General features: G+C 70.0%; 50 protein-coding genes, 1 pseudogene and 1 riboswitch (1 of these 52 running past the window's edge). Of the genes and pseudogenes, 18 read left to right on the top strand and 33 right to left on the bottom strand.

Annotated elements, in window-relative coordinates:
- Window positions 1-768, bottom strand: a pseudogene (locus AB0L53_RS38795) (transposase); the annotation flags it as partial.
- A 404-nt stretch (window positions 769-1,172) separates the two neighbouring features.
- On the opposite strand from AB0L53_RS38795, the gene AB0L53_RS38800 reads away from it, so the two are divergent.
- Both AB0L53_RS38800 and AB0L53_RS38805 read left to right on the top strand, forming a co-directional pair.
- A complete protein-coding gene (locus tag AB0L53_RS38800) occupies window positions 1,173-2,645 on the top strand; it encodes an ATP-binding protein (protein WP_364005220.1) in 1,473 nt (490 codons plus the stop codon).
- A gap of 131 nt (window positions 2,646-2,776) precedes the next feature.
- Complete coding sequence (locus tag AB0L53_RS38805) at window positions 2,777-5,023, top strand: M64 family metallopeptidase (protein WP_364005223.1); 2,247 nt, start codon at window positions 2,777-2,779, stop codon at window positions 5,021-5,023.
- Here AB0L53_RS38805 and AB0L53_RS38810 read toward each other — a convergent pair.
- The 10 genes from AB0L53_RS38810 to AB0L53_RS38855 all read right to left on the bottom strand — a co-directional run bounded on the left by AB0L53_RS38810 (window position 4,967) and on the right by AB0L53_RS38855 (window position 15,041).
- Window positions 4,967-5,962: an aminoglycoside phosphotransferase family protein gene (locus tag AB0L53_RS38810; RefSeq protein ID WP_364005226.1), complete on the bottom strand. Its 996-nt coding sequence runs from the start codon at window positions 5,960-5,962 to the stop codon at window positions 4,967-4,969. The two genes, AB0L53_RS38805 and AB0L53_RS38810, sit on opposite strands and share 57 nt — an antisense overlap.
- 65 nt (window positions 5,963-6,027) lie before the next feature.
- Complete coding sequence (locus AB0L53_RS38815) at window positions 6,028-6,870, bottom strand: aldose 1-epimerase family protein (protein WP_364005229.1); 843 nt, start codon at window positions 6,868-6,870, stop codon at window positions 6,028-6,030.
- A 55-nt stretch (window positions 6,871-6,925) separates the two neighbouring features.
- A complete protein-coding gene (locus AB0L53_RS38820) occupies window positions 6,926-7,927 on the bottom strand; it encodes a LacI family DNA-binding transcriptional regulator (RefSeq protein ID WP_364005232.1) in 1,002 nt (333 codons plus the stop codon).
- A complete protein-coding gene (locus AB0L53_RS38825; protein ID WP_364005235.1) occupies window positions 7,908-9,317 on the bottom strand; it encodes a GH1 family beta-glucosidase in 1,410 nt (469 codons plus the stop codon). The genes AB0L53_RS38820 and AB0L53_RS38825 overlap by 20 nt, the downstream gene beginning before the upstream one ends.
- Window positions 9,314-10,144 (bottom strand): carbohydrate ABC transporter permease, encoded by an 831-nt coding sequence (locus tag AB0L53_RS38830; RefSeq protein WP_225295030.1) that lies wholly within the window; start codon window positions 10,142-10,144, stop codon window positions 9,314-9,316. The genes AB0L53_RS38825 and AB0L53_RS38830 overlap by 4 nt, the downstream gene beginning before the upstream one ends.
- On the bottom strand, window positions 10,141-11,061 hold the full coding sequence (locus AB0L53_RS38835) for a sugar ABC transporter permease (RefSeq protein ID WP_364005239.1): 921 nt from the start codon (window positions 11,059-11,061) through the stop codon (window positions 10,141-10,143). The genes AB0L53_RS38830 and AB0L53_RS38835 overlap by 4 nt, the downstream gene beginning before the upstream one ends.
- Before the next feature lie 57 nt (window positions 11,062-11,118).
- Window positions 11,119-12,459 (bottom strand): extracellular solute-binding protein, encoded by a 1,341-nt coding sequence (locus AB0L53_RS38840; RefSeq protein ID WP_364005242.1) that lies wholly within the window; start codon window positions 12,457-12,459, stop codon window positions 11,119-11,121.
- Window positions 12,460-12,837: 378 nt separating this feature from the next.
- Complete coding sequence (locus AB0L53_RS38845) at window positions 12,838-14,082, bottom strand: RNA polymerase sigma factor (protein WP_364005245.1); 1,245 nt, start codon at window positions 14,080-14,082, stop codon at window positions 12,838-12,840.
- A 168-nt stretch (window positions 14,083-14,250) separates the two neighbouring features.
- A complete protein-coding gene (locus AB0L53_RS38850; protein ID WP_364005632.1) occupies window positions 14,251-14,682 on the bottom strand; it encodes a YciI family protein in 432 nt (143 codons plus the stop codon).
- Between the two features lie 131 nt (window positions 14,683-14,813).
- The gene (locus AB0L53_RS38855; RefSeq protein ID WP_364005248.1) at window positions 14,814-15,041 is read right to left on the bottom strand and encodes a hypothetical protein; all 228 of its coding nucleotides are present in this window, start codon (window positions 15,039-15,041) and stop codon (window positions 14,814-14,816) included.
- Window positions 15,042-15,323: 282 nt separating this feature from the next.
- Here AB0L53_RS38855 and AB0L53_RS38860 point away from each other — a divergent pair, with 282 nt between their 5' ends.
- Window positions 15,324-16,058 carry a hypothetical protein gene (locus AB0L53_RS38860; protein ID WP_364005251.1) on the top strand — a complete coding sequence of 245 codons (735 nt, stop codon included), beginning with the start codon at window positions 15,324-15,326 and terminating at the stop codon, window positions 16,056-16,058.
- Between the two features lie 98 nt (window positions 16,059-16,156).
- On the opposite strand, the gene AB0L53_RS38865 is transcribed toward AB0L53_RS38860, so the two are convergent.
- The 4 genes from AB0L53_RS38865 to AB0L53_RS38880 all read right to left on the bottom strand — a co-directional run bounded on the left by AB0L53_RS38865 (window position 16,157) and on the right by AB0L53_RS38880 (window position 19,317).
- On the bottom strand, window positions 16,157-16,321 hold the full coding sequence (locus AB0L53_RS38865; RefSeq protein WP_214641500.1) for a hypothetical protein: 165 nt from the start codon (window positions 16,319-16,321) through the stop codon (window positions 16,157-16,159).
- A gap of 245 nt (window positions 16,322-16,566) precedes the next feature.
- Entirely contained in the window at window positions 16,567-17,247 is a 681-nt protein-coding gene (locus AB0L53_RS38870; RefSeq protein ID WP_364005255.1) for a CHAP domain-containing protein, read from the bottom strand.
- A gap of 12 nt (window positions 17,248-17,259) precedes the next feature.
- A riboswitch (cyclic di-AMP (ydaO/yuaA leader) is annotated at window positions 17,260-17,398 on the bottom strand.
- 118 nt (window positions 17,399-17,516) lie between these two features.
- Window positions 17,517-18,470: a Gfo/Idh/MocA family oxidoreductase gene (locus AB0L53_RS38875; RefSeq protein ID WP_364005258.1), complete on the bottom strand. Its 954-nt coding sequence runs from the start codon at window positions 18,468-18,470 to the stop codon at window positions 17,517-17,519.
- A gap of 19 nt (window positions 18,471-18,489) precedes the next feature.
- The gene (locus tag AB0L53_RS38880; protein WP_364005261.1) at window positions 18,490-19,317 is read right to left on the bottom strand and encodes an aldo/keto reductase; all 828 of its coding nucleotides are present in this window, start codon (window positions 19,315-19,317) and stop codon (window positions 18,490-18,492) included.
- A gap of 96 nt (window positions 19,318-19,413) precedes the next feature.
- Between AB0L53_RS38880 and AB0L53_RS38885 the strand changes: the two genes are divergently transcribed.
- Together AB0L53_RS38885 and AB0L53_RS38890 are read left to right on the top strand one after the other, a co-directional pair.
- Window positions 19,414-20,358, top strand: a complete 945-nt coding sequence (locus AB0L53_RS38885; RefSeq protein ID WP_364005264.1) for a hypothetical protein — start codon at window positions 19,414-19,416, stop codon at window positions 20,356-20,358.
- A 174-nt stretch (window positions 20,359-20,532) separates the two neighbouring features.
- On the top strand, window positions 20,533-21,693 hold the full coding sequence (locus tag AB0L53_RS38890) for a DUF6716 putative glycosyltransferase (protein ID WP_364005635.1): 1,161 nt from the start codon (window positions 20,533-20,535) through the stop codon (window positions 21,691-21,693).
- A 45-nt stretch (window positions 21,694-21,738) separates the two neighbouring features.
- On the opposite strand, the gene AB0L53_RS38895 is transcribed toward AB0L53_RS38890, so the two are convergent.
- The 5 genes from AB0L53_RS38895 to AB0L53_RS38915 form a co-directional block, all read right to left on the bottom strand.
- On the bottom strand, window positions 21,739-22,977 hold the full coding sequence (locus AB0L53_RS38895) for an alpha-2,8-polysialyltransferase family protein (protein WP_364005267.1): 1,239 nt from the start codon (window positions 22,975-22,977) through the stop codon (window positions 21,739-21,741).
- Complete coding sequence (locus AB0L53_RS38900) at window positions 22,974-23,954, bottom strand: glycosyltransferase family 2 protein (protein WP_364005270.1); 981 nt, start codon at window positions 23,952-23,954, stop codon at window positions 22,974-22,976. Before AB0L53_RS38900 ends, AB0L53_RS38895 begins: the two co-directional genes overlap by 4 nt.
- A gap of 11 nt (window positions 23,955-23,965) precedes the next feature.
- Window positions 23,966-26,002 carry an N-acetylneuraminate synthase family protein gene (locus AB0L53_RS38905; RefSeq protein ID WP_364005273.1) on the bottom strand — a complete coding sequence of 679 codons (2,037 nt, stop codon included), beginning with the start codon at window positions 26,000-26,002 and terminating at the stop codon, window positions 23,966-23,968.
- A gap of 72 nt (window positions 26,003-26,074) precedes the next feature.
- Window positions 26,075-26,740, bottom strand: a complete 666-nt coding sequence (locus AB0L53_RS38910) for a response regulator (protein WP_358432584.1) — start codon at window positions 26,738-26,740, stop codon at window positions 26,075-26,077.
- On the bottom strand, window positions 26,737-28,254 hold the full coding sequence (locus AB0L53_RS38915; RefSeq protein ID WP_364005276.1) for a sensor histidine kinase: 1,518 nt from the start codon (window positions 28,252-28,254) through the stop codon (window positions 26,737-26,739). The genes AB0L53_RS38910 and AB0L53_RS38915 overlap by 4 nt, the downstream gene beginning before the upstream one ends.
- A gap of 105 nt (window positions 28,255-28,359) precedes the next feature.
- On the opposite strand from AB0L53_RS38915, the gene AB0L53_RS38920 reads away from it, so the two are divergent.
- Window positions 28,360-29,700, top strand: a complete 1,341-nt coding sequence (locus AB0L53_RS38920) for a cation:dicarboxylase symporter family transporter (protein ID WP_357952574.1) — start codon at window positions 28,360-28,362, stop codon at window positions 29,698-29,700.
- 40 nt (window positions 29,701-29,740) lie between these two features.
- Here AB0L53_RS38920 and AB0L53_RS38925 read toward each other — a convergent pair whose 3' ends face one another.
- From AB0L53_RS38925 to AB0L53_RS38935, 3 genes are all read right to left on the bottom strand, one after another.
- A complete protein-coding gene (locus AB0L53_RS38925; protein WP_358550661.1) occupies window positions 29,741-30,559 on the bottom strand; it encodes an SAM-dependent methyltransferase in 819 nt (272 codons plus the stop codon).
- 77 nt (window positions 30,560-30,636) lie between these two features.
- Window positions 30,637-31,977, bottom strand: coding sequence for a HAMP domain-containing sensor histidine kinase (locus tag AB0L53_RS38930; RefSeq protein ID WP_364005280.1), 1,341 nt, complete (start codon window positions 31,975-31,977; stop codon window positions 30,637-30,639).
- A gap of 79 nt (window positions 31,978-32,056) precedes the next feature.
- Window positions 32,057-33,544: a glycoside hydrolase family 13 protein gene (locus AB0L53_RS38935; protein ID WP_364005283.1), complete on the bottom strand. Its 1,488-nt coding sequence runs from the start codon at window positions 33,542-33,544 to the stop codon at window positions 32,057-32,059.
- A gap of 267 nt (window positions 33,545-33,811) precedes the next feature.
- On the opposite strand from AB0L53_RS38935, the gene AB0L53_RS38940 reads away from it, so the two are divergent.
- The 5 genes from AB0L53_RS38940 to AB0L53_RS38960 are packed head-to-tail and all read left to right on the top strand — an operon-like array spanning window position 33,812 to window position 40,590.
- Window positions 33,812-35,095, top strand: coding sequence for a maltose ABC transporter substrate-binding protein (locus AB0L53_RS38940; RefSeq protein WP_364005286.1), 1,284 nt, complete (start codon window positions 33,812-33,814; stop codon window positions 35,093-35,095).
- 4 nt (window positions 35,096-35,099) lie between these two features.
- The gene (locus tag AB0L53_RS38945) at window positions 35,100-36,668 is read left to right on the top strand and encodes an ABC transporter permease subunit (protein ID WP_364005289.1); all 1,569 of its coding nucleotides are present in this window, start codon (window positions 35,100-35,102) and stop codon (window positions 36,666-36,668) included.
- Window positions 36,665-37,504, top strand: a complete 840-nt coding sequence (locus AB0L53_RS38950) for a sugar ABC transporter permease (protein ID WP_364005292.1) — start codon at window positions 36,665-36,667, stop codon at window positions 37,502-37,504. The genes AB0L53_RS38945 and AB0L53_RS38950 overlap by 4 nt, the downstream gene beginning before the upstream one ends.
- Window positions 37,505-37,510: 6 nt before the next feature.
- Window positions 37,511-39,286 carry a glycoside hydrolase family 13 protein gene (locus tag AB0L53_RS38955; protein WP_364005295.1) on the top strand — a complete coding sequence of 592 codons (1,776 nt, stop codon included), beginning with the start codon at window positions 37,511-37,513 and terminating at the stop codon, window positions 39,284-39,286.
- A gap of 59 nt (window positions 39,287-39,345) precedes the next feature.
- A complete protein-coding gene (locus AB0L53_RS38960; RefSeq protein ID WP_364005298.1) occupies window positions 39,346-40,590 on the top strand; it encodes a right-handed parallel beta-helix repeat-containing protein in 1,245 nt (414 codons plus the stop codon).
- Between the two features lie 99 nt (window positions 40,591-40,689).
- Here AB0L53_RS38960 and AB0L53_RS38965 read toward each other — a convergent pair whose 3' ends face one another.
- Window positions 40,690-41,808, bottom strand: a complete 1,119-nt coding sequence (locus AB0L53_RS38965) for a hypothetical protein (protein ID WP_364005301.1) — start codon at window positions 41,806-41,808, stop codon at window positions 40,690-40,692.
- On the bottom strand, window positions 41,805-42,305 hold the full coding sequence (locus AB0L53_RS38970) for a SigE family RNA polymerase sigma factor (RefSeq protein ID WP_364005304.1): 501 nt from the start codon (window positions 42,303-42,305) through the stop codon (window positions 41,805-41,807). Before AB0L53_RS38970 ends, AB0L53_RS38965 begins: the two co-directional genes overlap by 4 nt.
- A gap of 145 nt (window positions 42,306-42,450) precedes the next feature.
- Here AB0L53_RS38970 and AB0L53_RS38975 point away from each other — a divergent pair, with 145 nt between their 5' ends.
- A complete protein-coding gene (locus tag AB0L53_RS38975) occupies window positions 42,451-44,148 on the top strand; it encodes a family 43 glycosylhydrolase (protein ID WP_364005307.1) in 1,698 nt (565 codons plus the stop codon).
- Window positions 44,149-44,170: 22 nt separating this feature from the next.
- Window positions 44,171-44,320 carry a helix-turn-helix domain-containing protein gene (locus tag AB0L53_RS38980; RefSeq protein WP_364005638.1) on the top strand — a complete coding sequence of 50 codons (150 nt, stop codon included), beginning with the start codon at window positions 44,171-44,173 and terminating at the stop codon, window positions 44,318-44,320.
- A gap of 45 nt (window positions 44,321-44,365) precedes the next feature.
- Here AB0L53_RS38980 and tnpA read toward each other — a convergent pair whose 3' ends face one another.
- Window positions 44,366-44,794, bottom strand: a complete 429-nt coding sequence (gene tnpA, locus AB0L53_RS38985) for an IS200/IS605 family transposase (protein ID WP_364005310.1) — start codon at window positions 44,792-44,794, stop codon at window positions 44,366-44,368.
- A 23-nt stretch (window positions 44,795-44,817) separates the two neighbouring features.
- Here tnpA and AB0L53_RS38990 point away from each other — a divergent pair, with 23 nt between their 5' ends.
- Window positions 44,818-46,098, top strand: coding sequence for a transposase (locus AB0L53_RS38990; protein WP_364005313.1), 1,281 nt, complete (start codon window positions 44,818-44,820; stop codon window positions 46,096-46,098).
- Here the strand turns inward: AB0L53_RS38990 and AB0L53_RS38995 are convergent.
- Together AB0L53_RS38995 and AB0L53_RS39000 are read right to left on the bottom strand one after the other, a co-directional pair.
- Window positions 46,040-47,053, bottom strand: a complete 1,014-nt coding sequence (locus AB0L53_RS38995) for a LacI family DNA-binding transcriptional regulator (RefSeq protein ID WP_364005316.1) — start codon at window positions 47,051-47,053, stop codon at window positions 46,040-46,042. The genes AB0L53_RS38990 and AB0L53_RS38995 overlap by 59 nt on opposite strands.
- 155 nt (window positions 47,054-47,208) lie before the next feature.
- On the bottom strand, window positions 47,209-47,733 hold the full coding sequence (locus tag AB0L53_RS39000; protein ID WP_364005319.1) for a hypothetical protein: 525 nt from the start codon (window positions 47,731-47,733) through the stop codon (window positions 47,209-47,211).
- A gap of 98 nt (window positions 47,734-47,831) precedes the next feature.
- Here AB0L53_RS39000 and AB0L53_RS39005 point away from each other — a divergent pair, with 98 nt between their 5' ends.
- Window positions 47,832-48,626 (top strand): TetR/AcrR family transcriptional regulator, encoded by a 795-nt coding sequence (locus AB0L53_RS39005; protein ID WP_364005321.1) that lies wholly within the window; start codon window positions 47,832-47,834, stop codon window positions 48,624-48,626.
- 62 nt (window positions 48,627-48,688) lie between these two features.
- Here the strand turns inward: AB0L53_RS39005 and AB0L53_RS39010 are convergent, their stop codons facing one another.
- Complete coding sequence (locus AB0L53_RS39010; protein WP_364005324.1) at window positions 48,689-49,360, bottom strand: class I SAM-dependent methyltransferase; 672 nt, start codon at window positions 49,358-49,360, stop codon at window positions 48,689-48,691.
- 68 nt (window positions 49,361-49,428) lie between these two features.
- Between AB0L53_RS39010 and AB0L53_RS39015 the strand changes: the two genes are divergently transcribed.
- Window positions 49,429-50,406 (top strand): aldo/keto reductase, encoded by a 978-nt coding sequence (locus AB0L53_RS39015; RefSeq protein WP_364005327.1) that lies wholly within the window; start codon window positions 49,429-49,431, stop codon window positions 50,404-50,406.
- Window positions 50,407-50,411: 5 nt separating this feature from the next.
- Here the strand turns inward: AB0L53_RS39015 and AB0L53_RS39020 are convergent, their stop codons facing one another.
- The 4 genes from AB0L53_RS39020 to AB0L53_RS39035 all read right to left on the bottom strand — a co-directional run bounded on the left by AB0L53_RS39020 (window position 50,412) and on the right by AB0L53_RS39035 (window position 52,902).
- Window positions 50,412-50,579 carry a hypothetical protein gene (locus tag AB0L53_RS39020; protein WP_364005330.1) on the bottom strand — a complete coding sequence of 56 codons (168 nt, stop codon included), beginning with the start codon at window positions 50,577-50,579 and terminating at the stop codon, window positions 50,412-50,414.
- On the bottom strand, window positions 50,540-51,004 hold the full coding sequence (locus tag AB0L53_RS39025; protein WP_364005333.1) for a hypothetical protein: 465 nt from the start codon (window positions 51,002-51,004) through the stop codon (window positions 50,540-50,542). The genes AB0L53_RS39020 and AB0L53_RS39025 overlap by 40 nt, the downstream gene beginning before the upstream one ends.
- 60 nt (window positions 51,005-51,064) lie before the next feature.
- Complete coding sequence (locus AB0L53_RS39030) at window positions 51,065-52,192, bottom strand: S1 family peptidase (RefSeq protein WP_364005336.1); 1,128 nt, start codon at window positions 52,190-52,192, stop codon at window positions 51,065-51,067.
- Between the two features lie 149 nt (window positions 52,193-52,341).
- Window positions 52,342-52,902, bottom strand: coding sequence for a WHG domain-containing protein (locus AB0L53_RS39035; protein WP_364005339.1), 561 nt, complete (start codon window positions 52,900-52,902; stop codon window positions 52,342-52,344).
- Window positions 52,903-52,956: 54 nt separating this feature from the next.
- Between AB0L53_RS39035 and AB0L53_RS39040 the strand changes: the two genes are divergently transcribed.
- Together AB0L53_RS39040 and AB0L53_RS39045 are read left to right on the top strand one after the other, a co-directional pair.
- Complete coding sequence (locus AB0L53_RS39040) at window positions 52,957-56,070, top strand: cytochrome P450 (protein WP_364005342.1); 3,114 nt, start codon at window positions 52,957-52,959, stop codon at window positions 56,068-56,070.
- Between the two features lie 179 nt (window positions 56,071-56,249).
- Window positions 56,250-56,777, top strand: partial view of an amino acid-binding protein gene (locus tag AB0L53_RS39045; RefSeq protein WP_364005345.1) — the 5' portion only. The gene runs 87 nt beyond the window's last position; 528 of the gene's 615 nt are visible here — the first part of the coding sequence; the start codon lies at window positions 56,250-56,252; the stop codon falls past the right edge of the window.

Here is a 56,777-nt window from a genome sequence, read left to right on the forward strand (position 1 = left end):
CCCCTTGACCACCCGCACGGTAGGGGCGCACAACGCCGCCTCAGCCGGCACCGTCGGCGGCAAGACGACAGGCAGCACATGCCACGCCCAGTCCCGACCGGACGCGGGAAACTCGACCAGCGGAAGCCGCACCCGCAGCCGGGCGCCGTCATCGCCGGTGCGCTCCAGGGTGGCCAGTTGCCGGTCTGCCGCCGCCAGCACGACCTGCGCCGCGACGTTCGGCGGCTCCTCCAGTTCGGTCAGATCGGCCGAGAAAGTGCGATGCTCGTCAAGGTAGGCGCGGATCTGCCGGGTCCGGTTCCGGATGTCGGCCGCCGTCACCCCGTCCGGCAGCAGCGCACGCAACGCGTCCCACTCGGCATCGGTGCGCGCACCCGTATTCTGCGGCCAGGTGGCCACGATCGCCGCCACCAGACGGCGCCGGTGCAACGCCAGCCGCAACAAGCGGGCGGCCTGCTCCTGCGCGCACCGCAACACCCGATCACCGACGTACACACCCGAGGGCGGGCCCACACCCCAGCCCAGCCGCCGAACAGCCATCCAACCCTTCGACGGCAACACCCGCCCGTCCAACCCCACCCCGGACCCCAAAGCGTCCAGATCAGCCGCATTCCACCGGGCCGCCACCAGACGGGCGGTCACCTCGCGTGCCAGAGCGGTCAGCCAGGCCACCCGCCGCACCAGCAGCGCCTGCGCGACGACCTCACCGCTCGCCTCCACCACCGCCGCGTAAGCGGTGCAGGAGGCTGTCGCGGTGAGCCTACTCACCCACCGCCCCCATCAGGTCATGGATGACCAGGCGACATCGACACGTGCACCGCACGACCTGGAGCCCAACCTGCACCCCGCCCACCCCCCGCCACCACGATGCGTGACCGTAACGCTACCAAGAGTTGACGTCTTTGGGTAGAACACATGAGCGATACACGCCCGCCAGATACCGACCCATCCCACGGATCACGTTCCACCGGCACAGCACGGACTACGAGCCCAGAGCAGAATCCCAGGCCTTCAAAGCGAATTTGAAGAACGGTTCATGCCCTGATCCTCGCCAGATTTATCGCGCTTGCCGGCTTCCCCGTCCGCGAGTCAAACAGACCGCTCCTCGCCGGACCTAAATATAGAGGTACAGTTTATAGATGTGTGGTTCTATATTCTGAGATCGGGGGAGCATGGACAAGCCCGTCGAGATGTTCGACCGCGACTACGAATGGTCGGCGCTGACACGGTTCATCGAAGATGAACAGCCTGGCGCGACGCTCGGCGTGGTCTCCGGACGGCGCCGGCAGGGCAAAACCTTTTTGCTCGACGCGGCCTGCCGTGCCGCAGGCGGGTTCTACTTCGGGGCGACCGAGGCCGCCGATGCCGAGTCCCTGCGGCGTATCAGCGCCGCGCTCACCGCGCATGTGCGACCTGCCAGTCCGTACCACTTCTCCGACTGGGCCGAGGCCGTCGATGCGCTCCTCGCACTGGGTGCGGAGCGGCCCGTGCCCGTCGTGATCGACGAATTCCCGTACCTCGCCAAGGCGAATCCGGAGCTCCCCTCGATCATTCAAGAGGCGCTGCGGACCCTGCGCGACCAGCGCAGCGGCTCCCGCACCCGGCTACTGCTGTGTGGCTCGGCGCTGTCGTTCATGGGCAGGCTGCTGTCCGGCAATGCCCCCTTGCGAGGCCGGGCAGGGCTGGAGTTGGTCGTCCGCCCTCTCGACCACCGCCTGGCCGCCGAATTCTGGAACATCACAGACCCGCGTCTGGCCCTGCAGGTCAACGCGATCGTCGGCGGTACGCCCGCGTATCGGCGGGAATTCGCCCGCGGCGACACCCCGAACGGGGCCGACGACTTCGACGACTGGGTCGTCCGCACCGTCCTCAATCCAGAGACCCCTCTCTTCCGCGAGGCCCGCTATCTGCTCGCGGAAGAGCCCGACCTGCGAGACACCACCCTGTACCTGTCCGTGCTGGCCGCGGTCGCCGACGGCAACGCCACCCGCGGGGGCATGGCCGGGTACCTGGAACGCAAGGCCACCGACATCGCGCACCCCATCAACGTCCTCGAAGGCGCCGGCCTGCTGCACCGGGATGCCGACGCCTTCCGCGACAATCGCCCCACCTACCGCATCGCCGAACCGCTGATCGGCTTCTACCATGCCATCATGCGACCGGTCTGGGACCAGTTGGAACGCCCCGGAAGCGCAGCCCGAGTCTGGCAGGCCAGCCGCCGCCGCTTCACCAGTAACGTCCTCGGCCCTCATTTCGAACAGGTCTGCCGCGACTGGGCGCTCCACCACGCCGACCCAGAACTGATCGGCGGTCTGCCCGCTCGGGTCGGACACGGTGTCGTGCACGATCACAAGGTCCGCGTAGGACACGAAGTGGATGTGGCGGTCATCGGCATCCCCGACGGCTCCCGATCACCGCTCCTGGCCATCGGCGAGGCCAAATGGAATGACACCATGGGCATCGCCCACATCCAGCGCCTCCAGCACATCCGCGACCTCATCGCCCAGACGGGACGCTACGACACCACCAGCACCCGACTCATGTGTCTCAGCGGCGCCGGCTTCAACGACAAGGCATACGCGGCCGCACATGCTGACCCTGATATCCAACTGGTCGACCTGGAGACGCTCTACGGCATGGCATGACCCGTGCCCCGAGAAACGGTCTCGTGGGGCGGGACTCCTGGACCGGCGCCCTGACTCCACAGCCTGATCCCTGCCAGATTTATCGGCTTTGGGATGAGACGCCGATCCGCAACAGGCCGATAATGCGGATCATGCGTAGATCCGCGGCCCTGGTCCTGGCCGCCGCCGTCTTATACATCCCCCCAGCCAACGCAGACGCAGCCGCCGCGCCCGGCGCTGCCACCGTCGTGCCGGTCCAGGTCACCGGTACGCCCGCCAAACGGTTCAACCTGGTCATCATGGGCGACGGCTACACCGAGTCCGAGCAGGCGAAGTTCCGGGCGGACGTCGACCGGCACCTCAACGTGATGTGGTCCATCGAGCCGTACAAGTCCTACCGCGCCTACATCAACGTCTACCGGGTGGACATCGTCTCCGGCGAGTCGGGTGTCAGCTGCGACCCCGCCCTGACCTCGCCGAAGAAGACCACCCCGCTCAGCATGGGCTTCTGGGGCCAGTGCAACCCCAGTAGCGTCCAGCGGCTGATCACCATGGACAACACCGCCGCCATCCGCTACGCGAACCTGGTCACCGGCACGACCTCGGCCAACCGGCAGATCCTCGCGCTGGCCAACAGCGGGACGTACGGCGGCGCGGGCGGTTCCTACGCGACCGCCTCCGGCAGCAACTCCATGTCCGCCTTGATCAGCCCGCACGAGCTGGGCCACTCCCTGGGCGGCCTGCAGGACGAGTACGACTATTACCAGCGCGGCGTCCCCGGCGGCGCGTACACGGGGCCCGAGCCTGCCTCCGCCCACCACACGCTGCTGACCGAGCAGCAGATGCTCGATCAGAAGAAGAAGTGGTGGCGCTGGCTCGGCGAGCCCAGCGAGTCCGGTGGCCCGATCGGCCGCTACGAGGCCGGCATGTACGCCACCACCGGCGTCTGGCGGCCGAGCCGGCACTCGATGATGAAGACGCTCGGCTACTACTACGACCAGGTGAGCCGGGAGGTGATGGCGCAGCGGATCACCGGCAAGACGACGGTGATCCAGGACGCCACCCCGTCGGCCGCGCCCGTCGGCGCCGACCGGGTGCTCTGGGTCGAGCCGATGCGCCCGAACGGCCACGCGCTCACCGTCACCTGGAACGTCGACGGCACGGACCGGCCCGCCGAACAAGGCACGGCCCTGGACTTGCGCGAGCTCGGCCTCACCCCGGGCACCCACACGGTCAAGGCGACGGTCACCGACCCGACGAACTTCGTCAGGGACCCGGCGATCCGCACCGCGATGTCCGCCTCCCGCTCCTGGACCGTCGACACGTCCCTGACCACCCCGCCCGACGGCGTCACCCCCGGCATCGTCTCCGCCACCTCGGTGGACCGGCCGCTGGGCCGTACCGAGGTCGTGTACGTGGAGACCACGCACCCGGCGGCGAGTGTTCCCGCGGTCGCGTGGGCGCTCGACGGGAAGCGGGTCGGCGAGGGCGACAGCGACCTGGACCTCGGCGCGCTGAAGCCGTCGGACGGCACGCACACCCTCACCGCGACGGTCGGCGACCGGACGCTGACCTGGACGGTCGACGCCACCTCGCCGAAGACCGGCTACGAGCTGTCGCCGCCGCTCGTCAGGTCCGGCGGCACCTACGTCTACAACGGGCCGTTCTCGATGAAGCTGACCGGCACCGACGATCAGGGCGGTTACGTGGTCTCGGAGTCGAGGGTCGACGGCGACGGCTGGTTCAACTACTTCGGCTGGCCGACCTCCTCCGACCTGCCGTGGACGTTCACCGAGGACGGCACGACCATCGACTCCCTCGTGTACGGCAAGCTCCCGAGGGGGCGGCACACGATCGAGTACCGCTCGATCGACGGCTCGGGCAACTACGGCAGGGCGGGCAGCTTCACGGTCACCACGATCGCCCCGCCACCGGCCTGCACCCGGACCCTGACCGGCGCCCAGCGCGGACCGCTGACCGTCGCCGACGGCGTCACCTGCCTGGACCACGCGCAGGTGAGCGGCCCGGTGACCGTGCGGGCGGGAGCCTCGGTGGTCGTCACCGGCGGCCGGCTCTCCGGCGCGCTCATCGCCTCGCGGGCCGCCTCGGTGCAGGTCCTCGGCGCGCGGGTGGACGGCGCGCTGACGGTCGACCGCGCCGGATCGCTGGCCGTCGTGGGCGCCGACATCCGCGGCGCCGCCCTGCTGACCTCGAACACGGCGCCGATCCTTTCGGGCACCACGGTCAAGGGTGCGCTCGCCTGTACGGGCAACACGCCCGCGCCCGTGGACCTGGACGTGCCCAACAAGGTCACCGGCGTGGGCGCGGGACAGTGCGGCAAGCTAGGCGCGGGAGCCGGGGGCACCTCCTACGAGGCGGTCCAGGACGTCCGTGAGTGAGGTGGTGGACAGGTCGCGGGCCCGCGCGTACTCCGACTCGGGATACTGCCGCGGCCCGTTCTCCACCAGCAGGATCAGGTAGAGGTAGGCACGATAGAGGTCGAGCCGGGTCCGCGCGGCGGGGGTGAGCTCCAGCGGGGTCACCTCGCGGTACCCGGCCAGCAGCGGGTCGTCGTCGCGCAGCTCGCCGAAGATGGTCGGCGTGACGAACTCGGCCAGCGGGTCGCCCCAGAACGCCCGCTCGTGGTCGATGATCGCCTGGATCCTGGGCGTCCCGGACAGATCCAGGAAGACGTTGCCCGCCCAGACGTCGAAGTGGACGAGGTGCGGCGTGGTCACCTCGTCCAGGACGGGCGCGGCGGCGGTGAGCAGCGCGCCGATCTCCGCGGCGGGCCGGGGGAGCGGCGTCGGGTAGCGCTCGGTGTCGGCCAGTAGTGCCCCCACCATGGCCAGGTACGCCTCGCGCCAGGTTCGGCCGGTGATGCCCGCGTGCGGGTAGCCGAACACCTCACCCGTCACCGCGTTGAACCTGGCGAGGTGGTGGCCCAGCTCGCGGCGGAGCGCGTCGTCGCCGTCCGGTTGCACATCGTTCCACGACACGCCGTCCAGCGTCCCGAACAGCAGGTAGTCGCCGCCGAGCACCGGATCGTCGAACCCGGCGGCCAGCAGCGTCGCCACCGGCACGCCCGCGGCGACGGCCAGCTCGCAGGCCGCCGCCTCCATCCGCAGCAGGTTGCGCTCGTAGCTGAGCTGGTCCAGCTCGGGGGAGGGAGCCAGCTTGAGTACCACGTCGCGGCCGTCGTCGAGGAGGAGCCGCCAGACCGCGTTGGCGTAGCCGTCGGTGAGTTCGGTGGATCGGGTCACGCCCGCGCCGAGCGCGCGCCGGGCGAGATCGTCGAGCTCGGTAGGCGATAGACGCCGTTTCGTCCTGCTGTCCACGAGACCCGATTGTGGGGTCAGGTGACGCTGATCGTCCAGCTCGCCACGGGACCTGCTTGTGGGCGTCAGGCGGCGCTGATCGTCCAGCTGGCCACGTGCTCGCCGCCCGGTTCGAGCACCACCACGTCGGTGCCGGAGTTGAACGCGTCGGGCGGGCAGGTCATGGGCTCCACCGCCACGCCCTCGTAGCCGAGCTGCCCGCTGGTGCAGACCTGCACCCAGGGCAGCACTGCCGGGTCCCACGTCATGCGTACGCCCCCGACCCGGGCCTCTCCGGCCGCCAGCCCGGTGAACGCGTGGTCGATCACGTCGCCGTCGAGCGGCCTGGCCTTGCGGAAGTCGTACGGGGAGCCGGACACGTCGTCCAGGGATCGGGGCAGCAGCTGCTCGTCGGTGACCAGCACCTTGGCGGCGGGCAGCTCCAGGTCGTCACCGAGCAGCCAGGGATGGGGGCCGCAGCCGTAGGGGGCGGCGTCGGCGCCGTCGTTGCGGGCGGTGACCGTGGTGGTCAGCCCGTGCTCGTCGAGCCGGTGGAGCACCCGCAGCGTCAGCGTGAACGGGTAACCGGCCGTGGGGGTGATCGTGTGCGTCAGGCGTACGAAGGCGTGGTGGTCCTCGGCGGCCAGCAGCTCCACGACCTGCCAGTCGACGCCGGACACCAGCCCGTGCAGGGCGTGGCCGCGCTCGGGCTCGCTCACCGCCAGCTCGTGCGTCCGCCCGCCGAACGGATAGCGGGCTCCGCCCACCCGGTTCGGCCAGGGGGCGAGGATCGTGCCCGCGAAATAGGGGACCGGGCCCTCGGCGGGCCAGCTCGTGATCAGGTCGCGCGCGCCGTGGCGGAGCGTCCTGAGCGCGGCGCCGCGCGGGCTGATCCGCGCGGTGTATCCGGCGGCGGCGAGCTGGGGCACGGAAGGATCCTCTCTCGGGGGTTGAGCAGGGGGTCGAGCAAAGGATATCCCGAGGTCAGGCCGACTCCCGGCGCACCAGGTGGGTGTCGAGGATGACCACGGGCTGGCGGAGCGCCTCGCCGTTGATCCGCGCGACCAGCAGCCGCGCCATCTGGCGGCCCATCTCCTCGGCCGGCTGGTGCACGGTGGTCAGCGGCGGGTCGGCGTGCAAGGCGACCTTGGAGTCGTCGAACCCGACCACCGCCACGTCACCCGGGATGGCCCGGCCCTCGAGCTTGAGCACCCGCATCGCCCCCACCGCCAGCGGGTCCGAGGCGGCGAACACGGCGTCGAGCTCCGGCTCTTCGGCCAGCAGCTCGCGCATCGCCGCCGCGCCGCTCTCCTCGGAGAAGTCGCTGCCATAGGCGACCAGCTCCCGCGCTCCCAAGGTGAGCAGCGCGTCGTGGTAGCCGGCCAGCCGGTCGACGCCCACGCCCATGTCCTGCGGCCCGGCGATCGTGGCGATGCGCTGCCTGCCGAGACCCAGCAGGTGCTTGACCGCCTGCCGGGCGCCGGCCCGGTTGTCCATGTCGACGTAGCTGTAGGGGGTGAGGCCGACCGGGCGGCCGCCCAGCACGGTCGGCACGCCCATCGCCTCCAGCCGGCCGGGCAGCGGGTCGGCGCCGTGCAGCGACAGGAGCAGCACGCCGTCGACGTGCTGCCCCGTCAGGTAGTGCTCCAGGCGTTCGTGCTCCTCCTGCGACTGGGCCATGGCCAGGATCAGCTGGAGGCCCGTCTCGGCCAGCGCCGAGCCGATGCCCCTGATGGTCCCGGCGAAGTAGGGCTCGTCGAAGACGCGCAGCTCGGACTCCGACACCACCAGCGCCACCGTGTCGGTGCGCCGGGTGACCAGCGCCCGCGCCGCGCGGTTGGGGACGTAGCCCAGCTCCTGGATGGCCCGTTGCACGGCGTCGCGGGCCTTCTCGCTCACGTTGGGTGAGCCGTTGATGACTCTGGACACCGTGCCACGGCCTACTCCGGCCAGAGCAGCGACTGCCTCAAGAGTCGGTCGGTTCATGACGCCTATTCTGCCGGATGATCTCCGAGTACCAGATAGCGCTGTCCTTGAGCACGCGCCGCTGGCTCTCGAAGTCCACGTGCACGAGGCCGAAACGCTTGCCGTAGCCCCATGCCCACTCGAAATTATCCATCAGTGACCAGGCGAAATAGCCCTCCAGCGGCACCCCGGCGTCGATCGCGTCGCGGCAGGCGCGCAGGTGGTCCTCGAAGTAGGCCACCCGCTCGGAGTCGTGCACCCGGCCGTGCTCCAGGACGTCCTCGAAGGCCGCGCCGTTCTCGGAGACGACCATCGGGATCGCCGGGTAGTCCCGCGCCACCCTGGTCAGCACCTCCACCAGGCCGCCCCGATCGATCTCCCAGCCCATCGCGGTGACCGGCCGGCCGCCGTCGACGAACGACACGTGCTCGCTGCCCACCCAGGGCGAGGCGGAATCCGTGGGCGCCGCCGCCGCCGAGGCCCTGCCGCCTGGTGCTCCCGAAACCGTGAAGCGGCTGTAGTAGTTGACGAGCAGCACGTCGATCGGCGCCTTGATGGTCGCCAGGTCACCGTCCCTGATGAAGTCCAGGTCCATCCCGAGGTCGTCGAGGACGTCCTGCGGGTAGCGGCCGGTCATCAGCGCGTCGAGGAAGAACCGGTTCTGCAGCCCGTCGATGCGCCGCGCCGCGTCCTGGTCCGCCTCGCTGTCGGTGGCCGGGGTGATCGCGTAGAGGTTCACGCAGCCGCCGACCCGCCTCGCGCCCATCGCCTGTACGGAAAGGCCGTGCGCGAGGTTGAGATGGTGCGCGCCCCTGATCGCGTTCTCCGGCTCGCGACGGCCCGGGGCGTGCTCACCCGAGGCGTAGCCGAGGAACGCGGTGCACCATGGCTCGTTGACGGTGCTGAAGGTATGTACGTGGTCCTTCAGCGCTTCGTGCACGGTCGCCGCGTAGTCGGCGAAGCAGTAGGCCGTGTCGCGGTTGGGCCAGCCGCCCCTGTCCTCCAGCGCCTGGGGCAGGTCCCAGTGATAGAGGGTCAGCCAGGGGTCGATGCCGTGCTGCCGCAACTCGTCGGTGAGCCGCTTGTAGAAGTCGAGGCCCTTCTGGTTGATCTTGCCGGACCCGTCGGGCTGGATCCGGGGCCAGGAGACCGAGAAGCGGTAGGCGGTCAGGCCCAGCTCCGCCATGATCTGGGCGTCTTCCCGGTAGCGGTGGTAGTGGTCGATGGCCACGTCCGCGTGGTCCCCGTTGAGCACGCGGCCCGGGGTCTTGGTGAAGGTGTCCCAGATGGAGATGCCGCGCCCGTCCTCGGCGACCGCGCCTTCGATCTGGTACGCCGAGGTGGCCGCGCCGAACGCGAACCCCGTGGGGAACTGCAGCCCGGCACGCGTCTGTTCCTCTTGTGTCGTCACGCCTTGACCGCACCTTCCATGAGTCCGCCGACGATTTGGCGGCCGAATGCGACGAATACCGCGATGAGCGGAATGATGGACAGCGCCGTTCCCGCGAAGATCAATGTGTAGTTGGTGGAGAACCTGGCGTTCAGCGAGGTGATCGCGATCTGCACGGTCGGATTGTCCGGAGTGAGGACGATCAGCGGCCACATGAAGTCATTCCACATCAGCATGAACGTGTTGATCCCGAGCACCGCCATGCCCGGCCGTACAGCCGGCAGCACGACGTTCCACCAGATCCGCAGGGTGGCCGCGCCGTCGACCCTGGCCGCCTCGACCAGCTCCATCGGCACCGCCTGGCGGGTGTACTGGGTCATCAGGAACACGCCGAACCCGTTGAGCAGGTACGGCAGGATGACCGCCTTGAGGGTGCCCGTCCACTCCAGGCTCACCATCAGCCGGTAGAGCGGCACCACGCCCATCTGCTGCAGCGGCACCGCCATCGTCAGGAGTACGGCCAGGAGCAGCACGTTCCTGCCCTTGAACGACAGGTTGGCGAAGGAGAAGCCGGCCAGCGTCGAGATGATGACCACCGAGACGGTGACCACGCTCGCCACGATGAAGGAATTGGTCAGGCCGAGCAGGAAGTGGGCGTCCTCGTTGTTGAGCACGGCGACGATGTTCTGGCCGAGGTTCCCGCCGGGCAGGAACGGCGGCGGCACCGCGACCGCGTCGGCGTTGGTCCGCGAGGCGATGACCAGCATCCAGTACAGCGGGAAGGCGGACAGCACGATGGCCAGCGCCAGCATGACCCGGGTGATGAGGGTCGGCGACCAGTTGGTCATTTGGTGCCCCCGATCCTGCGGACGAACAGGAAGTTGATCAGCGCGCCAATGAGGATGAGCAGGAACAGCAGCCAGGCCGCCGCGGCGGCGTACCCGTAGTCGAACTCGCGGAAGCCCTGCTTGACGACGAACATCGCGACCGTCTGGAACTGGCCCTGCGATCCGCCGTCGACGTTGCCGTTGTAGAACGTCGTCGGCTCGGAGAACAGCGTGAGCCCGCCGATCGTGGAGTTGAGCACCACGAAGATCATGGTCGGGCGGAGCATCGGCAGGGTGATCTGCCAGAACTGCCGCCGCCGCGAGGCCCCGTCGATGGCCGCGGCCTCGTACAGGTCGCGCGGGATCGTCTGCATGCCGGCCAGGAAGATGATCGCGTTGTAGCCGGTCCAGCGCCAGTCGACCATGGTGGCGATGGCCAGCCACGACGGGACCCGCTCGGCCCGCCAGTTGATGGCGTCCACGCCGAACCAGCTGAGGATCCAGTTGACCAGGCCCCAGTCACGGGCGAAGAGCTGGGTGAACACGACCGCCACCGCGACCACCGAGGTCACCAGCGGCAGCAGCACGCTCATCCGGATCGCCAGGCGCAGCCGGAACCGCTTGTTCAGCGCGTTGGCCAGGAACAGCGCCAGCAGCAACTGCGGGATGGTGGCCAGCAGGAACATGCCGACCGTGTTGACCACGGCGTTCCAGAAGTCCTCGTCGGCCAGCAGCTTGGCGTAGTTGCCCAGCCCGGTCCACTTCGTGGTCCCGGCCAGGTCGTAGTCGTAGAGCGAGTAGTAGAGGGTGAACGCCAGCGGGAAGAGCCCGAAGGCGGCGAACAGGATGAAGTACGGGGACACCAGCGTGTACGGCATCACCTTGACGTCCAGTCTGGAACGCCAGAGACGGCCGGTCGGAAGGGTGTCGATACTCATAGGAGACCTTTCGGCGGCAGTAGCCCGGCCCGCTCATGGCGGGCCGGGCGGGGAAGATCAGCCCGCGGCCTTCACCGCGTCGTCGACCAACTGCTGCCAGGCCTTGCCGTAGGGGACCGAGCCGTCGTCCATGCCCTGGATCACCGACTCGATGGCGTTCTTGACCTGGGCGTGCTTGACGCCGAGGAAGACCGGCTGGAGGGTCGACGCCGACTTGGCGAAGATCTCGCCGATGGGTGCGTTGTTGAAGAACTCGTTCTTCGCGCCCTGCACGGCCGCGTCCTGCTGCGACTTCGTGTTGCTCGGCATGTTGCCGAAGTCGGTGAAGATGCTCGCCTCGGTCTGCGCGCTGGTCAGGTAGTCCGCCACCGCGGCGGCTTCCTTCGGGTGCTTGCTCTGCTTGGGCACCGACAGCCAGGAGCCGCCCCAGTTGCCGCCGCCGCCGGGTACCGCGGCCACGTCCCACTTGCCCTTGCCGCCGTCGCCCGCGTTGCCGCTGACCACGCCGAGCATCCACGACGGGCAGCCGACCGTGGCGAACGCGCCCTTCTGGGTGCCCGCCGCCCACTCGTCGGTGAAGTTACGCAGCTTGGCGGTCAGGCCCTGCTGGCTCATCTTCGTGGCGAAGTCGAAGCCCGCCTTCACCGCCGGGTTCTTGTCGACGATGAGGTTGTTGTCCTTGTCGAAATAGGTGACGTTGCCGTTCTTGGCCGCCTCCTGGTAGAGGACCACCTGGTAGAGCGTGTTCGTGCCGTCGGCGAACTTGGTGTCCTTCACCTTCGCCTGGAACTGCTGGCCGACCTTCATGAAGGCGTCCCAATCGGGCCACAGGGCGCTGACCTTGTCGCGCTCGGAGGGCAGCCCGGCCTTCTTGAACAGATCCGAGCGATAGCAGATGCTCATGCCGCCGATGTCGGTGCCCAGGCCGAACAGCTTGCCGTCGGCGGTGAGGCCGTTCTCCCACTTCCAGGCGGGGAAGTCCGCCTTGCGGGCGTCCAGGCCGAATTCCTTCAGGTCCGCCCACCACTCCGGGTGCGCTTTGGCCAGGCCCATGCCACCTTCGTCGATGCCGACCACGTCGCCCGCGCCGTTGCCCGCCTGCAGCCACTGGATCATCTGCGGCCAGTACTGCTGCTCGAACTGGTCGGTCAGGTGCTCTTCCTTGATCTGGATGTCCTTGTGCTCGGCGTTCCACTTCGTGATGGCGTTCTTGTAACCGAAGTTCGAGCCGCCGCCGAAAGTCTGCACCCGGATCGTGACCGGCTCGGCGGCCGCCGAGGACGCGGGTGCGTTGCTGGCCGCCGGAGTGCCGCCGGAGCCGCAGGATGCGACGGTCAGGGCCGCCGCCGCCAGGGCGGAAGCCGCGGCGAGACCGCCGCGACGCTTGCGGTTCAACATGGTGGACCCCTTCTCGGGTGAATGGGTGGGGAGGTGCACCGCGACACACGCTCCGGGCCGCGGTGGGAAATCCTTGGGAGCGCTCCCACAAAGGGTGCACTTATGGCCTGTGCCCGTCAATGCGCTGAAACGCAACCGTTACCAATGGTGCGATTTCTCATTCTGAAAGGGGATTTTTGGTGACTTACGGCGCAAAGAGCCGTTTGGGAGCGCTCCCATCACAAGGGACTCGTTTGTGTTTGCTTCCTGGGCATGTCGCCCACACACTGCGGGCTTTTCTCGTGGTCACGCCAGTGGTCACGAGCGCAGTGGGGCTCGCGGTCGCGACTGCTGCGGCGTCCGTACGGCGCGTTGGCGGCGATCAGCAGGCGACAGGGATCAGCAGGCGGCGGCGCGCTCTCGCAGCAGGATGCGCTCGCGGGCGTTGCGGGTCATGGCCGCCGCCCGTTCGAACTCGGCGCGCGCCTCACCCTGTCGCCCCAGCTTGACCAGCAGATCCCCGCGTACGCTCGGCAGCAGGTGGTAGCCCTTCAGCGCCGGTTCGTCGACCAGCTGGTCCACCAGCTCCAGTCCGACCGCCGGACCGTACGCCATGGCGAGCGCGACCGCCCGGTTGAGCTCGACGACCGGGGACCGCGACATCCGCGCCAGCGCCTCGTAGAGGGTGGCGATGGCCCGCCAGTCGGTCTCCTCAGGGGTGAGCGCCCTGGCGTGACAGGCGGCGATGGCGGCCTGCAGCACGTACGGGCCCAGGTCGCCGCCGAGATCCTCGGCCCGCTGGAGCGCGTCCAGGCCACGGCGGATGAGCAGGCGGTCCCAGCGGCCCCGGTTCTGCTCCAGCAGCAGGATCGGCTCGCCGGACGGTCCCACCCGGGCGGCCGCGCGCGAGGCCTGGATCTCCATCAACGCGACCAGGCCGTGCACCTCGGGCTCCTTGGGCATCAGCCCGGCCAGCACCCGGCCGAGCCGCAGCGCGTCCTCGCAGAGTCCGGGCCGCATCCAGTCGTCACCGGCCGTGGCCGAGTAGCCCTCGTTGAAGATCAGATAGATGACCTCCAGGACCGACGACAGGCGTCCGGCCAGCTCCTCGCCCTGCGGCACCTCGAACGGCACCTGCTTGTCGGCCAGCGTCCGCTTGGCGCGTACGATCCGCTGCGCCACTGTCGGCTCCGGAACCAGGAACGCCCTGGCGATCTCGTCGGTGCTCAGCCCGCCGAGCACCCGCAGCGTGAGCGCCACCCGGGCCTCCGTGGACAGCACCGGATGACACGCCGTGAACACCAGCCGCAGCAGGTCGTCCTCGATCTCGTCCGTGCCGGGCAGCTCCTCGTCGGCGCCTGGCTCGTCCGACAGCTCGCGGCCCATCTCGGTAAGCTTGCGCGCGTAGCGTTCCTGACGGCGCAGCAGGTCGATGGCGCGGCGCTTGGAGACGGTCATGAGCCAGGCGCCGGGATTGCCCGGCACCCCCGATTCCGGCCACTGCTCCAGCGCCGCGACCAGGGCGTCCTGGGCCAGCTCCTCGGCCAGGCCGAGGTCGTGCACCAGCCCGGCCAGGCCGGCGATGAGCCGCGCCGCCTCCATCCGCCATACCGTCTCGATCGCCCGATGCGTATCGGAAGCCATCACCTGGCCATAAGACCAGCCCGCCCCAGCTCCCGCAAGCTCGGGCCTGGGGCTGGGGCTGGGGCTGGGGCTGGGGCTGGGGTCGGGGGTGAGTCCGGGCGAGTCGGGTCGCAAACAGGAAGATGGACCCGCAAGCGGGAGAGCCGGGCTCGCGGCCGGGGACGGCCTCTATCGTTCAGTGGAACCCGTCAGGCGCTCGCGCAATGCCGCCTCGCGTTCGGCCTCCTCGGGGGTCATCGACTCGTCCGGCAGGTCGGCGGCGTCGAACACCTGCCAGACATCCAGCCCGACCCCCTCATGCCCACCGGGAACCGGCACCCGCAGCGCCCATTCGATGGCCTCCTCCCGGGACTTGACCTGGATCAGCCAGAACCCGGCGATGAGCTCCTTGGCCTCGGCGAACGGCCCGTCGAGCACCGTCGCCTTGCCGTCCTTGGTGTAGGCGATCCGCGCACCGTGGGAGCTGGGGTACAGCCCTTCGGCGGCCAGCAGCACCCCCGCCTTGGCCAGGCTCTCGTTGTAGGCGCCCATCGCATCGACGAGCTCCTGGCTGGGCAGTTCGCCGGCCTCGGTCGCCTCGTTCGCCTTCCCTACGATCATGAACTTCACGATCCGCCTCCTTCACTCTCATGAACGCGTCGAACGGTCAGACCCCGAATCGACACGTGAGCAGAAATTCTTCACCAGGAGACGTCGCAGCGGTCATCGGCACTGCGAACAAGACCGGAGCCTCAGCCCTCCGGCGGAAAGGATCGGCGATCTACGTTCCAAGCGAGGACCCGGACAGCTTCCTGGCCATGATCCGGGCTTGGGATCCGCCGTAGTCCGCTTCTTCGCCAGGTCTCGCGGTAGTACGGGAGCGTGTAGATGGCCAGTGTCCTGCCCTGCCGCAGGACGGTGCCGGTCATGGCGGAGGCGTCCGCCGCGCGGGCGGGCACGCCGGAGCCGATCAGGACCATGAAGGCGACCGCCGCCGCAGGCAGCAGGCGGAAGTCGGGTGACTTGTGGGCTGTTCGAGTCCTGACTCCAGGGGCTGCGGATAGTCGAACGGCGAACCTCGCGTGTCATTACACAGAGTAGTGATTGCGGCGCATAGCGTATCTGTTGGGCTTCTGCGCCGATTCCGTCGTCACGATGTTCTGGGCTCCGTCCTCGAACGGCACCCCAGACAACCATGGTCCGCAGAACCCGGTGGCTGCCACCAGGGCAGCCGCGCCGACCGTCAACGGTTAGGGAGTGCGATGAGCGACGACAAGGAACCGAAGCTGATCTACGGCCAGGGGGCCGATGCGTGTCCCGAGGGGCACTTCTGTCTCTACCGGGCCAACAACTTCAACGCGGGCCAGACCCCGGGGCGTGGCGACAAAATCCTGGCCATTCCGACGGGCGCGCATGCCAACGACTTCTCCGAGTACGGGTTCGACCACAGCGGTGACGGGGTGAGCGCCGTCGTCAACAACACCGTCGAGGACAACGCGCTCTTCTCGGCCGCCAACCAGCAGGGACACTCACTGCCGGTGGAGCGTGGGGCCTCGATCGCGAGGTTGTCGGACATCCCCATGGCCGAGAGCCCGAACGGCTCCTGGAACGACCAGGCCCAGTCCGCGCTGGCGGCCCGCTTCGTGGGGAACCTGCGCGTCGACCAGGAGTTGCGAGGCCACTGGGCGGAAGGCTCGGGCCACATCTACTCCTACCGGCTCACGATGCACGCCGAGGACACCCGCGTCATGAAATGGGCCGTGGGCTTCGGTGGCCTGCCGGAGGGAACTTTGCTGTCCAAGAGCTTCGTCGACACCTTCTGGGGCGAGATCTTCCGCAACGGCACCGACGGCGCCGTCCTGCTCGGCTCCCCCGAAGGCGGCGGACACAGCGTCGACCCCGGGACAGCCCTTCCCATTGACATCCAGGTCGTCTACCCAGACGAAAGCCCCGCCTACGAACGCCTCACCGGCCTGAACGCCCAGCAACTGGGCTGACTCGCCGGATCGCCGGATCGCCGAAAGTATCGTCCAACGCCGAACTCCCCGCGAAACCGTGGTGTCGCGGGGAGACCGGCCGGGGGTCCGGCCTTGCGTTAGATGTGCTCGGCGGGGTTCGCCGGGAGGTAGAAGTTCCAACTGCCGTGTCCCTCGTGGGCACCGCCTGCGGGGCAGTGCCCGTTGTCGGGGCGGCCATTCCACCAAAGGGTGTAGCACTTGTTGCAGAAGCGCCAGTTGTCCTGCTGCGTCGTCGGTGACATGTCCCCTCCTCAGTATCGAGAACCGGCTCGCTGTCCGGCCACCGTCAGTGTCTGAGGTGACGGCAGGCCCGTGACATCCCCAAACTTGGGGGGTTGCGGTCGGATGGGCAGATAAGGCAGCCATGCGCTGTTCAGCCCAACGTGGTGGGCTTTTCGGCAGCCGGTACGGGAGCGTAAGACGCCGACGAGCGCGCGTCCAGAAGGACGCGCGCTCGTCGGCAGGAGAGCCCTCGATCAGGAAGTCGTCAGGCGCCGTAGCTCGGGTAGCCGTAGCCGACCACCTGGGACGTCGGCCGGACGCGCTGCTGCACGCTGCCGTTGCCGGTGTTGCCCTCGATCGTGGAGATCGTGCCGTCGTGGTTGTCCTTGACGACGAAACCGACGTGCTCGATGTCGTCCAGGCTCTTGCTGCCGCCCCACGAGAAGAACACCACGGCACCCGGCTTCGGGGTCGTGCCCCAGTGGTTGTTGCGGGCGAACCACTTCGCGTGCTCGACCGTGTAGGCGTCCCAGCCGATCATGCTGCGCGCGCCGGACTGGTCGCCGACCCACGAGACGAACATCGAGCACCAGGCGGCGTTCAGGTAGTCCGCCCGGGTGCCGCCGTCGCGCCTGAGGGTCTCCAGGGCGCGCGGGGAGTTCATGTACCACTTCTGGAACTTGGTGCCGCCACCGTAGGCGTTCTCAGTGGTGCCGACCTGGGCCTTGGCCAGCGCCAACACCCGCGAGACCGTGGCCTTGGCCTTGATCTCGCTCTCCGGGTGGCTCTTCGCGGCGGCGTGCGCCGGAGCCGCGGCAGCGTGGGCGGTGGCGGTGTCCGCGTGGGCGGCGGACTGGCCGGCGAAAGCGGCGGCCGCGACGCTCACGCCGAGGATGGCGTGAGCGAAGGTCGACTTGGTGGCGCGAAAAAGATGGGACTTGGCCATCGAGGGGGTAACTCCTTGCTTCCATGCCGCTTACCGGGTTAGCTGACGGGTTCGGACGTGGAAGCTGTCCTACGGCACGTGACGTGCCGATACACCCCAAAGGACGGTGGGTCCCCGGTTCCGCGCGAGGCGGATTCAGCGGTCACAGGACGGTCCTGTGATGCCTTTGTGCGATGGTCTGGCAACGAACGGACAAACCGGACGTATGCCTCATATGACCACAAAGGTAATGCAAGAGGCAAGGGTCTTACAAATAGATGAATCCCCAGCTAAGAGAGCTGCGCCCTCGCGTCGGCCAGAAGCCCCATCATGGCAAGGCTTTCGTCAAGTGGCATGATCGCGGATTCGGTCCTGCCTTCGGCAATGGCGTCCCGTACCTCGCGTACCTCGCCGGCGTACCCGTTGTCCGCCGGATCGAGCTCGAGCTCCTCCGTCTCCATCGACGGCCCGCTCAGCACGACCCGCTCCGGCGCCCAGAACGGCGCCTTGATGTGGGCGCGCATGTCGGTGCCCACCACGAGGGCGTCGTTCGCGTACGGGCCCAGCAGCGAGCACTCCACCAGAGCCCGCCTGCCGCCCGGATAGACCAGCACCCCGCCCGCCTCCGCGTCCACCCCTGAAGGCGCCAGCGAGCCCGTGACGTGCATCCGTGAGGGCATCCCGAGCAGCAGCTGTGCCAGCCCGAACGAGTAGACACCCAGGTCGAGCAGCGCCCCGCCGCCCAGCTCCGGCGCCCACAGCCGGTGCGCGGGATCGTAGGGAGCTTTGAAGCCGAACGACGCCTGGACCGAGCGGATCTCCCCGAACCGGGGATCGCCGGCCACCCGCTGGATGAGCGGATTGAACCTGGTCCACATGGCTTCCATCAGAAACACCCCGGCATCGCGGGCGAGCTGGACCATCCGCTCGGCGTCGGCGACGGACGCGGCGAGCGGCTTCTCGCACAGCACCGCCTTGCCCGCCGCGATCGCCGCCTCGGCGACCTCCAGGTGCTGGGCGTGCGGGGTCGCCACGTAGACCGCGTCGACGCCGGGGTCGGCGCACAGCTCCGCGTACGAGCCGTACGCCGACTCGGCGCCCAGTTCCGAGGCCAGCGCCCGCGCGCGGCCGAGGTCGCGCGAACCGACGGCGGCCACCCGCATTCCTGGCTCAGCGGCGATGACCGCCCCGACTTTTGCAGCGATGACACCCGTGGCCGCTATGCCCCATGCGAGATCCTTCATGGGGAAAGATCCTAGGGACTTACCCCATCCAGCTGAAAGTCTCCGGGTCGGGCCCGATCCGGCCGTCCTGCTTGGTCAGGGCGCCGATGGCCGCCATGTCCTCGGTGTCGAGGACGAAGTCGAACACCTCGGAGTTCTCCTTGATCCGCGCGGGCGTGACCGACTTGGGGATCGTCACGTTGCCCAGCTGGATGTGCCAGCGCAGCACGATCTGGGCGGGCGTCTTGCCGTGCTTGTCCGCCAGCACGGCCAGCGCCGGGTCGCCGAGCAGGCCCTTGCCCTGCCCCAGCGGGCTCCACGCCTCCGTGAGGATGCCGTTGGCCTCGTGGAACTCTCGTAGCGCGCGCTGCTGGAAGTACGGGTGCAGCTCGATCTGGTTGATGGACGGAACGATGTCGGCCTCGTCGATGACCCGGGTGAGAGTCTCGATGGTGAAATTGGACACACCGATCGCCTTGGCCCGTCCCTGACGGTAGATCTTCTCCAGGCTGCGCCATGCTTGGAGGTACTTGTTCCGCGACGGCACCGGCCAGTGGATCAGGTACAGGTCCACGTAGTCGAGCCCGAGCCGGGACAGGCTCTCGTCGAACGCCTCCTCCGCCCGCTCGTGGTCGTTGTTGAAGAGCTTGGTGGTGACGAACAGCTTCTCGCGCGGGATCCCCGAGGCGCGTACGGCCCGGCCGACGCCCTCCTCGTTCCCGTACGCGCTGGCGGTGTCGATGTGGCGGTAACCGGCCTCCAAAGCGGCCGTCACGACCTGTTCGGCCTCGTCGCTCGGCACCTGCCAGACGCCGAACCCGAGCTGCGGCACCTGCACGCCGTCGCTGTTGAGTAGTAGCGAGTTCATGGGTCCCATTGTTCATGTCCCGTTTCTGGCGGCTTAAGGCGGCCGGGCTAGCTTGAAGCGGTCGTGATCGGGCTATCACCCCGCGGGGGTAACAGAGTGGGCAAACAGGCGTCGGCCTGGGTGGAGTCCCCGCTTCAGATGCTGTGCGCCATAGAGGCACACCGCGCTGGGCTGCTCGGGCCTGCCACGGTCGTCGTGCCGCGTGCCGGGCTGCGAGCGCTCAAGGCCACTCGCCGGGAGCTGTCCGGCCTGGCTCTGCCCGAGGGGCTGGAGCTGGCCGAGCCGCGCGAGCGCATGCCGCGCTCCCCGCACGCCGTCGGCGACGCCTTCTCCGGCCGGGTTCAGCTGCGCTGGCTCGTCTCCCATCCGGGCCGCATCGTGATCGTCGATGACGGGCTGGCCACGCTCCGGTTGCTGTCTCTGCTAGCCGAAGGGCCGTACAAACCGCTGTTGCGGGCGCGGGCCCACCCGGGAAAGCTGCGCGCGGCCCTGGGGCTGGCGGCGGCGATCAGGCTGCGCGCGAGCCGGGTGTCGGTCTTCACCGCGCTGCCGGTGACCGACGAGCTGGCGGCGGCCGTCCGCGCGGCGGGCGTCGACCTGGTCCGCCACGACTTCGGCTGGCTACGCGAGCAGCCGCTGAGCGGGCCAGGACCGGCCGAGCGGACCGTCGTGCTCGGCACCTCCCTGGTCAGGAACGGACTGGTCCACCGCGACCGCTACCTGAGCTGGCTGATGGAGCGGGCCGCCGAGGAGCCGCTCGCCTACTTCCCGCATCGCCGCGAGGACCCCGCTGACGTGGCGGTCATCCGCGAGCGGCCCGAGATCACCGTGCACGACGCCGGCGTGCCCGCCGAGCTGACGCTGCGTGGCCTCGACCCCGCCCAGCGGGTGCTCAGCCTGCCGTCCACCGCGATCACCTCGCTGCGCGTGCTGCTCGGCCCGCGCGGCGTCGCGGTCGAGGCGGTGGACGTGCCGGACGACTGGTGGACCAGCAGGGCGGCCCCCGACCTGCGTTCCCATCTGACCGGAGTCGCCGGATGATCGGCTTATCTCGCCGCTGATGGGAGTCGCCGGATGACCGGCTCATCCCGCAGCTGATCGGAGTCGCCGGGTGACCGGCTTATTCCGGACATGACTGGAACGGCCGGTTAAGACGGGCGTTCAACCCATACGACTGGGCGTCTGCCCGTATTTGACTGGAGTGACCACTTGAGAGTGCTGGCCGTGGCCGACTCCGACTCGTACCTGAAGTGGGCGGCCTGCCTGCTCGACGACCTGCCACCCGGCTGCGAGACGGACCTCGCGGTGGTGCGCACGCCGATCGCGCCCTCGCCCGAGCAGATCGCCGCCGCCGTGGGCGGACGTCCCGCGCCGCCGCTGATGCCGGCGCGGGCGGTGCGGCGTCTGGCCGAGCGGACACGGCCGGACGCGATCATCGTGGCCTGTACGGGGCCGGTCGTGGACGTGCTGGTGGCCGAGGCGTTCGCCGGGTTGCGGCCGCGGCCGGTGTTCGTGACCGGGCTGCCGGGCATCTCGGTGCCCGCGACGGAGAAGGCGTGGCTGTTCCGCAGCGGGTGCGACCTGTTCGTGGTGCACAGCGAGCGGGAAGTGGCCGAGTTCGCCGGGATCGCCGCCCAGCTCGGCGGGGGAGGGGCGGTCGGGCTGGCCCGGCTGCCGTTCCTGCGCCCGCGGGCCGTGCGCGGCGGCGGGAACCGGGTGGTGTTCGCCACCCAGGCCAAGGTGCCGCGTGAGCGCGAGGATCGCGAACGCATCCTGCTGTCCCTGGCCGAGCTGGCCGCCCGCCGCCCGGACCTGGACGTGGTGGTGAAGCTGCGCGCCCTGGAGGACGAGCGGCAGACGCACAACGAGCGCTTCCACTACCAGCGGCTCTGGCGCGAGCTCGGCGAGCCAGGGCGGGTGGCATTCGAGGCGGGCTCGATGCACGACCAGCTGGCGCAGGCGGCCGGGTTCGTGACCGTCAGCTCGACGGCGGCGCTGGAGGCCATCGCGCAGGACGTGCCGCTGCTGGTGCTGAGCGACTTCGGCGTGAGCGCGGAGATGATCAACCTGGTGTTCGAGGACAGCGGGCTGCTGGGCACGCTCGACGAGCTGGCCGGTGGCGGCTTCCGCGCCGCCGACGCCGGGTGGTGCGCGGCCAACTACTTCCACCCTGTAGAGCGCAACGACTGGGCCGGGCTGCTGGGCGGCCTGGTGACCGGCGGCCCGCGGGTTCCGGCCAGGTCGCTGCTCGACGGGCCGGAGCACGCCGCCGCCCGCCGCCGGGCCAGGATGCGCCTGGACGTGCCGCCCACCATGCTGCGCGTCGGCTACCGGGCCAAGCGGCGGATGCGCCGGTATCTGCGGGCACTGTCCTAAAGCCGTTGCCCCCGGAGGACGCTGTCCTCCGGGGGCGCCGCTCGTTCAGATCGCGGAGCGGATCTTGCGGCGCAGCCGCGTGAGCGCCGTGGGCTTGGCCGTCAGCCCGAGCGTCTCCAGGCGCTTGCGCTTGAAGTAGCGCGGGTCGAAGTCGAAGTCCACCGGCCGCAGCTCCGGATAGGTCTCGGCCTGCATGCAGTAACCCACGGCCCGCACCAGCTCCCGAAGGTAGCCACGCGGCGCCGGCTCGATCGTGCCGTCCGCCGACATGCGGGGCAGCAGCGCGTCGACGATCGTGACGGGCACCCGGTTGCTGTTCTCGTACGGGGCCAGCCGCTCCAGCACCAGATCGGTCCCGTACGAGGCCACCGGCAGCCCGAAGTAGCGCCCGGCCGTGATCAGGCCGGTCGAGAAGCAGCCCACGACCAGCTCGGGCCGCAGCGCCGAGAAGCACACCTCGGCCGGGACGCTCTCCCCGGCGACCAGCAGCCGCACGTCCAGCGGCTCGGCGGCGGCTCTGAGCAGCTGCGCGTGCCTGCGCCCGGCCGCCGGGTGCGGCTTGAACACGACGGTCGAGTAGCCCCGGGCGACCAGGCCGCGCAGCATCGTCTCGTGCAGCGCCGCCTCCTCCTCGGGCGTGACGATCTCCAGCGCGGACAGGTACTGCCCGAGGATCATCGCCTGCCCGGCCAGCATGTCCGGCGCGGTCGTCGCCACCTGCCGGACCACCGCCAGGAACGCCTCGTCCGGCAGGATCTGGGCCGGCACGCCGTACTCGCTGAGCAGGAGCGGCTCCAGCCCCGGCACGAGGTCCAGGTGCAGCAGGCGGGTGATGCGGCGGAAGATCTCGGCGGGCAGCGGGTCGCGGGTCGGGCCGTAGCTCATCAGGCCGTCGGAGTAGACGGTGATCGGGCAGTCGCGCACCAGCCCGGCGATCGTCCGGGCGGGCGGCACCGCGATCGACTCCAGCACCAGCTCGGCCGCGTCCTCGAGCCCCAGCTGGGCGCGGATCAGCCGCTCCATCATCGGCACCTCGATGACGCGGGCCTTCCAGTCCGACGGGTGCAGCGGCGCGATCAGGTCGTTCCACGAGTGGATCTCGTCGAAGCGGGAGCGCAGCACCGCGAAGCCCGGCGTCCGGTCGAGCGGGAGGGTCACCTCGGGGATCGCCGCGTTGTTGGACACGATGAGGACCCGGCGTCCCTCGGCGAAGCGGCCGTCGTCGATCCCGGCCGCCAGCGACATCGCCCCGAACAGCGTCGAGGCGTAGAAGACGGTCGTCATGAGTCCTCCCGTTCGCGGCGCGGCCGCACGTGGGGGTTCGGGGGGAGGTCGGGCAGCAGGGCCCGCAGAGTGGCCTCACGTTCCACGGACATCCGCGACACCACGTCCGCCACCAGGCCGGTGGGCAGCGTGCGCACCATCTCCGCGCCGCGCTCCTCGAACCGGGCGCGCAGCTGCGGGGTGAAGCGGTCGGCGATCTCCAGGTGGTGGGCCAGCAGCGCGCAGAAGTTCCGTACGGCCTTGGGCAGGAACTCCTCCTCGAGGTCCTTGAACACCAGCTCGAAGGCGTCGAAGAAGTGCAACTGCCGCTCGTCGCCCACCCGCGTGAGCGACCCCGACACCATCCGCCGGTAGAACACCCCGGCCAGGGAGACCACCGCGAACGAGGCCGCCTCCCTGTGCAGCCGCCAGATCCACGGCCGGTCCTCCGCGGTGTGCAGCGAGCCGGGGAAGTGCAGCAGGTCGTGCAGCGAGCGCCGGTAGATCCCGGCCCAGGCGTAGGGGTAGTCGACCATGGTCCGCACGTTCGCGGGCAGGATCGCGTCCCGAGGGTTGAGCACTACGCCCCGCCGCGCCAGCGGAGCGCGGTGCACGACCCGCTTTCGTCCCTCGACCTGTACGTGGTCGGCGCGGACGAAGTCACAGCCGAGCCCGTCGATGGCCTCGACGAGCCGGGCCAGGTAGCCGGGGGCGAGCCAGTCGTCGCCGTCCATGAACGTGACGTACCGGCCCGAGGCGGCCGACAGCCCGGTGTTGCGCGCATCGGCGAGCCCGACCGGCGCCGGATTGCGCAGGACGGACAGGCCGGGCAGGTCGGCGCGGAAGTCCTCGGCGATGGCGCCGGTGGCGTCCACCGAACCGTCGTCCACGACGATGAACTCGAAGTCGCGCCGGGCGTTGCGGCAGAGCGAGGAGAGCGCGTCGGCGATGAAACGCTCGCCGTCACGCACGGGCACGATGACGGACAGAGTGGTCAAGATCGCGCTCGTCAGACGGTGACGCGGCGCAGGCGGGCCTTGGGGGCCTCCTCACCGGGGAAGACGCGCTTGACGCCGTCGCCCATGGCCTGCTCGATGATCCGGATGTCGCGCACCAGGTGCTCCAGACCCGACGGCTCCAGCGACGCGGCGTGGTCGGAGCCCCACATGGTCCGGTCGAGCGTGATGTGCCGCTCCACGCAGACCGCGCCGAGCGTCACCGCGGCCAGCGAGATCTGCAAGCCGCGCTCGTGCCCGGAGTAGCCGACGGGCACGCCGTAGCGCTCCTTGAGGGTGGTGATCGTGCGCAGGTTCGCCTCCTCCGGCGGGAGGGGGTAGGTGGAGGTGGCGTGCATCATGATCAGCTTGTCGGTGCCGAGGATCTCGACGGCCTGGTCGATCTCGGAGAGTGTGGACATGCCGGTCGACAGCATCAGCGGCTTGCCCGTCGCCGCGAGGGCGCGCAGCAGCTCATGGTCGGCGACGCTGGCCGAGGCGATCTTGTGCGCCACGACGTCCATCTCTTCGAGGAAGTCGATGGAGGGCACGTCCCACGGCGAGGCGAACCAGTGCAGGCCGCGCTCGTCGCAGTACTTGGCGATCTGGCGGTACTCGTCGTAACCGAACTCGGTCCGCTCCTTGTACTCCAGATAGGTCATCTCGCCCCAGGGCGTCTGCCTGATCTGCCCCTTCTGCGCCTCGGGCACGCAGATCGCCGGGGTGCGCTTCTGGAACTTCACCGCCTGGCAGCCCGCGTCGGCCGCCACGTCGATGAGCCGGCGGGCCAGGTCGAGGTCGCCGTTGTGGTTGATGCCGATCTCGCCGATGACGTAGACGGGCTCGCCGTCGCCGACCAGCACCTCGCCGACCGCCACCGGGCCGAACCTGGGCCGCTGCCTGGTCTCGGGCGTGGGCTCCTCGGGCCGGGCCGCCACGACGCGGTCGCACAGCTCGCGTACGGCTCCCTCGCCGCCCGGCTTGGACAGCACGACCCTGGCGGCCGCCCGGACCCGCGGGTGCGCGTCGGGCACCGCGATCGGCCAGCCCACCTCGGCCATCGGGCCCAGGTCGTTGACGTCGTTGCCCACGTAGGCGACGCGGGCCGGGTCGAGGCCCTCGATCGTCAGCCAGTCGCGCAGCACGACCCGCTTCTCGGCGATGCCCTGCAGTACGGGCACGCCCAGCTTGCGGGCGCGGGCGGCCACGACCGGGTTGTGCTCGGTCGACATGACCAGCACCTTCACCCCGGAGCGGCGCAGCAGCGCGATGCCCATCCCGTCGGAGCGGCTGACCAGCACCATCTCGCGGCCGTCGGAGTCGACGTAGGCGCGGTCGTCGGTGTGCACGCCGTCGAAGTCGGTGATGACCGCGTCGACGTCGATCGGCTCGGGCAGGTCCACGAACGGGGCCAGCGCGCGGGCCAGCTCCAGGTCCTCGGGGTCGTCGATCTCGATCGCGTGCCGCACGGGCACCGGCTGCACGGCGATGGTGCCGAAGAAGCGGTGGCCGTGCTCGCGCAGCCCGGAGGTGCGCATGACGTAGAACGCGCCGTTCTCGCGGAACTGCGGCTCGCGGTCCTGCCTGCGCGGCCTGAACGCGGGGTCGTGGTTGATCCCGGCGCCGGCCGGGGTCCAGAGGAACTCGTGCGTCGGCAGGCCCGACACGACCGCGTCGGCCTCGCCGTCGAGCACCTTGCGCACGGCCGCCGACAGGTCCTCGGAGTCGATGAACGCGCTGGTGCACTGCACGAGCACGACCACTTCCGGGTCCTCGCCGAGCGTGTCGAGCGCGTGCAGGACCGCCGACTCGCTGGAGGCGGTCGAGCCGCTCAGCTCCTCCGGACGGTCCACGACGAGCGCGCCCGCCTCCTTGGCGGCCTCGGCGATTCCCGCGTGGTCGGTGCTGACCACCACCCGGTCGATCAGCTCGCTGCGCAGCGCGGCGCGGACGGCTCGGGTGACCAGGGGGATACCACCGACCGGCGCGAGGTTCTTCAGGGGAACACCCGCAGAACCGCCGCGGGCGGGAACAACGGCCAGGACTCGCAACGTGACTCCTCAGTGCTTACGGATTGCATCCCGAAGCTAGAGGCACGGATTGAACGAGCAGCATCCCCCTAATTAACTTTCCGGGGGGATCCGGTAGAGCAACTCTGGACGGCCCACTCCGCCGTACTGTGGCATCCGTACCGCGATCCCCAGCTCCACCAGGTGTTCCAGGTATCTGCGGGCCGTCACCCGGGAGACCCCGGCCGCCGTCCCCACGGCCTGCGCCGACATCCCCGCGGGGCGCCCGCGCAGCTCGGCGACGACCACGTCGAGGGTGTCGCGAGCCATGCCTTTCGGCAGCTCGGAGCGGCCGCGCAGGGTGCCGAGCACCCGGTCCACGTCGCCCTGCCCGACGATCTCGCCGGCCTCCTCCTTGAACCGGGCGTAGCGGGTCAGCTTCTCGTGAAGTGTCGAGAAGGTGAACGGTTTGAGGAGGTACTGGGAAATGCCCAGGGACACCGCCGAGCGCACCATGGCCAGATCGCGCGCGGAGGTGACCGCGATCACGTCGCACAGCAGCCCGCCCGCCCGTACGGCCCGGCAGACCTCAAGCCCTGGCATGTCGGGCAGGTACAGGTCGAGCAGGATGAGATCGACCGGCGTGCGCCGCAGGAACCGCAGCGCCTCCCCGCCCGAGCGCACCACGCCCGCCACCTCGAAGCCCGGCACCCGGGCCACGTAGATGCGGTTGGCCTCCGCGGTGATCTCCTCGTCCTCGACCACCAGCACCGAGATCATCGGACCGGCTCCGTCGCGGGCTCGGGAACGGGCAGTCGTACGGTGAACACCGACCCGTCCACCTCGATCGAGCCGCCCAGCCGCCGCACCGCCTGCCCCACCAGCGCGAGCCCCAGGCCGTGCCCGTCGCCCTTGGTGGTCCAGCCCTTCCGGAACGCGTCGGGCGCGATCAGACCGGGCCCGTCGTCGGCCACCCTGATGAGGAAGCCGTCCGGTCCGGCCCGCAGCAGCACCTCGACCCGCGTCGCCGCGTCGATCGCGTTGTCGATGAGGTTGCCGACGATCGTGACGAGCTCCCCGGCGTCCAGGCCGAGGTCGTCCAGCTCGCTGTCCTCGCTGATCACCAGCTCGCCGCCGCGCTCGGCCGCCTCCGCGCTCTTGCCCAGCAGCAGCGCGGCCAGGACCGGCTCGCGTACCGCGCCCATCACCCGGTCCGTCAGGTGCTGCGCCGCGCGCAGTTCCGCGGTGCCGAACGCCACGGCCTGCTCCGTACGGCCCAGCTCCACCAGCGTGATGACCGTGTGCAGCTTGTTGGCCGACTCGTGGGCGGCCGACCGGAGCGACTCGGCGAACCCGCGCTCGGCGTCCAGCTGCCCGGCCAGCGCCTGCAGCTCGGTGTGATCGCGAACGGTCACCACCGTGCCCAGCCTGCTGGCCGCACCGTTGACGGCCAGCACCCGGTCGCCGACCAGGTGCACCCGCTCCTCCTGGCCCGCGTCCAGCACTTCCGACAGGCCCAGCTCGTCCAGGTGCCGCCCTTCGGCGTCGGCGGGCAGACCGAGCAGCTGCCGCGCGGCGTCGTTGCAGAGCGTCAGCGTGCCGTCCTTGCCGACCAGCAATAGTCCCTCGCGTACGGCGTGCAGCACCGCGTCGTGGTGCTCGTGGATGCGGCCCAGCTCGGCCGGGCCGAGCCCATGTGTCTGCCTGCGCAGCCGGGCGGTCACCAGCCAGGTGCCGGCGGCGCCGAGGGCGAGCACGACCAGCGCGATGAGCCCGGTCCAGAAGAGCAGGCCGCGCAGCCTGGCGCTCACCCGCTCGACCTTGATGCCCGCGCTGACCAGCGCCCGCACCGGGCCGGTCGCGCCGTTCGCGCGGACCGGGGCGACCGCCCGCACGGACGGACCGAGCGTGCCGGTGTAGGTCTCCGTGAACGTCTGCCCGCGCAGGGCCTGGTCGATGTGGCCGAGGAAGCGTTTGCCGATCTCCGCCGGGTTGGGATGGGTGTAGCGGGTGCCGTCGGGCTTCATGATGGTGACGAAGTCGACGCCCGTCTGGGCGCGTACCTGCTCGGCGAACGGTTGCAGGCGGCTGGTCGGCGACGGAGCGTCGAGCGCGGCCCGCACGTCGGGCGAGGCCGCCACCGCGGTGGCGGCCGCCCTGGCCTGGGCCGCCGCCTCGGCCGTGACGAGGTTGCCGGCCAGCACGGAGACGAGCGTGGCGGCGCTCACCAGGGTGAGGACGACAACGAACAGTTGCAGGGCCAGCATCTGGCCGGCCAGGGTCCATCGGCTCATGGGAATCTCTTCAGTGTACGAAACTTACGCAATGGTGACCTGCGTCACCACAGAGCGCATATTCGCATGGTTAGCAGTCTCGTCCATACGACCGGAGACCGTCCCATGCGTCGTGATCGCACCCACCTTCTCTACATGGCCGTCATCGTGGCGGTGCTGCTAGGGATCCTGGTCGGATTCGTCTGGCCGGACGTCGGCAAGGAACTCAAGCCACTCGGCACCGCGTTCGTCAACCTCGTCAAGATGATGATCGGCCCGATCATCTTCTGCACGATCGTGCTCGGCGTCGGCTCGGTCAGTAAGGCGGCCAAGGTCGGCAAGGTCGGTGGCCTCACCATCGGCTACTTCACCATCATGTCCACCGTAGCCCTGATCATCGGACTCGTGGTCGGCAACTTCATCGACCCGGGCTCAGGGCTGCACCTCACCGACGCGGCCAAGCAGGCCGCGGAGGCAGAGGCGGCCAAGGGGGCCGCCGCCGGATCGACCGACTTCCTGCTCAGCATCATCCCGACCACGCTGGTGTCGGCGTTCACCGAGGGACAGACGCTGCAGACGCTGCTGGTCGCGCTCCTCGTCGGGTTCGCGCTGCTGGCCATGGGACCCAAGGCCGCGCCGATCCTGACGGCCGTCGAGCACATCCAGCGGCTGGTGTTCCGCATCCTCGCCATGATCATGTGGGCGGCGCCGATCGGCGCGTTCGGCGCCATCGCCGCCGTCGTCGGCGCCACCGGCCTGGACGCGCTCAAGGCCCTGGGCATCATCATGGTCGCCTTCTACATCACTTGCCTGCTGTTCGTCGGCCTCGTGCTCGGCCCGCTGCTGTGGATGGTGGCCAAGGTGGGCATGTGGCCGCTCTTCCGCTACCTGGGGCGTGAGTTCCTGCTGATCCTGTCCACGTCGTCGTCCGAGGCCGCGCTGCCCCGGCTGATCGCCAAGATGGAGCACCTCGGCGTGAGCCGTACGGTGGCCGGCATCACCGTGCCGACCGGTTACTCCTTCAACCTCGACGGCACCGCGATCTACCTGACCATGGCCACGCTGTTCGTCGCCTCGGCCACCGGAGCGCCGCTGTCGTTCGGTGAGCAGATCGCGCTGCTGCTGTTCATGATGATCGCCTCCAAGGGCGCGGCGGGCGTGACCGGAGCGGGCCTGGCCACGCTGGCCGGTGCTCTCCAGTCGCACCGGCCGGCGCTGGTCGACGGCGTCGGCCTCATCGTCGGCATCGACCGGTTCATGTCCGAGGCCCGCGCCCTGACGAACTTCGCCGGCAACGCGGTCGGCACCATCCTCGTCGCCACCTGGACAGGTGATTTCGACAAGGAACGAGCCGCCGAGGTGCTCGCCGGCAACGCGCCGTTCGACGAGTCGACGCTGCTGGACGAGGACGAGCGGCCCGAGCCGCCCGCGGCGGACGACGAGCGGCGGGAGATGTCGCCGGTCTGAGCCGTTGGTCGCCGCAAGCTCTGATCCGTCGTCAGATGGGTCAGAGCTTGCGGCCGATGCCCGCGTAGCCCATTCGCGCCATCTCGTCGTCGAGGAAGATCGTCTCCTGGGGGTCGTTGAACGGCCAGCCGACCTCCGGCCCCAGGCCACTGGCCAGCCCCGGCGGGATCAGCTCGAAGTCACCGAAGAACCGGGCGATCTCCGTGCCAGGGCGCGGGCAGAAAGGCGAGTTGGCCTTCTGGTAGAACTCAACGATCTTGGCCACCTGCTCCGGCACGACGTCGTTGCCGACATGGGAGATGGCCAGGTAGCTGCCCGGCGCCAGCGCGTCCCGGTAGGCGGCCACGAACTCCTGCGGCCGGTCCTCATCGGGCACCAGGTGCAGGAAGAACATCATGAGCACCGCGACCGGCTGGTCGAAGTCCAGCAGCGACAGCACCTCGGGATGCTGCAGGAGTTTCTCCGGTTCGCGGCCGTCGCCCAGCACCATGGCGACCTTCTTCGGGTCGGCCAGCAGGGCGCGTCCGTGCGCGGCCACCACGGGGTCGTTGTCGACGTAGACGATGCGCGCGTCCGGCGCGAACCGGTGGGCGACCTCGTGCACGTTCTCCGCGGCCGGGAGGCCGGAGCCGAGATCGAGGAACTGGGTGATGCCCTGACGGCACAGGTATTCGACCACTCGCCCGATGAACTTGCGGTTCTGCCTCGTGCCCTCTCTGACCTCGGGGAGGACGCTCATCACCAGTTCGGCGAGATCCCGGTCGGCCTTGAAGTTGTCCTTGCCACCAAGAAAGTAGTCGTACATCCGCGACGCGTTAGGGATGTGCGGGTCCACACCTTGCGGCGCTTGTTCCGTCATGTGCCCATGATCTCGGACAAACGACCAGTAAATCCACCGTTTCATGTCACAAGGTGACCAACGGGAGGTGGATCATGTCACACGGCAGGCAGCCTCAGGACGAAGCGGGCGCCGCCGCAATACTCCTCGACATGGATCTCGCCGCGATGCGCCACCGCCACGTCGCGCGCGATGGCCAGGCCCAGGCCGGTGCCGCCGGAGTCGCGGCTGCGGGCCGCGTCCAGGCGGGTGAAGCGCTCGAAGATGGACTCGCGGTCGGCCCGCGCGATCTCCACGCCGTCGTTCTCCACGGCCAGTACGGCCATGTCCCCGTCCCTGGTGACCGCCACCTTGATGATGCTCTCGGCATGCCGCTGGGCGTTGTCCAGCAGGTTCGTCAGCACCCGGGCCAGTTGCAGGCGTACCCCCTCCACCACGACGCCCTCCTCCAGCATCAGCTTGACGGGCAGCCGATCGTTGCGGGCCGACAGCTCGTCGCGGACGAGGGCGGCGAGATCCATCCGCTCCTTCACCACGTCCACGCGGGAACCGATCCTGGCCAGCAGCAGCAGGTCGGAGATGATCGCTTCGAGCCGGTCGGTGTCGCGCAGCGCGCTGTCCACCAGCGCGATGAAGTCGGTGTCCTCGGGGTAGAGCTGGGCGCTCTCCAGCTGTGCGCGCAGCCCGGCGATGGGGGTACGCAGCTCGTGCGAGGCGTCGGAGGCGAACCGGCGCTGCTGGTATGCCGAGCGCTCCAGGCGGGCCAGCGTGCCGTTGACGGACCTGGCGAGCTGGGCGACCTCGTCCTTGCCCGGCGGCTGGGTCACCCGGCTGCTCAGGTCACTGGCGTTGACCGCGTCGAGCTCGGCCCGCATCGCGCCCACCGGCCGCAGCGCCCGGCCCATGACCAGCCAGGTCGTCCAGGTGGCCAGCGCGATGAGCACGAGGACCTGGGTGAGCACGACTGCCTCCAGGATCCTCGTGTCCAGCAGGCCAGGGGTGGTGCGCCCGGCGTACACGACGTTCGCGGCCGGGGACGGGGACGCGCGGACGGCCGTCAGGTGGACGCACTGCCTCGGGAGACAGTTCGTGGTGCTGATGACCCGGTTGTCCGCGGTGGGCCAGACGTCGCTCAGCGGCGGCAGGTTGCGGGCCGCGTCGCTTGTCGCCACCACCTGACCGCTCGGGGTGACGACCTGGATCAGGTCGACGGAGGGATCGATCAGCGGCATCGCCGCGCCCAGCGGGAGGTCGCCCACGCGCCACTCGGCCGCCACCTGCTCGGCGGTGTCCCTGGTCTGCTTCCACACGTTCGCCTCGACCACGGACCTGGCCACGACGATCGTGCCGGTCCCCACGGGGATCAGCACAGCGGTAGCCACGGCGGCCGCCACCAGCGTTACGCGGCCGCGTAGAGAACTCGCCCATAGGCGTGACATCAAATCGAGGCTACTAACGGCATTTACCCCGATATGTCGGACAAGGGGAAAGTTTGTCCCATTGTCCGACAGTCTCGCGTCAGCGCTGGAGCCACACCGTGGTGTCGGGCGGCAGGGTGCCATCGGCGGTGAGCGGGCCGCTCGACAGCAGCACCTCGCCGGTCACCTCCACCGGCTCGTCACTGGTGTTCAGCATGACGACCAGGCCGGGTGAGCGCTCGATGGCCAGCACGTCCTTGGGCGAGTCGAGCCAGGTCAGCGTGCCGCCGCCGAGTGCCGGGTGGGCCTTGCGCAGGCGCAGCGCGGCCCGGTAGAGGTTCAGCGTGGAGCCGGGGTCGTCGTGCTGGGCCTCGACCGACAGCGCCGCCCACGAGGCGGGGATCGGCAGCCACGGGTCCTGCCAGCCGAGGCCGGGGGCGGTGGTCCACGGGATGGGCACCCGGCAGCCGTCGCGGCTCTCGCCGCTGCGCAGGAACGCCGGGTCCTGCCGCAGCTCGTCGGGCAGGTCGAGCACCTCAGGCAGGCCGAGCTCCTCGCCGTTGTAGAGGTAGGCCGAGCCGGGCAGCGCCAGCATCAGCAGCGTGGCCGCCTTGGCCCTGGCCAGGCCGCCGTGGCGGGTGACGTGCCGGGGCTTGTCATGGTTGGACAGCACCCAGGTGGTCGGCGCGCCCACCAGCTCCGCCTCGGCCAGCGCCTTCTCGATGACCGCGCGGAAGGACTTGGCGTGGAAGTCGGCCAGCAGGAAGTCGAAGTTGAACGCCTGGTGCAGCTCGTCGGGGCCGACGTAGCGGGCCAGCCGCTCGGGGGAGGATACCCACGCCTCGGCGACGGCCATCCGCCCGCCGGGGTAGGAGTCGAGGATCGGCCGCCACTCGCGGTAGATCTCGTGCACGCCGTCCTGGTCGAAGTACGGCACCCGCTCGTCGCCGAGCATCTCGGCCTGGCGGCCCTCCTTCGGCCCCACGTCGGGCAGCCCGGCGGCCTTGACCATGCCGTGCGCCACGTCGACGCGGAAGCCGTCCACCCCGCGCTCCAGCCAGAACCGCAGGATGTCGCGGAACTCGGCCCGCACCTCCGGGTTGTCCCAGTTGAGGTCGGGCTGCTCGGGCGCGAACAGGTGCAGGTACCACTGCCCGTCGGCCACCTGGGTCCAGGCGGGGCCGCCGAAGATGGACTCCCAGTCGTTGGGCTGGTCCCGGAAGATGTAGCGGTCGCGCAGGCCGGCCTGGAACCACGGGTGCCGGTCGGAGGAGTGGTTCGGCACCAGGTCCACGATCACCCTGATGTCCAGCTCGTGCGCGTCGGCGATCAGCCCGTCGAGGTCGGACAGCGTGCCGAACATCGGGTCCACGTCGCGGTAGTCGGCCACGTCGTAGCCGCCGTCGGCCATCGGCGAGGTGTAGAAGGGGCTCAGCCAGATGGCGTCCACGCCCAGCTCGGCGAGGTAGTCCAGGCGTTCGCGCACGCCCGGCAGGTCTCCCATACCGTCGCCGTTCGCGTCGGCGAAGCTGCGTGGGTAGACCTGGTACACGACGGCGTCCCGCCACCAGTCGTCGTTGCCGAGCATGGGGGTCCTTTCGGGGATTGTCCGTGATGTCTGGTGCAGGATGGCCTGCATGGTTCAGTGGGGTCAAGTGTAAGTTGCGGAAAGTTGCAGATGGGGCCCCACTTCTCCCCGGCGTTCGGTTGGCGAGGTCAAGGGAGTATCGAGCGCGTCTGGATCGGGTAACGCTCTTTCGCAAGTTCTTCCAAATTTTGCAAAGAGTCGCTAACGTCCCGGAAACATAAGCCGCGAAAGCGGTCAATTGCTCCCTCCGTGACCTCAGGAGGTCCCATGCGCAAGCGAGCCCTGGGTGTGGCCGCTCTCACGTCCCTGGCATTAGCCGCCACGGCCTGCGGTGGTTCTCAGCCCGGCACCCCCTCTGCCGCCCCCAGCGGTTCCGCCGCCGCCTCCTCCTCGGCCCCCGCCGACAAGGGCAGCGGCAAGCTGGTGATCTGGGCCGACCCCAACCGGGTCAAGGCGCTCAAGCCCTTCGCCGAGCAGTTCGGCACCGAGAACGGCGTGACCGTCGAGGTGAAGGAGATCAGCAAGGACAACCAGCAGACCTTCCTCACCGCCTCCCAGCAGGGCAGCGGCCCGGACATCATGGTCGGCGCGCACGACTGGATCGGCAACCTGGTGCAGAACGGCGCCATCGACCCGGTCAACCTCACCGACGCGCAGAAGGCGGCGTTCCCGGAGATCGCCATCAAGGCGGTCACCTTCGACGGGCAGGTGATGGCCGCCCCGTACGCGGTGGAGAACATCGCGCTGATCCGCAACACCAAGCTCGCCCCCGACGCCCCCGCGACGCTCGAGGACATGGTCAAGAAGGGCAAGGAGCTCAAGGCGGCGGGCAAGGTCAAAGAGGTGCTCTGCCTGCCGGTGGCGCAGAAGGGCGACGCCTTCCACGTCTACCCGATCTTCGCGGCGGGCGGCGGCTCGCTGTTCGGCACCACCGCCTCCGGCGACCCGGACCCGAAGAAGGTGCTGCTCGGCTCGCCCGACTCGGTCAAGGCGTTCGGCAAGCTGAAGGAGCTGGGGGAGAAGGGTGACGGCGCGCTCAAGACGTCCATCACCAACGAGAACTACGTCGCCAGCTTCGCCGGCGGCAAGTGCGCCTTCCTGATCTCCGGCCCCTGGGCCATGGGAGATGTGAAGAAGGGCGGCATCAGCTACGACATCACGCCCGTCCCGTCGTTCAAGGACGGCAAGCCCGCCACCCCGTTCGTCGGCGTCCAGTCCTTCTTCGTGGCCTCCAAGGGCAAGAGCAAGACCCTGGCGCAGGAGTTCGTCGCCAACTACGTGACCAACAAGGACGTGGCCAAGGCCCTGTACGCGGCCGACCCGCGGCCCCCGGCGCTGACCGAGGCGCTGCAGGAGGTCGGCGCGACCGACCCCGACGCGGGCAAGTTCATGGACGCGGGCAAGAACGGTATGCCGATGCCGGCCATCCCCGAGATGCAGGCCGTCTGGGAGCCGTTCGGCATCGCCGAGGCGGCGGTGGTCAAGGGCGGCGACGCGGCCAAGGCCGCCGAGGCCGCGCAGAAGGCCATCGACAGCTCGCTCAAGAACTGACGTCATGTCCCTGGACGTGCGTGCGGCCGCGGGATCCCATGCTCCCCCGCGGCCCCGCCGTGAGATCACCACGGCGTTCCTGGTCAGCAGGGTCGTGGTGCTCGCGGTGGCGGCGGCGCTCCTGGTGTACGCGGCGCCGCCCCTGGTCGCCGCCGGGTCGTGGCCCGCCCTGGCGGTCCTCGGCCTGGCCACCGCGGTCATCGCCTACCTCTACCTGACCCGCCGCTTCATCCCGGCCAAGTACCTGATCCCCGGCACCGTCTTCCTGATCGCCTTCCAGGTGTTCCCGGTCCTCTACACCGTCAGCACGGCGTTCACGAACTTCGGCGACGGCCACCGCGGCGACAAGCAGGCCGCCATCACGGCGATCGAGACCGGCTCCGTACGCCAGGCGCCCGGCTCGCCCGAGTACAGCCTGACCGCGGCGCTGAAGGGCGACCGGCTGGTCTTCCTGCTCGTGGACCCGAAGACCAAGCAGGTCCAGGCGGGCGACCCGGCCGGGCTCGCGCCGGTGACCGGTGCCGAGGTGGGCATTACGGGCAAGGTGCTGCGGGCGCCCGGCTTCACCGTGCTGACGGCGCCGCAGGCGGCGGCCAGGGCGCAGCAGGTCGCGGCGCTGGCCGTGCCGACCCGTGGCGGCCTGATCAAGGCGAACGGCCTGAGCCGCGCGGTCGAGGGACGCTCGGCGCTGGTCTACGACGCGCGCTGCGACTGCGTCCAGGGCGAGGGCGACCGGTGGAAGGCCGACGAGGGGCAGGGCTACTTCGTCAACGCTTCGGGCGCGCACCTCGCGCAGGGCTGGCAGGTGAGCGTCGGCTTCGCGAACTTCACCCGTGTCCTGACGAATCCCACGATCTCCGGATATTTCATCGGGGTCTTCGGGTGGAACGTTGTGTTCGCGCTGGCCTCCGTGGTGGCCACGTTCGCGCTCGGGATGGCGGTGGCGCTGGCGCTGCACCATCCGCGCATGCGCGGCACCCGCTTCTACCGGATCGCGCTGATCCTGCCGTACGCGATGCCCGCCTTCGCGATGCTGCTGGTCTGGCGGGACATGTTCAACCGCGACTTCGGCCTGATCAACCAGCTCTTCGGGCTGGACGTCGACTGGATGGGGCAGCCGTCCACCGCCAGGTTCGCGGTCATCCTGGTCAACCTCTGGCTCGGCTTTCCGTACATGTTCCTGGTGACCACGGGCGCGCTGCAGGCCATCCCGCGCGAGCTGACCGAAGCGGCCTCCATCGACGGGGCGACGCCGTGGCAGGGCTTCCGCAAGGTGACGCTGCCGCTGCTGCTGGTGGCGCTGACGCCGCTGCTGATCTCGTCGTTCGCCTACAACTTCAACAACTTCAACGCGATCGCGCTCACCAGCGAGGGCGGCCCGTTCCCGGCGGAGAGCCCGCAGGTGGGGGCCACCGACCTGCTGATCACCTACACCTTCCGGCTGGCGTTCGGCACCTATGGCGCCCAGTTCGGCTTCGCCGCCTCGATCTCGGTGTTCATCTTCGCGATCGTGGCGATCATCTCCGCGGTGGCCTTCCGCCGGACCCGCAGACAGGAGGAGGTCTACGCATGAGACTCGCGCTGCGGCACGTGTTCGTGCTGGTGGTGTGCGCGTTCGCGGTCTTCCCGATCCTGTTCGTGGTCTCGGCCGCGATCAACCCGCTGGGCACGCTGGCCTCCACCGACCTGCTGCCCACCGGGGCCGGCCTCGGGAATTTCGCCGACCTGTTCACCTCCGACCGGTACCCGTTCGCCAGGTGGTTCCTCAACTCGGTGTTCGTCGCGCTGACGTCGTCGTTCGCCAGTCTGCTGCTGTCGATGTTCGCCGCCTACGCCTTCAGCCGGATGCGCTTTCGTGGGCGCCGGGTCGGGCTGCTGGCGCTGCTGCTCATCCAGATGTTCCCGCAGTTCCTGGCCATCGTGACGATCTTCATGATCTTCACCAAGGTGACCGAGCTCTACCCCGCGTTCGGGTTCAACACCGTGTGGGGGCTCATGCTGCTCTACCTGGGCGGCGCGCTGGGCGTGAACACGTGGCTGATGAAGGGCTTCCTCGACACCGTCCCCAAGGAGCTCGACGAGGCGGCCACGGTCGACGGCGCCACGCACGCGCAGATCTTCTGGCGGGTCATCATGCCGCTGGTCACGCCGATCCTCGCGGTCACCGCGCTGCTGGCCTTCATCGGCACGATGAGCGAGTTCATCATGGCCAACGTCTTCCTGCGCGATCCGGAGAGCAAGACGCTGGCCGTGGGCATGTACGGGATGATCGCGGGCGACCAGCGCAACGCCAACTTCGGCATGTTCGCGGCGGCCACGCTGCTCACCGCCGTCCCCACGGTCGGCGTGTTCCTGTGGTTGCAGAAGTACATCGTCTCCGGGCTCACGGCCGGGGCCGTCAAGGGATAGGTCTCATTGCGCTTCCTCGGCGAGCCGCATCACGACGGCTCCGCTCTGTACGTCTCCACCCAGGCGCCGGCGCCCGGCTCGACGGTGACGGTCCGGCTGCGGGCGCCGCTGTCCGCCGGGATCACCGGCGTGCACGTCCGTACGGTCCGCGACGGCGAACCCCGCTTCACCGCCGCCTCGCCCGACACCCCCGGCGCCGTCGGGGGCTACGGCGAGACGGACGTCTGGTGGCGTGCGGACCTCGTCGCCGCCAACCCGGTCACCCCCTACCGCTTCCTCCTGCACACCGAGGGCGGCCAGGCGTGGCTGACCGCGGCCGGGCTCGTCACGCACGACGTCACCGACGCCACCGACTTCCGGCTGGTCTCTCACGAGACGCCGCCCCCGTGGCTGGCCGACGCGATCGTCTACCAGATCTTCCCTGACCGTTTCGCCAGGTCCAGGCCGATGCGGGAGCTGCCGGACTGGGCGCTGCCGCGCGACTGGGACCGCGACCCGGTCATCCCCTCGGGCCCCGGCACGTCCCAGCAGTTCTACGGCGGCGACCTCGACGGCATCGTGGAGCGGCTTGACCACGTCCAGGCGCTCGGCGCGGACACCGTCTACCTGACGCCGATCTTCCCGGCTCGCTCCAACCACCGCTACGATGCCGCCGACTTCGACCGCGTCGACCCGCTGCTCGGCGGCGACGAGGCGCTGCACCGGCTCGCCGACGCGCTGCACGCGCGCGGCATGCGGCTGATCGGCGACATCACCACCAACCACTGCGGCCGGACGCACCCCTGGTTCACCGCCGCGATGTCCGACGTGGGCGCGCCGGAGCGGGAGATGTTCTACTTCGATCCCGCCACCGGCGACTACGAGTCCTGGTACGGCGTCAAGTCGCTGCCCAAGCTCAACTGGGGCGGCGACCTGGTACGGGCCCGGATCCCGGCCGTACTGAAGAAGTGGCTGGGCCCGCTCGACGGCTGGCGCGTCGACGTCGCGAACATGACCGGCAGGCACGGCCGCGACGATCACAACCACGAGATCGCCGCCCTGCTGCGGCGCGCGATCGGGCCCGGCGCGGCGCTCATCGCCGAGCACTGCCATGACGCCTCGCCCGACCTGGACCGCGACGGCTGGCACGGCACGATGAACTACGGCGGCTTCACCCGGCCGGTGTGGGCCTGGCTGCGCTCGCCCGACTTGGAGCTGGCGAACTTCCTCGGCGTGCCCGGCGGGGTGCCGTCGCGTGACGGACTCCAGACGTACGCGACGTTCCGTGCCTTCGCCTCCCACCTGTCGTGGCGCTCGCAGGCGCACTCATGGCAGCTGCTCGACTCGCACGACTCGCCGCGCATCCGCACCGTGACCGGCTCGGCGGAGCGCCATCTCGTCGCGCTCGGGCTGCAGGCCACGCTGCCGGGCACGCCGATGGTGTTCGCGGGCAGCGAGTTCGGGCTGACGGGGGTGAACGGCGAGCACGCGCGTACCCCCATGCCCTGGGACCGGCCCGCCGACCAGGACCTCGCGACGCTGGCCGCCTACCGGGAGCTGCTCGGCCTGCGCCGGGCCGAGCCCGCGTTGCGCCACGGCGGGTTGCGGTGGCTGCACGCCGACGCCGACTGCCTGGTCTTTCTCCGGGAGGGCGCCGAGGAGTCGCTGCTGGTGTGCGCGCGCAGGGCGCCGGGCCAGGCCATTTCCCTTCCCATGCGGGCGGCAGGGGTTTATAACGCTTCTGACACCGATGTGTTGCCGGGTGATGGCCCTTCGCTGCGTGTCTGGCGCCTCGCGCGGTGACGCGCTAGCGTGGGCGGCCCCCCATCGTTCAGATTTAAACTAGATAGTGGTGTGTTCGCATGAGGTTGCTCTCCGTGGCCGTCATCGCCTCGCTCGCGCCCGCCCTCCCGGCTTCGGCCCTGGCCCGCGCGGGCACCACCTACTACGTCGATTCGCGGATGGGCGACGACTCGGCTGCCGGGACCAGCGCCACCAAACCCTGGAAATCACTCGAGAAGATCGGCGCCGCCGACCTCAAACCCGGCGACGCGGTCAGCGTCAAACGCGGCAGCAAGTGGACGGGCACGCTCACCCTGAGCGCCAAGGGCACGGCGGCCAAACCCATCGTCATCCAGCCGTACGGGACCGGCCCCATGGCGAAGATCTCCGGCATGGACGGCAACTGCGTCGTCGTGACCGGCAACCACTGGCGCATCAGCGGCCTGCGCGCCTCCGGCTGCCAATGGGCGGGGTTCGAGCTGAGCGGCGACGGCAACGAGCTCGTCGGCGTACGGGCCGACCGCAACATCGCCGGAGTGCTGGTCCCCCCCACCGGCTCCCGCAACGTCATCAGGGACAGCACGCTGACGTCCAACGCCCGGATGAGCGTGAACGACTCCGAGCCCGACAACGACTCCGGCGCGTTCGGCGTGCTGCTGAACGGCGACGACAACACGGTGACGGGCAACACCATCACCGGCAGCTACGCGGCGAGCAACGACTACGGCTTCGACGGGGCGGCGGTCGAGATCTTCGACGGCGACCGCAACCTGATCACGCACAACACCGCCCGCGACAACGAGACGTTCACCGAGCTCGGCGCCCGCAAGGGCAAGACGGCCGCCGGGAACGTGTTCGCCTTCAACGTGGTCACCTCCTCGCGCAAGCATGGATCGTTCCTGATCACCCGTGGCCCCCAGCACATCGTCGGCCCGGTGACGGGGACCATCGCGGTGCACAACTCGGTCTACCTGCCCGCGCGCGCGACGATCGGCTGGTCCTGCCACGGCGGCTGCTCACCGTCGATACTCAAGCTGCGCAACAACGCGATCTCGGTCGGCGGTGAGGCCGGGTACGAGGACGGGAAGGGCGCCGACGACGCGGGCGGCGTGTACAAGGGGCGGACGTACGCGTTCAAGCTGGGGCCCAAGTCGGTGAGGGCGGACCCGCGCTTCGTCTCCCGTACGGACCTGCACCTGCGGCCCGGCTCGCCGGCGCTGGGCCGGGGCGTCCGGCTCGGTGCCGCGTGGTTCGGCCGGGCGTCGGGCGGCACGGACATCGCGGGCCTGCCCGCCGCCCCGAACGCCGGCGCCTACCAGCGCTGAACCTCCCTGTATTTCGGGATATAGCCTGTAATTCTGGATATCGCCTGCTCACCAACCCCGCCGGGCAGCTGTGATGTGACCGCCCGGGCGGTCACTCGTTCAGCGCTTCTCGTGCGTCTGCTGCCAGATCTGCACGCCCGCCTCGTCGTAGCCGATGATCTGGAAGCGTTCGTAGCTGATGTTGCGGGCGCGATCGTAGGTCCCGGCGAACAACCGGATGCCGAGGTTCCACGGGTCCGGCCGGGTGGCGGCCGACACGGACCTGCCGTCGCCGAAGAGCAGGGTGACCCGGGCGGTCTTCGCGCTCGCGATGCCCAACCAGCGCTTGTCGTGCTCAGCCAGCTCCACGGGGTACTTCTTGCCGTCCCTGTCGGTCATCAGGTGGTCGGGATCGACGAGATTCATGACGACGGTCTGTCCGTTCAGCTTCCAGAGCAGCGTCTCGCCGGGCACCTTGTAGAGACCTACGGACAGGCCTCCCGGCATCCGCACGGCGGGGCCGACCGGCTGGGCCTTTTCCTCGGGGAAGATGGCGGGCTCGTTCTTGATCCGTGCCACGATCTGGCCCTTGGCATCCGCGAACTCGAACGCCGTCACCGTCTCGCTCGTGGGCGTGGACACGGTCCAGATGCCCTGGGGAGCGCCCTTCGGGAGGTGGATCGTCCCGGTCACCTGGTCGCCGCCCTCGATCACGGCGGTGACGCGGGCGACCTCCGGCCGCGCGGTGCCGAAGTGCATCACCACGCCCGTGGACGGATAGGGGAACGGGTCGGTCGAACTCTGCTTGGTGGCCTTCCGGCTGTCGAGCGGCTTGCCGCATCCTTGCGTCGTGACGCCGGTCCTGCTCTCGTAGGACTGGCAGAGGACCGTGCCCGTCTTACCCTTGGCGTACCAGAGGGTCAGGGGCCGCTCCTCGGACGGGTTGTCGATCAGCAGACGGTCGCCCATCGGAGTCTTGCCCTCCATGACGTCCCAGCTGCGGCGTGGGTCGATGGTGCCGGTGGCGACGTCGTCACCCTTCTGCCCGCCGGTGACCGTCAGCGTGACCGGCAGGGCCACGACGGTGACGGCCAGTGCCACGACGAGGGCCTGCGTGCGCGTCCTGCGCCGCCGCGACCGCGACACGACCTCGGCACGCAGCCCGGACGGCGCCTTCGGCGCATGCTCGGCGGCGTGGCCGAGGGTCGAACGCAGGTGGGATTCCAACTGGTCGGTCATGCGGGGCTCCCGTCGATCGCTGAGGGGTGGGGCACGGTGGAACGGAGCTTGGCCAGGCCGAGCGACGCGTGGCTGCGCACGGTCCCCCGGGAGATGCCGAGCACACCGGCGATCTCCTCGTCGGCGAGGTCCTCGTAATAGCGCAGGACCAGTACGGCCCGCTGCTTGCGCGGCAGGCCGGCGAGCGCCTGCCACAGGTCCTGCTCGATGCCGGAGGGCAGCACGTCGAGCTGGGCGGTCTCGGGCAGCGCCCAGTCGAGCCGCTCGCGCCTGCGCATCCGCCAGACGCTGATGTGCAACCTGGCCATGATCATCCTGGTGTAGCTCTCGGGAGCCTGCTTCTGGCGCACCCGTGGCCACGCCCGGTGCAGCCGGATCAGCGCCTCCTGGGTGAGGTCGGCCGCGTCGTGCGGGTTGCCGCTGAGCAGGTATCCATAGCGCAGCAGGGCATCGGCCCGTTCCGCGACGAAGTCCTCGAAGCGCGAAATTTCATCCAATGGCCTATGCCTTTCCTTGGTCCGTCACGGCATAGACGGACCGAGGGGCCGAACCGTTGAATCGGATCTGGATCGGAGTGGCGACGGAGGGCGTGCCAGAATAGCGGGGAAACGTTTTCTCAGCTGGCTGCGGGAGCTTGGACACATGGCAGACGAACCGGCCGGGCGGCTCACGTACCGCAACCCCGTGCTCAACGCCGACTGGCCCGATCCGGACGTCATCCGTGTCGGTGAGACCTACTACCTGGTCACGTCGAGCTTCAACCGCGCCCCCGGCCTGCCCGTCCTGCGCTCGCCCGACCTGCTGCGCTGGGAGCTGATCGGCCGCGCGCTGCCCGCCGTGCCACCGGCGGAGCACTTCACGGTGCCCCGGCACGGCGGCGGGGCGTGGGCGCCCTCCATCAGGCATCACGACGGCCTGTTCTGGATCTTCTACCCCGACCCCGACCACGGGGTTCATGTGCTGACGGCGACGGATCCGGCTGGGCCGTGGTCGGTGCCCCACCTCCTGCTCCCCGGGCCTGGCGTGATCGACCCCTGCCCGCTTTGGGACGACGACGGGCGCGCCTGGCTGGTGTTCGGGTGGGCGAAGAGTCGCAGTGGCATCAGCAACCGGCTGTCGCTGGTGGAGATGACGCCGGACGCCCGCGAGATCATCGGCACGCCCGTCACCGTCATCGACGGGGACGCCCTGCCCGGCTACTCGACGCTGGAGGGGCCCAAGGTCTACAAGCGCGATGGCTGGTACTGGATCTTCGCCCCGGCCGGGGGTGTCGCGACCGGCTGGCAGTCGGTGTTCCGGTCACGGTCGCCGGCGGGCCCGTACGAGGACCGCGTGGTCCTGGAGCAGGGTGACACGCCGGTCAACGGGCCGCACCAGGGGGCCTGGGTCACCACGCCGGAGGGCGAAGACTGGTTCCTGCACTTTCAGGACCGTGGCGTGTTCGGCCGGGTGGTCCACCTACAGCCGATGCGCTGGGGGGACGACGGGTGGCCGGTGATGGGGGTGGAGGGACATCCCGTCCTGGAACACCCGGCCCCGGCGCGCGCCTCGGCGGCGGTCCTTCACTCGGCACCGGCGCCGGGACCGCACCCGGCGCAGGGACCGCACCCGGCTCCGGCCCGTGCTTCGGCGCTGGGCCCTCGCCCGGCCTCGGCTCGTGCTTCGGCGCTGGCCCCTCGCCCGGCCCGTGCCGGGCAGGCGGAGCCGGGGCGGGACGACGACTTCCGGGCGGGGGAGCTGGGGCCGCAGTGGTACTGGCAGGCGAATCCGGCTCCCGGCCTGCTCCGTCTGGACGGCGACGGTCAAGCCAGACTGCGCGCGGTGCCCAACGACCGGGGCAACCTGCGGAACCTGGCACAGGTGCTCGGCCAGCAGATGCCCGGTGTGGCCGCGCGGTTCACCACCACACTCCGGCTTGCGGCGGATGAGCCGGGGGCCAGGGCCGGAGTGGTCGTGCTCGGCGCCTCTTACGCGTACGTGGGATTGGCGCGCGACCGTGACGGGCTCAGCGTCGAGGTCCGGACGTACCAGGACGGTGATGAGGGCGAGGTGACACGGTTCAGCGCACGGCTGCCCGACGAGACCGCGATCGTCGGGCTACGGATCGACTCCGACGGCGCGGGGGTCTGCGTGCTGCGCTTCCGCCACCGCGGTGGCAACGGCGGCGCTGATGAGAGTGGCGCTGGTGACGGCTGGGTCACCGGATTCGAGGGGTTCCAGGCGGAGCAGGGACGGTGGATCTCGGCGGAACTCGGCCTGTTCGCGGCCGCCCCGCCCGGTTCGCCCGGCGAGGGCACGGCCGTCTTCGGCCCGGTGACCATCCATCCCCGCGCGCGTTGACAGCAGCTCCGGCTTCGCCGAGCTGGAACGCCGCGGGTTCTTCCTGGTCAAGCAGGCACCCGAAACGGCGGCCGCCGCACTCGGAGTCAGCCGCTTCACCATCTACCAGAATGTGGGCCAGTGCTCCGGCGTTTACACCGAGGGTGAAGGCCCACGCGGGAGTGCCCGCTAGGGCGCGAGCGTGCCCTGACCTTTCAGGTTTTGTCGGCAGCTTCGCTCACACCGGTCGTTTCTGCTGCTCGATGTACTGCTTGAGCACGGTGAGCGGCGCCCCGCCGACCGACCCGGCGAAGTAGGAACCAGACCAGAAATGTCCGCCCCAGAGGTGTTCGCGGACGTGTGCGCTGTATTCCTTACGAAGCATCCGGGCCGAGACCCCTTTAAGCGAGTTGACGAGTTTGGACAGGGCGAGTTTGGGCGGGTAGTGGATGAGCAGGTGGACGTGGTCGTGCTCGCCGTTGAACTCGCGCAGTTCGACCTCGAAGTCGGCGCATACCTCGCGCATGAGTTCCTCGCAGCGGATCAGCATCTCGTCGGTGAACACCCCACGCCGGTACTTTGTCACGAACACCAAATGGGCATGAAGGGTGTGAACGACATGTCGTCCCCTTCTCACGTCGGGGTTCGGATTCCATCGCGGTGACATAAACCAAACGATACGATCAGCGCGTGGAGCAGGTGAAGCGGACTCGTGCGCACGTGGCGCGACTCGACCTCAGCCCGGCCCAGGAGGCCGCTTTGGACGGTCAAGCCCACACCGCGCGTGCCGTGTGGAACCTGCTCCATGAGTTCACCACCTTCCGCCAGGCCCGCCTCGCGTCATTGAAGGAGTGCGACGCGGCGATTCGCCAGGCCCGCCACGAGATCGAGTGGATGGGGCAGTTGCCCGCTCAGGCCGCGCAGGCCGTGCTGAAGACCTACCGGCAGGCGTGGGCGAACTTCTTCAATCCCGACCACCCGGCCGAGCGGCCGACGTTCAAGGCCCGGTTGGGGTGCCGGATGGCCGTGGATGTCCCCCAGGCCCGTGACTTGCGGATCACCCGGATCAGCCGCAGGTGGGGTGCGGTGAACTTGCCCAAACTCGGGCGGGTGAGGTTCCGGTGGACCAAAGACCTGCCCGGCCTCGCCAAGGGCGCACCCTGCGGGAGGATCACCGGGGCTCGCCTGGTGAAACAAGCCTACGGGTGGACCATCGTCTTCCGTACCGAGCTGCTCGTGCGCGCCCCCGTGCCGCACACTGGGCCGAAGGCAGGCATGGACCGGGGCATCGCGGTCGCCCTGGCTCTGTCCAACGGGGAGCATCTTCGGCATGGTCCGTGGCTCAGTAGCGGGCAGCGTGAGCGGCTGTTGCGTCTGGAGCGCAAAAGCGCCCGTCAGCGTGCCAGCCGCAGGAAAGGTGCCCCGGTCTCCAAGCGGGAGCGTCGCACCTATGACCAGATCGCCCGGCTCCGCGCGACAGCCAAGCGCCGAGCCGTCGACTGGCAGCATCAGAACACGACCGGCCTCGCACGGCAGTTCAGCGCGATCGTGGTCGAAGACCTGACCATCACCGCCATGATGGCCTCGGCGTCCGGGACGGTGCGGCAGCCGGGGCGGGGCGTCGCCCAGAAGCGGGGCCTGAACCGCTCGATCGCGGGTGAGGCGTGGGGCCGGACGGTGGAGTTGCTGACCTACAAGGCCGCCGATCGTGGCGGTCTGGTCGCCACGGTCGACCCGCGCGGCACCAGCCAGGAGTGCCACCGCTGCCACACCACCACGAAAGGATCGCGCGAGACGCAGTCGCGGTTCGCGTGCAAGAACCCGGCGTGCGGATGGATCGGCAACGCCGACACCAACGCGGCTCCGCTGAGCAATCCGCTTGACGGCCGGACACGCCCGTCGGCACGGCGCATCAAAGGCCGGGGACGGGACCCGTGCTGCCACGCACTTCGATGCGGGGACGGAAGCTGAGGTCGTGGTCCGGCTTGTCGCCGTTGAGCAGCGCGTGCAGCCGCTTCCACGCCTCCTCGCCCAGCTCGACGACCGGCACCGACGCCGTGGTCAGCGGCGGCGTCGTGTACTTCGCGAACGGGATGTCGTCGAACCCGGTCAGCGACAACTGCTCCGGCACGCGTACGCCCCGCTCGTTCAGCGCGCTGAGCAGCCCCATCGCCACCAGGTCGTTGAACCCGAGCACCCCGGTCGCCCCCGACGCGAGCACCGCGTCCGCCACGGCGTGCCCGCGCTCGAACGTGACCCCGCACGGAATGCCGAGCACATCGGCGTCGGGATGCTCGGCGCGGAACCGGGCGAGGCCGGTCAGCCGCCGGGTGTTGGAGACGCTGTCGGGATTGCCCTCCAGGTAGGCGATCCGGCGGTGCCCGAGCTGATAGAGGTGCCGGGCGAGCGGCTGAATGCCCGCCTCGTAGTCGGCGGTGAGGGTCGGCGCCGGGACGTACGGACTCTCGCGGTTGATCAGGACGACCGGCGCCAGCTCGGGCAGCAGGACCCTGAGCCTGTCCTCCGGCATCCTGGGCGCGCAGAGCACGATCGCGTCGCAGCAGCGGCGCGCCTCCAGCGCCAGGGTGCCCTCCTCGTCGGCCGTTTCGAGGGAGTCCGCCACCAGTACGTGGTAGTTGTCCCTGGCGGCGGCGCGGGTCAGGCCGCGCAGCACGCTCTGGAACGTCGGATTCTCCAGGTCCGGCACCAGGATGGCCACGCGCTGCGTGCGGCCCAGCACGAGCGAACGGGCCAGCGGGCTGGCCGAGTAGTGCAGCTCGCTCGCCACGGCGCGGACCCGCTCGGCGATCGCCGGGTCCACGTGGGCGTTGCCGTTCATCACCCGGGAGACCGTGGAGATGGAGACCCCGGCCTGCTTCGCGACCGCGGTGATGGTCGCCGGCCTGCCGCTCGCGCCCCTGGCCATGCGCCGTCCTTCGTGTGACTCGCTGGAGGTGGCTCGGGAATGCCGCCGAGAAAACCCTTTCAAGCGATGATATCCGCAGCCGGGGAGGGGAATCCGTCGCCGCGTCCTGGTCGCGTTTCACACGTGCATCCACGCCGCGGCCCATCTGACGACGGTCAGGCGATCGCCTCCAGCCCCGCGACAACACCTCCGCTCAGCAAGCCGACGACCAGGATCAGCGGGCTGCCCTTGAGGGCGGCCACGGCGTGGAAGCGCAGGTCCCGGTACTCCCGCATGCCCTCGGTGCCCGGTAGCACCATCAGGCGGGGGCGCAGTCCGGCGAAGACGATCCAGTCGAGCACCACCAGGTCGTACACCGACAGGGTGAGGAACATGAGCGCCCCCGCCACGGCGGCCGGGCCGAAGCCCAGGTCGGTGCCGAGGTCCGCGCGCAGGCGGAGCATCGCCGCGACCGTCAGGGGTGCGCAGCACAGCCCCCAGAAGAGCACCCCCACCCAGGTCGCCACCCGGCGGCCGCGCGCGCTCTTGGGTTTGGCGTAACGCTCCTGGATGGCCGGGGGGTAGTCGTTCAGCAGGAAATCGCGGCTGACGAACGTCCCGGCGAAGATCGTCACGGTGAAGAGCACGCTCATCACCAGCCCGAATCCCACTCCGTATTCGACGACCAGAGACCACCGCATGCCGTTTCCTCCTTGGTAAGCGTCGGCTAAGTGTGGAGGGGGAGACGGCTTAAAGTCAACGGTGTGTGAAGTTCAACGGATCCGGCTAGCATGGCTCGGTGCCCGCCCGCCGCCGACGCCCCGAAGTCCGTATGGGCAGGCCCACCCTGACCAAGGAACGGATCGCCCGCGCCGCGCTGCGCGTTCTCGGCTGGGGCGGTCCCACGGAGCTGACCATGCGCAACGTCGCCGCCGAGCTCCATGTGTCGCCGCGTGCCCTGTACAACTACGTCAGCGATCGCGATGACCTGCTGCGCGAGGTGCTGGCGATCTGCCACGCCGACCGTCCCGAACCGCGCCTGGATCCGGGGCGGTGGCGTGAGAGCCTCCGCGACTACTGCCTCGACCTGCGGTCCTGGTACCGAGCCCACCCCGGCCTGCTGGCGCTCGCCCACGCCGAGAACCTCACCCACCTGGCCACCCCCGGCCTGCTCGACGCCGACGACGCGCTGGTGGGCTTCTTCCTCGCGCTTGGGCTGAGCCCGCAGAACGCCTACCGCGCCTGGACGATCACCGTGCTCCAGGTGGCCGGTTTCGCCGAGATCTGGGACACCTGGCACGACCGCCCGCCCGCTGGGCTGCTCCCCGCCGCCGTGGCGACGGCACCACCCGCCGAGGGCCGGCCGCATCTGGGGCGGATCGGCGAGGAGGTCGTCGTGGAGCCGCCGGACGTGCTGTTCGAGTCGGTGGTGGTCATGCTGACGGCCGGTATCGAAGGGGCCCTTCTCCGCCCGGCCTCGGGAGGCGCCGACACCCGGGCCTCGGGAGGCGCCGACACCCGGGCCTCGGGAGGCGCCGACACCCGGGCCTCGGGAGACGCTGGCGCTCCGGCCTCGGGGGGCGCTGGCCCTTAGGCCCTGGGAGGCGCCGACGCTCCGGCCTGAGCGTCGTCCGATCCGTTCGGCTGTACGTCGGGTCAGCTGTACGTCGGGGCGCCCCCGGTATGGCAGCTGATCTCCATGCCGTCCTCCACCGGGAAGGCGACGCTGACGTATCCGTTCGCCGGATCGCGTACGTAGTCCAGATAGTCGGCCATGGAGGCGAAGGTGACGTCGTCGGCCACCACCAGCGCGCCCGGCGCCAACCGGGGCTCCAGTAGCCGGAGCACCGGCAGGCTCAGTTCCTTCCACCCGTCCATCAGCACCAGGCCGATCGGTCCTGGCACCTCGGCGAGGGTGTCCAGGGCGTTGCCGGGCAGGATCGTCACCACGCCGCCGAGCCCGGCCTCGTCCAGGTTCGCGCGGGCGGTGGCGACCTTGGTCGCGCTCATCTCGGTGCCGTACACCCGGCCCGTGCCGTTGTCGGTGACCGCGGCGGCCAGGTACACCGTGGAGATCCCGAACGAGGTGCCGAACTCCACGACGGTCTCCGGGCGGGCGGCCCGCACCAGCGTGTAGAGAAGGTCGCCGCCCCGAGCGGAGATCGGCAGGTACAGGGCCGCCAGGGCGTCGGCGCGCTCTTGCGCGGTGGCGGTCTCCAGGGAACCGCCGGGGAGCGGCCCGCACGGCGCGTCGTCGTCGAGCGTCGCGGCGGCGAACAGCCGGTCGAGCACGGTACGGACCAGCGGAGAGTGCAGGGTGTTTGTCATGGCCCATAGATTAGACGCACCGTTGCGTCTTGTCTATTGGGGAGGTGAGCGCCCGTACGATCGGGATTGTGGAGAAGCGTGAGCTGGGCAGGACGGGCAGGCAGGTCGGCGTGGTCGGCCTCGGGGCGTGGCAGCTGGGCGCCGACTGGGGCGCGGTCGGGGAGGATGACGCGCTGGCCACGCTGCACGGCGCCGTGGACGCCGGGGTGACGTTCATCGACACCGCCGACGTGTACGGCGACGGGCGCAGCGAGCGCATCGTCGGCCAGCTGATCAAGGAACGCCCCGGCCTGACGGTGGCCACCAAGATGGGGCGCCGGGTGCCGCAGGAGGTGTCGGCCTACACCCTCGACAACTTCCGGGCCTGGAACGACCGGTCCAGGAAGAATCTCGGCGTGGACACCCTCGACCTGGTGCAGCTCCACTGCCCGCCGACTCCGGTCTATTCGGACCAGGCGGTCTACGACGCGCTCGACACCATGGTCGAGGAGGGCAGGATCGCCGCCTACGGGGTGAGCGTCGAGACCTGCGCGGAGGCAATGACCGCGATCGCCCGGCCGAACGTCGCCACCGTGCAGATCATCCTCAACGCCTTCCGGCTGAAGCCGCTGGAGGAGGTGCTGCCGGCGGCGGCCGAGGCCGGGGTCGGGATCATCGCCCGGGTCCCGCTGGCCAGCGGCCTGCTGTCAGGCCGGTACGACGAGCACACCCGCTTCTCCGACGACGACCACCGCGCCTACAACCGGCACGGGGAGGCGTTCGACGTCGGTGAGACGTTCTCGGGTGTCGACTACGACACTGGACTGCGGGCCGTGGCCAGGCTCAAGCCGCTGGTGCCGGAGGGGATGACGACCGCCCAGTTCGCGCTGCGGTGGATCATCGACCAGCCCGGCGTCAGCGTGGTCATCCCCGGGGCCCGCGACGCGCGGCAGGCCCGCGCCAACGCCGCCGCGGCCGGGCTCCCCGCGCTCACGGAGGAGACCCGGGCGGCGGTCACCGCCGTCTACGACGAGCTGATCCGCCCCCAGGTCCACCACCGCTGGTAACCCGGCTACTGCTGGCCGGGCCGTCGGGCCGGGGCCGGGGCGGGGCCGGCCGTGCCGTCCGTGAAGCGGCCCGGCCGGAACGGCGCCAGCAGCGCCGACTCCTCCCCGAACAGCTCGCCCGCCACCTCATCCATCAGCAGCGGCGCCGGCGTGATCCCGCTGTGCGTGGCCACCGTGTACACCCGCCGCCCCGCTCCGCGAACCCGGCCACGGTCAGCCCGTCGCCGGGCATCGCCCGGCGGCCCACGACCGCGCGCTCCACCGTGGCGCCCTCGGTCGCCCGCAGCACGTTCGGCAGCAGCCCCATGATCTCGTCCAGGACCGCGCCTGGCACGTCGGCCGCGGGGTCGTCCGCCCGGTCGTCCAGGTGCGGGGAGTGCAGCAGCTGCCGCCCGCCGCCGTCGGGCCGCAGGTTGAGCCCGGTGGTGGTGAGGAATCGGGACAGCCGGGCGGGCACCGGCGAGGTGGTGACCAGGAACCCGTTGGTGATCCGGCCGGACACCGCCGGATCCAGCATCGGGACGGTCGTCCCGGCCAGCGCCGCGACCCCTTGCGTCTGCGGCGGGAATGTCACGTACCGGCCGTGTGCCGGGCGCACGTGAAGCGTGCCCGGCGCCGAGGGCACCGGGCACGCAAGGGTGCGTGGGAAGGGCTGTTCTCAGCCGGTACGGAGCGTCAGCCCGTACACGCTGAGGATCTCGTTGACCGGCTGGAAGTAGGTCGTCCCGCCGCTGCTGCAGTTTCCGGAGCCGCCGGAGGTGACGCCCTGGGCCTGGCTGCCGGAGATGAACGAGCCGCCGGAGTCGCCGGGCTCGGCGCACACGTTGGTGCGGGTGAGGCCGGTGACGGTGCCCTCCGCGTACCTCACGGTGGCGTTGAGCTGCTGGACGGTCCCGCAGTGCCAGCCGGTGGTCGAACCGGAGCGGCAGATGGAGGAGCCGACGCCGGCCGCGGTGGAACCGCGGACGGTGACGTTCGCGCCGCCCGCGCCGCGTACGTACGGCGTAGCGGTGTTACCGGGGGCGGCGACCCAGGAGTAGTCGTTGCCCGGGAACGAGGCGCCCTGGAAGGTGCCCGTCGGGTTGGTGGTGTTGTTGGCTACCCGGCAGTGCCCGGCGGAGACGAAGCCGGGGGTGCTGCCCTTGGTGACGGCGAAGCCGATGCTGCACCGGGCGCCGCCGATGTAGTAGGGGGCGCCGCCGACGATGTTGATCAGGGTCCGCGGCTGCTCGCCGGAGACGGTTACGCGGATCGCGTTCTTGTCGACGCCGGCGGCCGCGGCGAGGGCGTCACCGGCCGCCTGCTGCCCGGCGACGATGACGACGCTGTTGGTGGTCACGTCGATGTACCACAGAGACGCGCCGGCCTTGGCCTGGTCCGACGCCCGGTCGATCTGGTCCTTGACCGCGGTGAGCTGGGCCAGCGTCCGCGAGACGAGCACGGGTTGCGCGCCCTTCGCCTCGATGGAGCCGGTGGTGGCCGGGTCCGTCGTCGCGACCATGAGCTTGGCGGCGTCGGCGGTCAGCCAGGATCCGCCGTAGGAGGCGCCGAGCGAGGACGTCAGTGCGGCCTCCGTGGCCGCCGCGCGCTGCTCGTTGGCCAGCCGGGTGATGACCTGCTGCTCGGACAGGCCGAGGTCGCGCTCGAGGGAGTCGATCACGGACGGCGGGGTCGACTCCGACGGGACGGGAGACGGGGAGGCCGCCGCGGCGGGGGTGAGGGGGGTGGTGGCCAGGCAGGCCGCCACGATGGTGGCGCCTAAGAGAGGCCAGCGCTTACTCCGCATGTGCACTCCTTTGTGGGGGTGCCTGTCAAGCTAGCGGTTGGTAGGGATTGGCATAGATGGCAAACGACCCCTATCACGGTGGTATGGCCCCGGCTCGCGGTGGTGGGACGGCCCTCCGGTGGCTGGTCAGCCAGGCCCCCAGCGGTGGGTCAGCCGCCCAGGCCGCGGACGATGAGGTCGACCGCCGCCTCGAAGGTGCGGTCGGCCTCCTCGGCGTCCTGGCCCTGGCCGATGTGCCCGGCCGTCTCGGCGAACACCAGGCCCGCCACGAACCCGTACAGCACGTCCGCCGTGCGCCGCTGCTCACCCTGCGGCACGCCCGCCGCCTCCAGGATCGGGAACAGCACGCCCCACAGGCCGCCCTCCCGGTCGGCGGTGATCTCCGGGTGGGCGTACACATAGCGCCACATCTCCGGGTGGTCGGTGGTGAGCCGGCGATAGGCGCGCGCGAGGATGCGCAGCCGCTCCTGCCAGGGCAGCGACTCGTCCGGCGGGAGATCGAGGCGCTGGACGTTGGTGTCGCAGATCTGCGTCAGCAGCGCCATCTTGTTGTCCACGTGGTGATAGAGCGACATCGGATTGACGTCGAGCTCGGCGGCCAGCTTGCGCATCGACAGCCCTTCCACGCCCACCTCGTCCACCATGCGCAACGCCGTGGTGTAGATCTCCTCGAGGGTCAGCGGGGTTCCCCTGCGCGCGCTCACTGCCATACACCGTATGGTAGCGTGAGCCATACGGTGTATGGCTACCCGAAAGGAGTGCTGATGAGAGAGATCCCCGCCCCCCGGGGGCTGCCGATCGTCGGAAACGCGTTCCAGGTGCCCGCCCACTCGCCCATGACCTACTTCGAGGAGGTCGCGCGGGCGCACCCGGAGGGCATCTACCAGCTCGACCTGCTCGGCCGCCAGGTCGTGGTGATCCACGATCCGGATCTGGTGGCCGAGGCGTGCGACGAGACGCGGTTCCGCAAGGAGATCAACCCGCCCTTGTCGATCGTCCGCGACTTCGCCGGCGACGGGCTGTTCACGGCCAGGCCGGACGAGCCCGTCTGGGGTCACGCGCACCGGATCCTCATGCCGGCCTTCAGCCAGCGGTCGATGAAGGCGTACTACCCGCAGATGCTGGAGGTCGCCGACCGGCTCGTGGAGTCCTGGGCGGGGCGTCCGGGGCAGGATCTGCCGGTGGCCGACGACATGACCAGGCTCACCCTCGACACGATCTCGCTGACCGGGTTCGGCTACCGGTTCGACTCCTTCGACTCGCCCGAGCTGCACCCGTTCCTGACGGCGATGGGCGGCGCGCTGACCGAGGCGATGCTGCGCAACCAGCAGCTCCCGTTCGTCACCAAGCTCAAGCGCAAGCAGGAGGTCGCCTACCGGGCCGACATCGAGCTGATGCGCGAGCTGGTCGACGACGTGATCAGGCGGCGCCGCGCGGAGGACGGCGCCGCCGCCAAGGACCTGCTCGGCCTGATGCTGGAGGCGTCCGACCCGAAGACCGGCGCCCGGCTCTCCGACGCGAACATCCGCGACCAGGTCCTCACCTTCCTGATCGCCGGACACGAGACCACCAGCGGCCTGCTCTCCTTCGCGCTGTACAACCTGCTGCGCGACCCCCACACCCTGGCCAGGGCCTACGACGAGGTCGACCGGCTGCTGCCGGGCGACGAGCCGCCGGCCTACGAGACGGTCATGAAGCTGGATGTGATCTCCCGGATCCTGGAGGAGACGCTGCGGGTCTGGTCCCCGATCCCGGCCTTCACCGTGAACGCCATCGCGGACACCACGCTCGGCGGTGAGTACGAGGTGGCGGCGGGGGCGCCGGTCATCGTCCTGCTGCCGTCGCTGCACCGCAACCCGAGGGCGTGGGACCGGCCCGACGAGTTCGACATCGACCGCTGGCTGCCCGAGAACAAGCGTGACCATCACCCCGGCGCCTACAAGCCGTTCGGCAACGGCGAGCGGGCCTGCATCGGCCGCCAGTTCGCGCTCACCGAGGCCAGACTTGCGCTGGCGATGATCCTTCGGCGCTTCGCCGTCTCCGACCCCGCCGTCTACAAGATGAAGATCAAGCAGACGCTCACCCTGAAGCCCGACGGGTTCACCGTCCGGGTGCGCGAGCGCCGTCCCCACGAGCGCGTCACCGTGCTCGGGCAGCCGATCGAGGTGGAGGAGCAGCAGGACATCGCCGTCACCGGCGTCGCGCTCACCGTCGCCTACGGCTCCAACCTGGGCACCTGCGCCGACATCGCCGAGCGGCTGGCCGAGCGCGCCGGGCGGGCCGGCTTCGCCACCACGCTGACCACCCTCGACGAGCTGGTCCCGCCGAGCGAGGGGCTACTCCTGGTGGTCGCCTCCTCCTACAACGGCAAGGCGCCCGACAACGCCCAGCACTTCGACGCGCTGGAGGAACTGCCCGACCTGTCGGGAGTACGGCTGGCGCTGCTGGGCTGCGGCAACACCCAGTGGCCCACGTACCAGGACTTCCCCCGCCGCGCCTTCGCCAAGCTGACGGCGGCCGGTGCCGTACCCCTGATCGAGCGGGGCGAGGCCGACGCCGACGGCGACTTCGACGGCGACGTGTCGGCGTGGACCGCCAAACTGTGGGCGGCGACGGCCGAGGAGTACAGCGCGTCGGCCGCCGACGCGGGGCCGCGCTACCAGATGGAGGTGCTCAGCGAGGCGGAGGTACGGCCCGCGGTGGTGTCCGCGCGGGCGTTCCCGCTGACCGTGGTCTCCAACGAGGAGCTGACCGGCGACCCGGCCGGGCTGTGGGACTTCTCGCTGGAGGCGCCGCGGCCCGGCGTGCGCTCGATCGTGGCGCGGCTGCCCGAGGGCGTGACCTACTCGGCGGGCGACCACGTGGCCGCCTTCGCCAAGAACGACCCGGAGCTGGTGGAGTGGGCACTGCGCTGCCTGCGCGTCCCGCGCGAGCAGGTCGTACGCCTGCGCACCGGCGGGGCCACGCACCTTCCCGTGGACACGCCGGTGACGGCCGGGCTGCTGCTGACCGAGTTCGCCGAGTTGCAGGAGGTGGCCACCAGGTCGGACCTGGCGGCCCTGGCCGCGCACACCTCGTGCCCGTGGACGCGGAGCCAGCTCGACGCGCTGACCGCCGACTACGCCGACGAGATCCTGGCCAAGCGGGTCTCCCCGCTGGCGCTGCTCGACCGCTTCCCGGCGATCGAGCTGCCACTGCCGGTCTTCCTGGAGATGGCCGGGCCGATCCGGCCGCGCTACTACTCCGTCTCCTCCTCGCCGCTGGCCGACCCCGCCCTGGTCAGGATCACGGTCGGGCTGGTGGAGGGCCCTGCGTGGTCGGGCAGCGGCGAATATCGCGGGATGTGCTCGGCCTACCTGGCCGGGCTGGCGCCCGGGGAGAGCTTCTACGGCTACATCCGGGTGCCCGCGCCGCCGTTCCGGCTGCCCGAGGACCCCGCCACGCCGGTGATCCTCGTCGGTCCCGGCACCGGGTTCGCGCCGCTGCGGGGGTTCCTGGAGGAGCGGGCGCTGACCGGGGCCACCGGGCGGGCCGAGGTGTTCGCCGGGTGCCGCCATCCTTCGCATGACTGGCTCTACCGGGATGAGGTGGAGGGCTGGGCGTCGGCTGACGGGGTGCACGTGAGCGTGGCCTACTCGGCGGTGGCCGGGCATCCGTACCGGATCGTGCAGGACGCGATCGCCGCGCGGAGCGAGGCGGTGTGGGAGCTGCTGGAGGCCGGGGCGCACGTGTACGTCTGCGGGGACGGGCTGCGCATGGCGCCCGCCGTACGGCGGGCCTTGCTCGCCATCCACCGGGACAAGACCGGGACGGACGGCGAGGCGTGGCTGGCCGCGCTCGAAGAGCAGGGTCGTTACCAGCAGGACGTCTTCGCCTGATCTCCGCGTTCTTGGGCGCCGCCTGCGGCTTTCCGCAGGTGGCGCTGGGCGAACCTTTATCCCAAAACCCGGATTAGCGGACCATCCTTGGATATAAGTGCAGCATGCGTGACATATCCGTGGAACATGCTGGAAACCTTCCACGGGCACTGTGAGAGCCTCTGGAAAGGGGGCGGGTCATGCTGCTCAGACTGAGGGTGTCGTTGCCGGACCGGCCCGGGGGGCTGGGCCAGGTCGCGCGGTCACTCGGTGCGTTGGGTGCCGACATTTTGCAGGTCACCGTGCTGGAACGGGAGACGGGCCGGGCGGTGGACGACTTCACGGTGTCCTGGCCCGGGAAGGTGACGCCGGACGAGGTGCGCGACCGGCTCTCGGCCGTCCCGGGCGTACGCGTCGAGGGGGTCTGGCCGACCAAGGACCTCCCGGGCTCGGCGCCCGACTACGACCTGCTCATGCACGTCGCGTCGGAGCCGTCGCGGGGGATCGCGACGCTGGTGGACGCGCTGCCGGGGCTGTGCGGCGCCGAGTGGTCGATAGCGCTGGCGGGCGACGTCGTACGGCATGCCAGTCTGGGCGCGCCGGAGGTGTTCGAACTGCTGGAGCCGCCGCTCAGGGCCGCCACGCGCGCGGCCGACGACCTGCGGCTGATGCTGCTGCCGGTCGACACCCACGGGCTGCACGTGGTCGTCGCCCGCGCGGCGGGACCG

Origin of the sequence: Nonomuraea sp. NPDC052129, assembly GCF_040680095.1 — a bacterium.
Taxonomy (GTDB): domain Bacteria; phylum Actinomycetota; class Actinomycetes; order Streptosporangiales; family Streptosporangiaceae; genus Nonomuraea.

Bases quoted from the DNA above. Each gene is read 5' to 3' on its own strand.
- AB0L53_RS38800 (WP_364005220.1), top strand. From the start codon at position 1,173: ATGGACAAGCCCGTCGAGATGTTCGACCGCGACTACGAATGGTCGGCG.
- AB0L53_RS38805 (WP_364005223.1), top strand. From the start codon at position 2,777: ATGCGTAGATCCGCGGCCCTGGTCCTGGCCGCCGCCGTCTTATACATC.
- AB0L53_RS38820 (WP_364005232.1), bottom strand. From the start codon at position 7,927: ATGAACCGACCGACTCTTGAGGCAGTCGCTGCTCTGGCCGGAGTAGGC.
- AB0L53_RS38830 (WP_225295030.1), bottom strand. From the start codon at position 10,144: ATGACCAACTGGTCGCCGACCCTCATCACCCGGGTCATGCTGGCGCTG.
- AB0L53_RS38835 (WP_364005239.1), bottom strand. From the start codon at position 11,061: ATGAGTATCGACACCCTTCCGACCGGCCGTCTCTGGCGTTCCAGACTG.
- AB0L53_RS38840 (WP_364005242.1), bottom strand. From the start codon at position 12,459: ATGTTGAACCGCAAGCGTCGCGGCGGTCTCGCCGCGGCTTCCGCCCTG.
- AB0L53_RS38845 (WP_364005245.1), bottom strand. From the start codon at position 14,082: ATGGCTTCCGATACGCATCGGGCGATCGAGACGGTATGGCGGATGGAG.
- AB0L53_RS38850 (WP_364005632.1), bottom strand. From the start codon at position 14,682: ATGATCGTAGGGAAGGCGAACGAGGCGACCGAGGCCGGCGAACTGCCC.
- AB0L53_RS38855 (WP_364005248.1), bottom strand. From the start codon at position 15,041: ATGGTCCTGATCGGCTCCGGCGTGCCCGCCCGCGCGGCGGACGCCTCC.
- AB0L53_RS38860 (WP_364005251.1), top strand. From the start codon at position 15,324: ATGAGCGACGACAAGGAACCGAAGCTGATCTACGGCCAGGGGGCCGAT.
- AB0L53_RS38865 (WP_214641500.1), bottom strand. From the start codon at position 16,321: ATGTCACCGACGACGCAGCAGGACAACTGGCGCTTCTGCAACAAGTGC.
- AB0L53_RS38870 (WP_364005255.1), bottom strand. From the start codon at position 17,247: ATGGCCAAGTCCCATCTTTTTCGCGCCACCAAGTCGACCTTCGCTCAC.
- AB0L53_RS38875 (WP_364005258.1), bottom strand. From the start codon at position 18,470: ATGAAGGATCTCGCATGGGGCATAGCGGCCACGGGTGTCATCGCTGCA.
- AB0L53_RS38880 (WP_364005261.1), bottom strand. From the start codon at position 19,317: ATGAACTCGCTACTACTCAACAGCGACGGCGTGCAGGTGCCGCAGCTC.
- AB0L53_RS38895 (WP_364005267.1), bottom strand. From the start codon at position 22,977: ATGACGACCGTCTTCTACGCCTCGACGCTGTTCGGGGCGATGTCGCTG.
- AB0L53_RS38910 (WP_358432584.1), bottom strand. From the start codon at position 26,740: ATGATCTCGGTGCTGGTGGTCGAGGACGAGGAGATCACCGCGGAGGCC.
- AB0L53_RS38915 (WP_364005276.1), bottom strand. From the start codon at position 28,254: ATGAGCCGATGGACCCTGGCCGGCCAGATGCTGGCCCTGCAACTGTTC.
- AB0L53_RS38920 (WP_357952574.1), top strand. From the start codon at position 28,360: ATGCGTCGTGATCGCACCCACCTTCTCTACATGGCCGTCATCGTGGCG.
- AB0L53_RS38925 (WP_358550661.1), bottom strand. From the start codon at position 30,559: ATGACGGAACAAGCGCCGCAAGGTGTGGACCCGCACATCCCTAACGCG.
- AB0L53_RS38930 (WP_364005280.1), bottom strand. From the start codon at position 31,977: ATGTCACGCCTATGGGCGAGTTCTCTACGCGGCCGCGTAACGCTGGTG.
- AB0L53_RS38935 (WP_364005283.1), bottom strand. From the start codon at position 33,544: ATGCTCGGCAACGACGACTGGTGGCGGGACGCCGTCGTGTACCAGGTC.
- AB0L53_RS38940 (WP_364005286.1), top strand. From the start codon at position 33,812: ATGCGCAAGCGAGCCCTGGGTGTGGCCGCTCTCACGTCCCTGGCATTA.
- AB0L53_RS38945 (WP_364005289.1), top strand. From the start codon at position 35,100: ATGTCCCTGGACGTGCGTGCGGCCGCGGGATCCCATGCTCCCCCGCGG.
- AB0L53_RS38950 (WP_364005292.1), top strand. From the start codon at position 36,665: ATGAGACTCGCGCTGCGGCACGTGTTCGTGCTGGTGGTGTGCGCGTTC.
- AB0L53_RS38960 (WP_364005298.1), top strand. From the start codon at position 39,346: ATGAGGTTGCTCTCCGTGGCCGTCATCGCCTCGCTCGCGCCCGCCCTC.
- AB0L53_RS38965 (WP_364005301.1), bottom strand. From the start codon at position 41,808: ATGACCGACCAGTTGGAATCCCACCTGCGTTCGACCCTCGGCCACGCC.
- AB0L53_RS38975 (WP_364005307.1), top strand. From the start codon at position 42,451: ATGGCAGACGAACCGGCCGGGCGGCTCACGTACCGCAACCCCGTGCTC.
- tnpA (WP_364005310.1), bottom strand. From the start codon at position 44,794: ATGTCACCGCGATGGAATCCGAACCCCGACGTGAGAAGGGGACGACAT.
- AB0L53_RS38995 (WP_364005316.1), bottom strand. From the start codon at position 47,053: ATGGCCAGGGGCGCGAGCGGCAGGCCGGCGACCATCACCGCGGTCGCG.
- AB0L53_RS39000 (WP_364005319.1), bottom strand. From the start codon at position 47,733: ATGCGGTGGTCTCTGGTCGTCGAATACGGAGTGGGATTCGGGCTGGTG.
- AB0L53_RS39010 (WP_364005324.1), bottom strand. From the start codon at position 49,360: ATGACAAACACCCTGCACTCTCCGCTGGTCCGTACCGTGCTCGACCGG.
- AB0L53_RS39030 (WP_364005336.1), bottom strand. From the start codon at position 52,192: ATGCGGAGTAAGCGCTGGCCTCTCTTAGGCGCCACCATCGTGGCGGCC.
- AB0L53_RS39035 (WP_364005339.1), bottom strand. From the start codon at position 52,902: ATGGCAGTGAGCGCGCGCAGGGGAACCCCGCTGACCCTCGAGGAGATC.
- AB0L53_RS39040 (WP_364005342.1), top strand. From the start codon at position 52,957: ATGAGAGAGATCCCCGCCCCCCGGGGGCTGCCGATCGTCGGAAACGCG.